Here is a 57,671-nt window from a genome sequence, read left to right on the forward strand (position 1 = left end):
AACAACAGTTTTGTTCACAATAAGAATTCAATACTCTCATTTTTTAGGGTTTGGTAAATTATTGTGTTACTTCTACTATCTTGTCTCTAGATTTTTCTCCTGCCACAATTCTCACATTAGATTTCGGTACGCCTAGATGTTTTGCAATTTTTTTCAGTATCTCAAGATTAGCCTCTCCTTTTACAGGTTTTACCATAATACCAATTTCAATGTAATCGCCAATGATTTCAATATGGTCCTTATGAAACGATACAGATACCTTGTAAAGCATAATCCATTTTCATGTAAGACAAATATTAAAGATAGAGTAATAGATATCATGGAAAATGATAACGATGATCTTGAAAGACTCCAACTTTTAGACATTGTATTTACAAAAGGAGTTAATGCACTATCAAGGGAAGAGCTTGAAAGACTACATGATTTGATAGAGAGAAAAGACTATAGTCATGATAAAAAAGCACGAAAGTCAAAAATTAAACTACTCAAGAAAATTGGAAACGCAATATATGATCATGATGTAAAATATGGCAATTCATTTAAAACAAGCTAGAAGAGATTTTAGACAATGCTTCATGAATTAATAAATTCCATACTACGTGATACCATATTTATAAAATATGGACTATGGGGTCTCTTTTTCAATGGAATGTTTTCAAGTTTTATTCCAATTCCTACAGAGTTAACTGTCTCCGCTTTACTGCTAGGAAGAATAAAACCGCTAGATGTATTTCTAGTATTAACATTTAGTTCCATAATTGGTGGATATATTGCATATTATCTTGGTTACAATGGAAGATTATTACGCAGACTCCGAAAGACTCCAGAAAAAAAATATGAACAAAAAAGCATCAACATAATGACAAAGTATGGTTGGTCTACAATAATTTTTCTCTCGCCTTGGATTCCCATAATTGGGGATGTTGTGTCAATCATAGCTGGAACAAAAAGATACAGTATTGTAAAATATACTATCGCAATGACAACAGGTAAAACAGTAAAATCAGTTGCAATAGTATTTTTTGGGGTTCACTTTATACATTGGTTAGTTAGATCCCTACATTAGAAAGTATATTACGTGTATATTAGAATCAAAATCTTGTGAAGGACGTCTTTCCCATACACTATGATATAGAATTTGAACCAGACTTTAAGAAATTTATTTTCAGGGGAAAAGAAAAAATTTCAATTCAGGCATCTAGATTAACAAGTAAAATAGTTTTACATGCTGCCGAACTAGAAATAAAAAAGTGTCAGATATCTTGGAATGGAATAGAGATAAACCCAAAGATACAACTTGATGCGAAAACAGAGGAATTAACCATCATACTACCCAAGAAAATATCAGGCACTGCGATTCTCTCAATCGATTTCGTTGGACAATTAAATGATAAGCTCGTTGGATTCTATAGAAGTAAGTACAAGTACAAAGGGGCAGAAAAACATCTTGCAACTACCCAATTTGAGGCAGCCGATGCACGAAGAGCGTTTCCTTGCTGGGATGAACCAGAAGCCAAGGCAACGTTTGATGTCTCCCTTCTAGCGGATAACAACCATACTGCAATTTCAAACATGCCAGTAATATCAAAGAAAAAGATAGGCCTAAAGACACTATACAGATTTGATACCACTCCAATAATGTCCACATATCTTCTCTATATGGCAGTAGGGGAATTTGAATACATTTCAGCCAAGTCCGGTAAGACATTGATACGAGTAATCACAACGTACGGAAAGAAACATCAAGGAAAATTATCATTAGAATTTACAAAACAATTCCTTTCATATTTTGAAAAATATTTCAAAATTAAATATCCATTACCCAAGCTCGACATGATTGCAATACCAGACTTTGCGTCAGGGGCAATGGAAAATTGGGGCGCAATTACATTTAGAGAGACAATACTATTGTATGATCCAAAGACATCATCGACAGAAACAAAACAGCATATTGCAGAAGTCATTGCCCATGAGATAGCACATCAGTGGTTTGGCAATTTGGTCACAATGAAATGGTGGAATGATCTATGGCTCAATGAAAGTTTTGCCACATTCATGGCTACAAAGGCAGTTGATGCATTATATCCAGAGTGGGACTTTTGGGATCAGTTTCTTATTTCAGAGATGACAGGTGGGCTAAGTCTTGATTCTTTAAAATCATCTCATCCAATTGATGTTCCAGTAAAAAGTCCCGCAGATGTTAGGCAGATATTTGATGAAATTAGTTACAACAAGGGCGGCTGTGTATTAATGATGCTTGAAAAATTTATCGGAGAAGATAATTTCCAAAAAGGATTGCATCGATATCTCAAAAAACACGAATATGCTAATGCTACAACAGAAGATCTTTGGAACTCATTGGGTTCAATATCAAGACAGCCAGTAAGACAGATGATGAATACATGGGTAAGACAGATAGGATATCCGGTTATTGATGCACATGTGAAAGATTCAAAATTAAAATTATCCCAAAGAAGATTTCTCTTGGAAAGTAATGGAAAAACAAAGCAAGGAAATTGGATAATTCCACTCTCTGTTAGAATTGGAGACAGAGTAGTTAACAAACTGATGAAAGGACCAGTGACAATTCCCTACAAGGCAGATTGGTTCAAGGTAAACGATGGTCAAAAGGGATTTTATCGAGTAAAATACGACGAAATTGTTCTAGAAGTACTTGGAAGGAGAATTGAAGAAAAATCAATATCAAATGTTGATCGATGGAGCATTCACCATGATCTATTTGCATTATGTATTTCAAATCAAATATCATTCAAAAATTATTTGGACTTTATAAGACATTACGAAGATGAAGATGATTATGTGGTGTTGTCAGACATCATAGGCAGTTTGAACTTTTTCTATACACTATTATCAAAAGAAGAATTTTGGCAAGAGATTAAAGAATTCAATCAGGATTTCTTTAACAAGGTGTTTTCAAAGTTAGGATGGGACACGGTCGAGGGAGAAAAACCAACAACCACACTTCTTCGTGGGCAGATAATCAGTTCACTTGGAAGACTAGAAGATAAAGAAATAATTTCAGAAGCAAAATCAAGATTTTCTAATCTATTAAAAACTGGTCAGTTAAACCCGGATCTACGCGGTCCAATCTATTCTACAATAGCATGGAGTGGGGACGCTTCCATATATCAAAAAATGCTTAGTTTGTATCGTAAAGCACCGACGCAAGAGGAGATGGTCAGATTATTAAGTTCACTTGCAAACTTTCAGGACAAAAAGTTACTATCAAAAACACTTTCATTTACACTCTCAAAAGAGGTTAGAACCCAGAATCTATTTCAGCCAATTGCAAGAATGGTAACAAATCCACAAGGAAAAGAACTTGTCTGGCCATGGATAAAGCAAAATTGGAAGGGGATTGTATCAAGATTCGGAGTTGGAAATCCACTTCTCAATAGAATAATCGGTAGTGTTTCAATTGAAGCAGACTTGAAAAAAGAAATAGAGATTAAGAAATTCTTTACAAAACATCACGTTCCTGGTACTGAGATGAAACTTGCACAAACATTGGAGAGAATAAGAATTCATGCCAGGTTTGTCCAAAGCATAAGAAAGGAATTTAGATAGATTACAAATTATTTCCCAGATTTTCAGAATCTAGTGTAATTCTCTCAATGTTGAATAATGTCATTAAATCAAAATCATTTGGAATTTTTTTGGGATTTCTAATTTTAAGAATGAAAGATAAACTAAAGAAAATAATCAAAAAATCATCATTATCTAAGAACGATTTTTATAATTTGCATACTAGAGTCTAAAGATGTCAGAATTAAGCCTAGGTCACCTTTTATCAAATGAATATATCATTCCAGTCTTTCTTGTAACAATCTTTCTTGCTACCCTGATTGCGACAAAAGTGAAGGTTCCCTATACAATGATTCTGGTAGTGATTGGAATTGCAATTTCAATTTTAGATTTTACAGGTCATGGCATTCCAAATATTTCAGGGTTCAAGGTGGATCCAAAATTGATACTATACTTTGTCATTCCACCTCTTATTTTTGAAGCAATGATGAGAATAGATCGTGAACATTTCATGACAGTCAGAATATCGTCTTTATTATTATCTACAGTGGGAGTTGGTGTAGCAACCATAGTTGGTGGACTGTTACTATCATATCTTGCAGGACTTCCAACAATTGTTGCATTTGCCTTTGCTGCATTAATTGCTCCTACTGATGCAGCAATTGTAATTGAAGTTTTTAAGAGAGTAAAAGTTCCAGGCCAACTTGCCACACTGATGCAATCAGAGGCTAGTTTTAATGATGCAGCTGGCGCAATCATATTCTCATCAATCATAGCATTGTCAGTAGCACAAGGAACATTTCTTTCACCAAGTACATCATCTGCAATTAATGTCAACATTTTAGAAACAATTGGACAATTCGCCATCGTATTCTTTGGAGGAATTGCAATAGGAATTGGACTTGCAGTGGGTTCACAATTTTTACATAGATTATTAGAAGAGCCATTTTCTGAAACTGCACTTTCAGTAGCAGTGCTTTTTGGCTCAGTTGTAATTGCAAATTCACTTGGTCTCTCAGGTCTTGTTGCAGCAGCTGCTGCAGGATTGTGGTTTGGTGTGATCATGAGAAAACCTCACATCATAAGTGAAAAGGTAAGGGCATACGCATCTAATTTTTGGGAGATGATTGCATTCTTTGCAAATTCTGTTGCATTTTTGTATCTAGGATTAAGTATGGATATTGTTCGAATAGGTCAAAATCTGCCTCTAATTGCACTTGCAGTCATAATTGTACTAGCAGCAAGAGCTGCATCTACATATCCAATACTTGCAGCAACCAATCGATTTACAAAAGAAAAAACAACAGGAGTGTGGCGGAACATAGTCATGGTAGGAGGTATGAGAGGAGCACTTTCCGTTGCACTTGTTGCAACTCTTCCCGAGAGTGAATTTAAAGAAATACTAAAGACCATCACATTTGGAGTAGTCTTATCTTCTTTGATAATCCAATATCCAATACTTTCAAGATATATCAAAAAGGCGTTTCCTGATGCAAGACCAGAGACAAGTAATTAGATAATAACTTCCAGATTAGTAAATCTCTTCATTTAATTTTCAAAAATAATAATTGTAAATAATTAAGTATACAGTAATCAGAATTATTTCTTGGTCAATAATTTTCGGAAAGAGTATAAGTCTTGGCGACGTTTTGTGTTCGTCTTTGGATAAGTCATATCAAGATCCTCAAGGGTATCTAGAATAATCTGTGAAATTATCAGCCTTGCATTATCTTTATCATCTGCAGGAATAACATACCAAGGCGCGTTAGNNCTTAGACAATCATCATAAACAATCACGTAATCTTGCCAAAATTTTCTCTCTTCAATATCTGCAAGACTAAATTTCCAGTTCTTGTCTGGCGCATCTATTCGTTGAAGAAAACGCTTTTGTTGCTCATCCTTTGAAATATGAAGGAAAAACTTTATGATTCTAGTTCCGTTTCTGTGTAGATGTTTTTCTAAATCCATAATAGAATCATACCTATCTTGCCAGATGGTTTTCTTGTCTAGTGATTCCTTTGGAAGTCCTTGACTAGATAGTATTTCAGGATGTACACGAACAATTAGCACATCTTCATAATAGGAACGATTGAAGACACCAATTCGTCCTCGTTCTGGAAGGCAACGAGTTGTGCGCCAGAGAAAATCATGTTCGAGATCCTCAACACTGGGATGTTTGAAACTAAACACTTGACACCCTTGTGGATTGACACCAGACATTACATGCTTGATGGCACCATCTTTTCCCGAGGCATCCATTCCCTGAAAGATTATCAATAAAGAATACTGATTTGATGCATACAGGAGATTTTGTAGAGAGTTCATCTCACGGATGTGTTCCGCAAGGATTTGGTGATACTGCTCTTTTGACGTGTAAACAGGCTCGACATTTGTTGGCCATTTTTTAAGTTTGACCTTTTTCCCTGGCCTGACAAGAAAATCTCGGGAGTTTATTTTCATTCTGCTTTATTGATAAAGATCTTAGATTTATCTAATTCCCTACTTTCATAGCAAAATAAAACATTAAACATCACATCAAGAATCTTTCAAACATAGTAAAATGAGTTCAGATAAAACATCAACCCAAAAAATGATCCTAGAAGGTATTAGTTATGCCAAGCTTAAAAAACATAAAGATGCAATATCATTTTTTGACAAGGCCTTAAAACAAGACCCAGAAAACATTGACGCACTTTACAACAAAGGAATGTCTTTGTTAGAGTTGAAGAAAAATAAGGACGCAGTATTATGCTTTGAGAAAATAATTGAATACAAGCATGATCATGTTGACGCACTAAATAATTTGGGAAATCAGTGTGCAGAATTACAACAATTTGAAAAAGCAGTTACATATTACAACAGAGCACTAGTAAGTGAGTCCAATTATATTCCTGCATTATACAATAAGGGAATTGCAACAATTCGACTTGAGAGATATGATGATGCACTTGATTGCATGAATAAGGTCCTAGATATGGAACCAGAAAACATACAAGCTATGCACTATAAGGGATTGGTTCTAGGTAAACAAAAAAAACATGAGGATGCAATATACTTTCTTGATAAAGTTCTAGAAAAAGAACCAGAAAATAATGAAGCGCTATTTTACAAGGCAACTGAATTATCTGAGATTGGAAGACATCAAGATGCAATATTGATCTTCGATAAAATACTAAAGGAATTTCCAAAAAATGGCACTATAATTTATGCAAAAGCAAGAAGTAAAGCTCAACTTGGTGAAGATAGTGATGCATTAATTCTTCTCGCACAGGCAATCTCCCACTATGGTAAAACCATAAAGAAATGGGCAGTTAAAGATTCTTCATTCGATAAACTAAAAGGGGATCCCAAATTCAAGACTATAGTGAAATAAAATGTCTGAAGATATACTAAAAACCGTCAAGAATTTGATCACATCCGGTAAAGGAGATTCAAAGAGATTACGAGAAATAATCGAGGTTATAAAAAAAGGAGAACCTGTAGTCATGTCAGATTATAGATATATTCAAACATTGACCGAATCTTTGAAAGTTGTTGATGGAGAACAATCTCCAAGTATAAAACCAAGTAAAAGACACGAATCATTAGAACTGCTTCGAGTCAGACTTGCAGAAGGTCAGATAACAGTTGAAGAGTTTAGAAAACTCAAGGACGCTCTTACAGAAGATGAATAAAAGAAGAAATTCTTCTTAAATCTTAAATTCAAAAAGGCTAGAGCTGAATATAAGATTGAAATTGGAACAAAATCAATATCATGTCTATAACTATCAAGTATGGACTTTACAATCTTGCACTATATGGTTAAAGAGACAAGTTTCAGTTCCAGATAGTGATTAGACTTGTCAAAGTTTGCACCATTACCACCCGCACCAGTCATTATGACATGTTTTGGTCATTGTGGAATTGGTCTAGGTGCAGAGACATATAGGAGATTATTAATTGATGTTGGCGCTGATCCCCTAAAACCAACCTTAAAGGGTGAAAAGGATGAATCCCGTATACTCAAGAGATATGGAAGTACTATTTTGCGATTTCCAAATGCATACGGTGGAAGTGAAATTCCATTAATTCCAAGAGCATTGTTAATCGATTTAGACCCAAGAGCCGCCAATTTGATACTACAGTCATATCCAGATCTTTTTGCGTTAAGAGACAAGCATGTAATATCAGGAGCTGGAGGCGCTGCAAGAAATTGGGCAGAGGGTCGTACAAGATTCATCAAAGAAGTAAGTACAAAATATGATATGCAAAAACAACTTGCTAGTCTTTCTCCTGAACCAGTGAGAGGATTTACTATTCCATTTGCAATGGGTGGTGGTACTGGTGCTTCATTTGCCAGTGCCTTTATGCAATATATTAAAAAAGATACAAAAGAACATGCAACAATTGCATCATTTGGATTATTACCAGAGTTTGGATGGGATCCAGTAATTTTAGAAGCATCTGCTATCAACATTGTAATGAATCTAGAACACCAGATAAAATACAGTGACTGTTCAATTCTATTTTCAAATAAAAGACTAAGAGAGTTAGCACAAAAGCATGAGAAAAGATTAGATAAAATGTCATCAATTATAGATGACCTTCCAAAGGAGCATGAAGTAGGTTGGAAGGATTACAGAGGGATGAACTTGATTGCAGCAAATGCAATGTCCATGTTTGTGGCATCATTTGCAAGAGAAACAGAGTGGGACATGTCAAACTATAGGACGTGGCTTGCAACAAAAAGACCAAGATTTGCAATCACTTGGGTAATTCCAGTAGTTCCAGAAGAAAGACAATGGGGTGCTGATTTGACCGGTACTAAACATAACACAATGGAGGGAATTGTAGAACACATCAATAAGAAAGAAGATGCAGTATTGTTTGATATTGATGAAAATGACATAAGAGATAAAGGCGGACCTAAAGACTCTTGTTGTATACTTGTCAAAATAAGCGGAGATTTTGAAGCAAAGGAAAGAGACATTCTAAAGAACATAATAAAAGACAGATTCCACATCGAAGAATCCAGAATGATATTCATCAAGATTCCAATCTTAGAAACAGAACAGGCAAATATCACAATACTTGTAAACACTAAAGCAATCGGAACCAAGATTTTAGAGATTGCAAGTGAAGCAGAGGCTTCATGGGATGCTTTCAAAGAGGAATATGGAAAGTGGGGATTGACCACTGAGGAATTCAAGGCAAGCCTCATGGACGTAGTCCATGAGTTTAGCTAGATATGTCAGATTTTACATTCTTAGAACAGGTCGCAACCCGTATTAGAGAAAATAGAACAAATCTAAAGGATATAGAAGATGAGCTTGCAACAGTAAATTTCAGAATCCATGAAATTCCACTCAAAAGCCCTACAGAATCAACATTTGCAAAGATGATAGGTCAAGATTATCATGATCCAACAACAGACTTGGAAAGTGCAAAAGAGAAACTCAGTGCACAAAAAGAAGATTTGAGTACAAAGATAAAAGAAGACATTTCGACGTTCATAACGGAATTCACTTCACAGGAACTAGTGATTCCTTTAGAGCCAAACCCAAAGATTGCAGATGGAAATACAATTTTTCATTACAAAAATAATGTCACTTTTAACAACATACTTGCAATACTAAGCGAGCTATTAGGCCTCTCCCCACCAATACTTGTAAAAGATGTAATGTTTTCAGCATCTGAAATTGTCATAAAAGTAACCGATGAGTATGAGGCCAAACAAAAATTCTTGAGCAGTTTAAATGAGGTCCAAAAGACATTAGCAATCAAGAGAAAATAATAAACCATTCATACTCATTCTCAGCATTCTACGTATAAGATATAACAAGGTAAAAACAGCCAAGATTTTGTGAACAAGAATACCAAAAAGCTTCTTGCAATAGTATTCATGGCAATCTTTATCGTTTCTACCGTAAGCGCAGCATTTCTCGGAGGGGGAAAAGTTGCAACACCTAGTAATCAGAATACAGGCATTACACTCACTGGAACACCTGCAGACAATTATCCAGACAACAAGAGAACAACTTTTTGTGAAACAGGTCCTGCTCAGTCCAGCAAATACATTACAGAATACAAAATACCAACATCTTGTACTCAACCACTAGCAATTATTGCAGATCCTGCTGGCAATGTATGGTTTACAGAGTCAAATACTGGTAACTTGGGTAAGTTTGATCCTTCTTCAAAGACATTCCAAGAATTCACCAATGAACAATGGCAGAAAGGAGAAAAATCCATGATGTGGGGTCTTGGCACTGCCCAAGATGAAAATATTTGGTTTACAGATTCTCAGCACAGTTTGATCTGGAAATTCAATCCAACAGACAAGAGTTATACAAGATTTGTATTCCCCAAGAGTAATGGAACAGATGGTTCTTTTCCACAAATGCTTTACATAGATGGTAAAAATGCCTATGTCAATGACTTTACTGGTAAAAAAATCGGCACTTTTACCACAGATCATATTGGTCCTGATCTTGGAGTAACAAACATTTCATCTCCTGGAAACTACAACTTTACAAGTACAATGACAACAGATCCTGGAGGTAATGTATGGTATACAGTTTGGAAATATCAACAAGGAGGAAATCTTGTAAAATACGACCCGAAAACTGGTAATTCTACGCAATATACTTTGCCTCAAGAAATTCAAGCACCCAATGGAATTGCAATTGATTCAATAGGCAAGTTATGGATAATGGATACTGCAAGTAGTATCTTTTTTGATTTTGATCCTAATAGTAACCAATTTACAAAACACCTAACCTCTCCTCCACCAATATCTTCGTATGGCAATGCATCAGGACTCATCAAGACACCAATATCGAGACCATACTGGAATCACTTTGATGATAAAGGAAGACTATGGTTTAATGAACAAGTTGCAAATAGTTTAGGAGTATATGATTCATCAACTCAGTCTCTTGTAGAATATCTAGTACCTTCCAAGAATCCCAACTGGTCTGATTGTGGAACATTGCAAGATTGTGGAGTAGCCCAAGTTCTTGACTTTACAGTAGATCACAATAAGGTTTGGTTTGCAGAATGGGTTGAAAACAACATAGGAGTTTTGGATTCTAGCATAGCGCTACCAATTGAAGTAAATGCGTCTGATACTTCAATTACTATACAGCGTGGACAAAATGTAACTGTTTCATTTAACATCAACCCACAAGAGCAGTTGACATCACCAGTATCAATCATCACATCAAACACAGCAGGAGCACAAAATATATCCGTCATACCACAAGATGCCTTAGTTACAGTTGACAAGTCAAAGACTGTAAAGGTGACAATATTAGCAGATAATTTTGCTAGTGCAGGAACTTACCAACTCTTACTAGGTGTAAGATACCATGACATTACAGTATCAAAATACATCACCGTAACACTAGAGTAAGAAGTGATTCCCAATCTAGACAAACTGATTGGGATTTTCACATATTGTACTAAAACAGAAGGTATTGGAGGCAGAATAAAATCAGCTCCAGAACAATTCTTTGTCTCAGAAATATTACGAGAAAAATCCCTTGATAAAATTTCAGCTTCAGGAAGCTATGCAGTATACAAGCTAAAGAAACATGGCATTGATACAAATCACGCATTATCAGATATTTTCACAAAATATGGATTAAGACTCAAGGCATTGGGCCTCAAGGATGCAAATGCTACAACAGAACAGTATGTTTGTGACATGACAACTGGTAGGTCTACTAATACCCTAGTCACAAACAGGTATACCCTTGAGAAAATCGGCCTACTACAAAAGCCTCTAACAAAAAAAGACATGATTGGAAATCATTTCAAGATAAAGATAGAGGATGCAGACTTTTCAAAGATCTCCCAGTTCAGTGAACAAGACAAGATTCTAAACTTTTTTGGCTATCAGAGATTTGGAAGTAGAAGACCAGTATCACATCTAATAGGAAAGGCCATCTTGCAGAAAAATTTTGAATACGCCGTAGAGATTTTACTGTCATACACCTCAGAATATGATTTACCGCATAATAACAAGATACGAGAAAGGCTCAAGGATAAATCAAATTATTCAAAAACATTCAACGAGGTTCCACCACAGATGGATATTGAAAGAATTGTCTTGGACGAAATGATAAACCATGGAGATGCACTTAGAGCATTACGTGCAATACCAATACAATTGCGGAGATTTTTTGTGGAAGCATTTCAATCATTTGTGTTTAATCAAACGGTGTCAATGTCATACGAGGTTGGTGAAAATCTATTACAAGCACAACTAGGTGATGTTTGTTTTGATAAAGACGACAATCTTGGAAGATATCAAAATGATCCTCAACAAAGATTAACAATACCACTTGTAGGATATTCATATTCAAAAAAGAATAGATTTGATAGTTTTATATCTCAAATACTTGTAGAGCAACAAATAACCCCAAAAGATTTTTTTGTAAAAGAGATGCAAGAAGCAAGTGAAGAGGGAGGATTTAGACAAGTTACAATGCGATGCGATGATTTTGTAATAAACGAACCATATGTTGATTTTACGCTTTCAAGAGGCTCATATGCAACCATTCTATTACGTGAAATAATGAAGCCGTCAGATCCAGTTTCTGCAGGATTCTAGGTTTCAACAATAATCGGAAGATATGGAATGGGTGGAATTTGTAAATTAGATGACCCAAATTGTGACGCCCTAGAACTTTACGAACCAAGTGATGTAGAGTATCATGAAGGCAAATTGTACATTGCTGATACCAATAATCACCTCATAAGAGTATATGATCTTAAGACAAATATTCTAAAAACATTGGACATGAGAATTTAGTATTTTATTCAAAAAAGTTTTCCGTTACAATATTATGTTTTAGTGCAAAATCTTTTAGCTGTGAAAACTGTATTTTTCCCTTATGATACTTGTCCCAGATGAAATCAAGTATCTCTATGCTGGACAGATGTTCTTTATCAATTGCTGGATTTTCCCCCAGGATATTAATACAAAAAGATTGAAGATCAGCAAATTGAAAGTTATCAAGCAATATTCTCATCTGTTCAACTGTGGCATCATTTTGTTTTGACCTTCCAAATAGACCCATAATGATATTTCCAAGAGCCGCCATTTAATTCCATGCTCATTATCTGAACTGCCTTATAAGAAAAATTGCAAAAAAAAAGAACCAGTGACATAATTTAACAAGAATTGTGACTAGATCCATGAAAAGGATTTAAGCTTGTTTTAATGTAATACAATATGGAAAAAGCATACGTTTTGATCGGTTGCGATCTTGGTGCCGAAAACGAAATTGTTGAAAAATTGAAGAAAATAGACAAAGTAAAGGATGCAAGAGTAGTATACGGAGATTACGACATTGTAGTGGAAGCTGAGACCGACACAGAAGCCCAGATGGACCACATGATTACAAAAAAAATTCGTCAGTTATCCAAGGTTAGATCAACTATGACCTTGGGCATCGTAAGCTGATTCCAAGACCAGCTGCTAGGATCAATACCCCGCTGACGGCAATCCATTGTCCGTTAACAATCCATTTCGGATTTGAATACATAAACGAGGAAGTAGGGCCAACTAAAGAATTTCCTTGTAAATAGAAAATAATACCGAAAATCAAAGTGATGATCCCAATACCCGTTATTACAAAACCCATTTTCATACGCGAATACACCCAAGCCTCAGATAAAAGGCAAAATGAGTTGATAAAATAGGCAAAATCCTTTGGATTTCTTTCTTTAATCCATTTTTTAAAAAGGAATATTGGCACTTGTAGTATATCTGACATTTGGACCAGATATCGATAAAATTACAAAACAGACTCCATTAATTATCGATTTAATGTTTGCCCCTTCTTTTGGAATAGGCCTTCTGTATGGTCTTAAAATGACTGACAGAGTAATGCAACCTTCCGAATCCCGAAGTCCTCTAAAACGTGCCTTCTTCAAAGGATTCTTATTTTTGTTCATGATGGGTGCAATCTTTACTTCGGTCTCTTTTGCACTTCACGGGGGTGCGCAACCATCACACAAATCAATTCTTAGTGACGGTTTGATTCCATGGGCAACAGAATTCATTCAAACAAATGGAGGATTGACATTTCTAATTGTATCAAGCATAACGATAATGGCGGCTGCAACAAAAAGAATTGTTGGAATGGAAGGAATATTTAGTAAATTATTCACATTTGTTGGAACATACATCTTCTTCTCCATGCTTGCATTAACTTTTAGTCATACAGATCCTTCACATTCACAAGTTTACCTATATGCATTCTATCAGGCAGGTATTGTAGGTGGAATATTTTATCAAATGAATAAACTTACCACAAGAGCAAACATGTGGGAAGACTATAACAATGGGTTTTAGAGTTTTCTCAGTCTTGTCGTAAATAGAACCATTACAATTGATAATACCATTACGAGAGGAGCAATACTTGAGAATTCTGGAAGATATGTGGTTCCTACAACACTTGTTTTAGTCAAACCAGTCTGATTAAATTTGAGCATCATAGTAGAGCTGTTCGTACCTGGAATTACTATCACGGAAATTGGTTTTTCATTTTGAGATACGGTCAGAGTTCCCCCAATCAAATTATGTGGTATTTCAATTTCAGCAATATTTCCATCGTGAGTACTATTACCAGTAAAAATTAATTCCTTGTTGATTTCGTTAAAAGTAACATTTTTCATATCATAGTTTGAGACTGTACTCACATCAAATGTATAATTTCCTGCATTAATTTGCCAGTCCCACTTTATCCCAGGATGATTAAGACCTTCAGGGGCAGGGATTAGTTGTGCATAAGCTGGTACTGGTAACAAACCCATTAACAATATACACGATAAGAAAATTTGAGTTCTCAATTTTTCAAAGTAGCTAGTTTACCACGTATCTCTTTGTCTTTTACAATTCTTGGGTGTGATACATCTGCAAGAATTATTTCGTACCAAAGATACAAACCGTCTTGATGAAGATAGTATGAACCAAGTAAATTCATGTTAGGAAATCTCTCCAGCACTCTACGTTCTGCAACTCGTTGCATACTAAGCGCTGGTTTTATTCTAAGTACACCAAGGTGTTTTGGTCTTCTTCCTGCAACTGGCCTTTTCTTGCGCATGTTACCTTTACCCACACGCATTCTGACTACAACAATACCTTGCTTTGCTTTGTATCCTAGTCTTCTAGCCCTTTGGATCCTACTTGGCCTATCAATACGTACTAGTGCATTTTGTTTTCTCCATTCTACAGCCTTGGCTCTAAGCTCTGGAGAATTTTCTTTCCACATTTTTATCCAGATCTGATCTTGGATACTAGGCATACTCGGCACTACAGATTTACCCTTTATATTCTGTTAGAAAATCAGGCGTGCCATAGTCAGTAAACTAGTTCTAGTTTCAAGGAAGACTATTTATGAAATTGATTTTTGTTATTTTCTATGAGTTGGTCTAGAAATATTCTCATACTAACTATGGTTGTAGTACTATCCATTGGTTTACAGCAGAGTTCTGCAGTTGCATCTCTTGAGATATCAACCAGCAAACAGGTTTATGAATACAGCGATTTTCTTTCTATAAATTTTCAAGTTTCAGAATTGACTGGAAATGATATCATAATACAAATAGTGGATAATTTGGGCAGATCAAGTTCACCAATCAACATACCAATAAGTACACTGAATTACACAAAGATTGCACCATTTCCTTTTTACAAGACAACTTTTAGTCCAGGAATGTATCAAATCAATGCAAGATACGGAGAGGACAATGCAACTGTTTCTTTTGACCTAATAGATTCTGGCAAAATTGCCATACCAAATGAATTCAAAACTTTGGTCAAGACATGGCAACAAGGATCTCCAACTGATAAAGACTACGCAGGACTAATTCATGAATTAATAAATGACAACATCATCAATGGTACAAACTATAATAATCAAACAAATCAGGTGCACATCCCACAGTGGTTCAAGAATAGTGCAAATTTATGGTCAGATGATTACACATCAGACAATGAATTTGGTTTGAGCATACAATACTTGATTCAGAAAGGAATTATTGTAATATAGGTTATTTTCAAATAGATGTTTTATTTCTAGGTCTACAATAGTGTTAGCAGTTACAGAAACAAAAGATATTATCAAAAACAGAAGCGATAGGAAGACAAGTTAAACGAGTCGAACTAGATAACTCCACGAAGAATCATTATTATTTTTTCTCCTATAACATTTGCCGCAAGGGTCTGAGCTTCTTTTGTCTGTGCCCCCATATGCGGTGTACATACTACGTTTGAAAGTGTTGTAAGTTTGTTGCCAACTGCAGGTTCCTTTTCAAATACATCCAATGCAGCACCTGCAAGATTTCCCTCTTTAAGTGCGTTATACAATGCGTCCTCATCAATGATTTCGCCCCGAGATGTGTTAATGATATATGCAGTCTTTTTCATCATAGAAAGTCTTTTGGCATTAACTAGATGATGAGTATCATCAGTTAGTGGAACATGAAATGAAATGAAATCTGCACTTGAGATTAGTGTATCAATATCTGCTTTGATCAATCCCACATCACGTGCAAAATCATCGGCAATTGGCATAACGTCAAAACCAATGATATTCATGTTCAATCCTCTTGCAAGTTTTGCAAGTCTTTTCCCTATGTTTCCTAGACCAACAATTCCAAGATATTTTCCAGATAATTCAATTCCCATGAGTTCTTTTTTGAGCCATTTGCCATTTCGTATCTCTCGGTCTGCTCTTGGAATTTCTCTTGCCATAGAAAGCATCAATCCTAAAACAAGCTCTGCTACAGCATTCATTGCTCCCTCTACTGCATTTATGACTCGAATATTTTTTGCCTTGGCCGCATCAACATCAATATTATCAAGACCTACTCCCACACGTGCAATTATTTTACATTGAGTAGCACAATCGATCATTTCTTTGGTAATCTTTGTTCTACTTCTAACTACAATAATATCAAAACTAGAGATTTTTTCTTTGATTTGATCTGGTGTTATTTCTGGCTCGTATGTAATTTTCAAACCATTTTTTTGTAAAATTTCATTTAGAATGGGAGCTACTTGATCACATATCAAAACAGATTGATTCATGGACATGAAATGAGACCATCAAGTACAGAATATAATCATTGTGTGAATTAGAAAAACAAAAAGAGAAAAGATGGGGATTTACCCGCTAATGGATGTCGCAATTTCTGCAGCTCTTGCATCAGTACATTCACAGTGAACTACTTGCTTTTGTGCAATAGAGTTCATACCCAATGGAGGTACTGCGTCAGATGGGTTTGGCATGTCACCTGGACCATATCCTAAATTGAACGGGTCGCCTGCGACAAATACTGTAGCCGCACCTGTAAAGATTGCTGCATAGTCATGATTGACTGCAACATATGCACCTGGACTGTTAAAGACAACATCAACAATTGCATCCTGTGAGCCACCAATCAACCAAGTTTGACTTCCTTGAGCTTCGACATGGTTTCCTTGTGTTACACGAGCTAGCATACTACCAACAATGTGGAAGAATACTGGCATGTTACCTTGATTTACTACAAAGAGTCTGTAGTGAGTACCAAGATCAACAAATAATGGATGTCCTTGATATTGTTTCAAACTATCGGCATTCCAAGGTTGCACTGGGAAGACATTCTTGGTTGGATCACCTTTTATCAGCTTGTTAATATCTGCGTTAGGTGTGTAACCAAATGCCATACCATTTACAACAGTTTGTGTTGTATTATGAAGGAACATTGCTTGCTGGTTGTAGCTGCCATCTGCGTTCAAGTACAATTGATTGTACTGTAACACAAATTCTTTTGCTGCAGCTTCATATCTTTGATGTACGATTACAACTTTGCCATTTTGGACATCAGTGTGATCTACTATCAATGGATTGTATCCATTCAATGGGTCAACGATTGTTACTCCGTACATGCCGGATAACACATGTTGATCCATTGCACCAAGATTGACTCCTTCACAGTGATACTTGAATGCACCAGGTACCTCAGCTATGTATGCATAGGTGGAATTGTGACCAACTTTAACAGCTCCAAAGTTTGTTGCACTAAGTTGACCTGCGTGCATATCTATAGAGTGTCCTGTTGATTCAGTTGATGGAACTGTAAGAGTTACTCTGACAATATCGCCTTGAGTTGCTCTTACAATTGGTCCTGGAACTTGACCGTTAAAGGTCAGTGCATAATAGGTTCCGCCTCCCATAATAGGCAAGCTAGTACTTTGAGCTACTAGCTGTACATCTACTAGGTGACGTCCTTGTGCGACCATAGTATCAACTTGGTCCAACGGTATCTGTGCAAATGCACTTGGCATTTGTAATTGGATACCGCCCATGTCATCGACTGCCTTTGTAGAGACCTGTGTTGATACACTAGGTACGCTCTGACTAGATGCAGTCATCTGAGTCTGTGAATATGTGCTTGCGAACAATAATCCTGCTACTGCCACTACTGCGGCAATAGACATCATACTGTATCGTCTGTTCATCGTTTCGAATGTTTAAATCTAAATATATTAACTTATTGGGGATTTTCGTAGGAAATTCACAGGTTTTCCCTATTTGATAACTTACAAATGCGAATGCATATTAGGAAAATTAATTTTAGTTTTGGCGTGAAGTTTAGAACAGATTCTGATTCTTTAGGCAAAGTAGAAATTCCAATTGATGCATATTATGGAGCTTTTACAGCTAGAGCCATCAAACAGTACCATGTCACTGGTCAGAGATCTCATCCATATCTCATCATGGCATTTGTTATGATCAAAAGATCAGCTGCTGTTGCAAATATGAAAGTAAAGGTACTAGATAAAAAAAGAGGCAATGCAATCATCAAGGCCTGTGATCAAGTTTTGACAGGAAAACATCTTGATCAATTTGTTGTAGAGGCAATCAACTCTGGTGCTGGAACTGCATTTAATATGAATACGAATGAAGTAATTGCAAACATTGCATTAGAGAGTATTGGAAAGAAGAAAGGAAATTATGAAGTTATTCATCCAAATGATCATGTAAACATGTCCCAGTCTAGTAATGATACTTTCCCAACTGCCATGCATGTTGCAATTTTGTTTGATGTAAATCAAGTCATCCCAGCTATCGATGATCTTGTAAAGATATTGATAAAAAAAGCAAAGGAGTTTTCAAGTTATCAAAAAATTGGAAGAACCCATTTGATGGACGCACTTCCTGTAACTCTCGGAAGTGAATTTGCCGCATATGCTACTGCAATTGCAAAAGCACGCGATGCAATCTTTGAAGCAAAAAAAGAATTGGGATACGTTGCATTAGGAGGAACAGCTGTAGGCTCTGGAGCAAACACTCCAAAGGGATACAGAGTCTTGGCAATATCAGAGCTTGGAAAAATATCAAAGCTTCCACTCAAACCAGAACCAGATATGCAATTTGGACTTGAAAGTAGATTTGCAGTTGTCAAGGTTTCATCTACTCTTAGAAATCTTGCACTAGAACTTGGACGAATCTCAAACGATATAAGATTAATGGCATCAGGACCAGTTGCAGGTCTATCCGAAATTGGAATTCCTGCAGTTCATGCTGGGTCTTCAATCATGCCAGGCAAAGTCAATCCATCACTTGCTGAATGTATGAACATGATATGCTTTGACATAATTGGAAAAGATTCTACAGTGGCACTTGCTGCACAAGCAGGCCAGTTTGAACTCAATGTAATGCTCCCGGTAATGTTAAAGTCAGTTCTAGATTCTATGGACATGCTAAGAAATTTTGTTCCAATATTCTCAAAGAATTTAGTAGATGGATTGACTGCAAACAAGAAAAAGCTTAGTCAATACATAGAAAATAGTCCAGTCATAGTAACGCTTCTAACTCCAAAGATTGGATATCAAGTATCTGCAGACCTCTTCAAAGAATCACTAAAGACAGGAAAAACAATCAGACAACTTGTTATCTCAAAGGGATTGTTGACCGAGAAAGAAGTAAAGGCGTTACTAGGATAAACAATGGCAAAGATCTGGGTAGAGGCGTATGGCTGCTCTGCAAGTTTTGCTGATTCGGAGATGATATCAGGTCTTATTGTAAATGGAGGACATACTCTTGCAGAAAATGAAAAAAATTCCGACCTGAGTGTTATTGTTACTTGCTCTGTCAAAGATGTAACTGCACATAAAATGGTTCACAGAATAAAGAGTTTAAAATCAAGACCGCTTGTTGTTGCAGGCTGCCTTCCTAAAGCAGAACAAGTCACTGTAGAGAAATTTAGCCCAAAAGCAAGTTTACTTGGACCAAATTCTTTGGGAAAGACCCTGGATGTGATCAATTCCACATTGAAGGGAACAAGAAGAATAGAGATCACCGACACAGATGTTACCAAGATTGGGCTTCCAAAGGTCAGACTAAACCCAGCTGTAGGAATTATAGAGATAGCAGGTGGTTGTATGAGCGAGTGTACATTTTGCCAAACAAAATTAGCCAAAGGAGAGTTACAAAGCTACCGACTAGGAGACATTGTAAGACAAGTAAAACATGAGATAGAAGATGGATGTGTAGAAGTATGGCTAACTTCAACAGACAATGGATGTTACGGTTTTGATATAGGATCAAGCCTGCCTGAACTAGTACAGAGAGTATCTGAAATAGAGCATAATTTTATGGTCAGAGTTGGAATGATGAATCCAATGTACCTTCCACGCATAAAGGACAAACTTTTGGAAAGTTTTGCAAGCGACAAAATCTTCAAGTTTTTGCACATGCCAGTTCAGAGTGGTAGCGACAAAGTTCTAAAAGAGATGAAAAGGCTACACACTTCCAAGATATTTCGAGAAGTAGATTATGCATTTAGGAACCTATACGACAAGTTTACCATAGCTACCGATATCATAGTGGGTTTTCCTACTGAGACAGAGGAAGACTTTATCAAAACTGTTGATTTGATAAATGAAACTAGGCCAGATATTGTAAACCTTTCAAGATATAGTGCAAGGTCTGGTACCAAGGCGTCTCAAATGGAACAGATCGAGGTATCAGAAGTCAAACGCAGAAGCAAGATAGTTTTTGACCTTGCAAAAAATATATCTCAAGAGAGAAATGAAGAATGGATTGGTTGGGAAGGACAAGTCTTGTTTGATGAGATATCAGATGGCATTACAAAGGGAAGAAATTTTGCATACAAGCAAGTGGTTACGGATAACAAAGTCAAACTTGGTGAGAAGATCAAGGTCAAGATAACAAAAGCTATGCCAAATGGCCTTCAAGGCGTTTTAGTGAGCTAAATATTTTAGATCCGATCTTGGATCAAAACTAAGCAACAAAGTTTTTTAATCAATTTTGTAAGCAAGAGGAGAGTTATGGAATTTCAAATGAAAGAACCAGTTTTAGTTGTAGGGTTAGGCGGCGCAGGATGTAAACTTGCTATCAATATCAAGGAAAAACTTGGCTATGACTGCCTTCTGGTAAGCCATGACGCAAGAGATCTAAATCATGATGCTTCAAAAATACTGATCAACACAAGTCCAGTCCTAAATCCATCGGCATATCTCATAAGAGGTGTCTCATTTGGTGCAAGAGGTTCCATGGAGGCCAAGATAAACGGATATTCCACTATAATGATTATTGCCAATTTAGCAGGAAAATCAGGCGCTGCTCTGGCTCCAGTAGTATCTCAAATTGGCAAAGAGTTAGGAAAAAGCATACTTTCATTTGGAATCATGCCATTCAAGTTTGAAAAAGATAGAATATTCTTCTCAGGAGTTTCCCTAAAGAGACTAAAGGCAAATTCTGATTGCACTGTAATAATAGACAATGATGCATTACTTGAGAGTAATCCAGACCTTACTCCAGATGCATGCAATGTCATAACAAATTCGGCTCTAGCGCACGTAATATCCACTCTAAAGAACTCATCATTGCCACTTCAAACAAGCATACTTTCAACCAGTAAAGACATCTCAGATATAGAGACATCCCTTAGAGATTCAATCAAGATGCTATACGAAGATGTATCAGCAAACAGCATCAAGAAAACTCTAATGTATGTAGTAGGCGGAAACAAGGTTCCAATAGGAATTCTAAATTCAATGGTAAATACAATAAGCGGAATTTTCGGAAATGACAGTACTAGAGTTAGCATGTCAGTCACCGCAGGTGAAAATTCCAAAGTTGTTCTACTTACTTCAATTGAAGGTGAAACACGCTTTGACAGATACGACCCACTTGGTTTCATACCAAAAGAAAATGTTCTTGATTGGGATGAGCCAGATGCAAGTGTAAAGATTGATCTTAACTTAGATCAAATAGAATAGATTTAAAATTATTTTTAATTTATTACAAATAGAATAAAGTTAGTTTTTTAGAAGTTTATTCTTTCTTTGATTTCTTTGCAGGTTTAGATTCAGTACTCTTTTTTTCTTCTACTTTCTTTGGAGTCTCATCTGTTTTCTTTTCTTCTACTTTCTTTGGAGTCTCCACTGTTTTGGTTTCTTCTTTTGCGGGTTTCTCTTCTGTCTTCTTTTCTTCTACTACTTTCTTTTCATCTTTCTTTGGTGTGCCTTTAGATTTCTCATCACTCTTCTTTGACTTACCTTTAGATTTCTTATCACCCTTCTTTGACTTGCCTTCAGATTTCTTATCACCCTTCTTTGATGTCTCGTCTACTGTCTTTTCTTCTTGATACTTTGAAACTATAACGTTACCATCATCTTTTGTAATCTTGACTCTAATCTTTCTTGGAGGATGTCTAATACCGCGGGCCCAAACCAAATGGCTTACTTCTTCTTCGATTTTGATATTTTCAGACTTCATGTGTTTTGTTGCAAATTCACGAATCATGTTGATTGCTCTCTTTGCCCTCTGGTTGTTTGGAGACAAGAGTACTTTTCCAAGATTAATAGTGTAAATTCTCTCTAATGATTCAGTAGACAACTATCCCACACTCACATCAGTTCTGCGCCATTGTCTCTTCTTAGGATTGGTTCGCACTCTACGCTTTGTCCTAACTATAATCCAAGCTGGTACAGATGAATTCTGTTTCACTTTTTTCATCAGTCTGTTCTTTCTTGGAGTTGACTTACGGGCAGCCATAAAAATTTGACATTTCAACCTCTTTTTAAATGAATCTCAGAAATATCAGGTAAACTACTACGATATCTTGGCAAGTATCTGTTTTAGCATTCTTGCCGATGCTCCCCAAATCAAATGATCTTTGAATTTGAAAGTATACATCTCTAGAATAGATTTGTGGGAAGGATCTTTGTCATCTTCAATTGTTTTAAGAAGTGTAAAAAGTGGCATTCTCAAGACTGATTCAATTTCAGAATTTGGCACAATTGTTGGCAATTCATCAAGTATTGCAATAAAAGGAGTTATTGTAAAACCAGAATTCAGAGTTGTGACAGGTTTTAGTTTTCCAATTACCATAGACCTAGAAATTTCCATACACAACTCTTCCCTTGCTTCCCTAATTGCAGTTCCCAGTAGATCTCCATCTTCCGCCTCCCACGTACCTCCAGGAAATGAAATTTCACCAGCATGATGATTCATTGTTTTAGATCTTTCAGTCATCAATAACATTGGTTCATTTCCAAAGATAATTATCATAACTGCTGCAAGTTTACTGTTAGAATCGCCTTGTACCTCAGGCATTATTGAATTTGTCAATATCTGTTTTAGATTTTCAACATCCAATGTTTTGTGATTATCAGAATTCATTATTGTTTGTTATGGTACATGCAATAAGAAAACTAGAGAGTAAAGTATTCTGCTTCCGGATGATGTACTACTATAGCAGCAGTTGATTGTTCAGGAATTATTTGCCCTGCTTCTGTTAGTGTCATTCCAGATTTTTGTGGTTCCAACAATTTCCACACAATATGATGCTGTGATACATCTGGGCAGCTAGGATACCCCCAACTGTATCTAAGACCTCTTTTATCCCCAATCTTGAGATCTTCTCGTATTTTATGATTAATCCATTCAGCCATTGCCTCTGCCGTTTCTACTGCCATACCATGCAAGTAATAGGCATCAGCGTACCTGTCTTCCTTATTCCATTTGTCTATCAAGTCGGAGGTTTTAGTACCTACAGTAACTGCTTGGAATATAACCACATCATCTTTACCAAAATAATCAGTAAGACAGAGATGCTTAGATTTTGAAGAGCGTGGAAAATCAAATACCAATTTTTCTCCGCTTGGACGTTCTACAGATAACTTGCCATCCTCATTATGACATCTAAAGTAACCATATACTGCTCTTGGCTCAAACAGTTTTTCTTGCAGTATTCTCTTTTTCCATTCTTCAAATAATACTTCATGTTCTTCTTCTGATTCTTTAGCAGATTGTCCTCTAACTCCCCAAGACAATACAAACAGCGATTTTTTGTTGAGATATTTCCAAACCTCGTTCAAGTCTATATCTTTTGGTTCCAGTCTAATTGGAGTGTTAAATGTGGGTGGAATAGGAGATGTTACAGGAACTATTCCACTATGTGCAAACTCTCGCGCTTCATGTTTTTCAAAGACCGGTTCTTTCCACTTTTCAATTTTCTCTTGCCACTCTTGTACAAATTTTTGTTTTTCAGGTGAGACAAGTTTGTCCATCATTTTTAATCCATCAAACATGGTCTTGCAATAAAAGACACCTGGCGTATAGATTCCACCTTCCTTTGCCACCCTATTGATGTAATTAGTGTTAATTGCAGCACCTCCACAAAGTACTGGAATATTCATGTTGTTTTTTCTTGCATGTTCTACAAAATATTGCATTTGTTTTGATGTCGATACCAAGAGTGCAGAAAGCCCAATGGCATCGGCATTTACCTCTTCTATTTTTTCCAAGAATTTTTGTAGAGGAACTTGTTTCCCAAGATCATATACAGTATATCCATTGTTTTCAAATATAGTTTTTACAAGATTCTTTCCAATATCATGTACATCGCCATAAACGGTTCCAAGAACTAGTTTTCCTTTACTTGAGCCCTCTTCTTTTAAGAGATATTTTTCAAGTTCTACAACAGATGCCTTCATGCATTCTGCAGATTTGAGTACAAATGGAAGGATTAATTCTCCAGAGCCAAACTTGTCACCAACCTCCTTCATTGCAGGCAGGAGATCCTCGTTTAGTGTCAAAATAGCGGCTTGATGAGTAACATCTTTCGGAGCATCAATTGCAATTCTGCCATCTTTTTCAACCAGATTAAATTTTGCAGAAATTTTTTCAGCTATAGCACTTACAACATCATTTTCTATTCCATCCTTTAGCCTGTTTACTATTCTAAAGTTTGATCTCTTTCCTGCTGGCCAGGTAGGATCTACATCTACTTTTTTGGCTGCTGCCCGAGTGGTATATTTTGAGATTTCAAAATATGCAATAAAGTCAGCAAGTGTATTTGGATGTTTGTTAAATATTAGATCCTCTGAAAGTTTTTTTTCTTTTTCATCGATTTCAGTATAAGGTATGACATCCTTTGGATTGATTATGACTGTATCTAATCCATTTTTTACTGCATGAAACAAAAATACAGCATTAAGGATTTTTCTTGCACGTGGTGCTAAACCAAAACTAACATTACTTAGTCCAAGAGTTGTAAAGGAGTTTGGAAATCTTTGTTTTACAAGACGAATTCCTTCTAGGGTATTTTTTCCTGCATCTAGGAATTCAGCCTCTCCGGTAGCCAGAGTAAATGTCAAGACATCAAAAATAAAATGCTCTTCAGTTAGTCCATATTTTTTCCCAGTCTCAACCAACAGTTCTGCAGTCTCTAGTTTTTCTTGAGGAGTTTTTGCCATTCCTTTTGGTCCAATACACATGGCAACAGCTGGAACACCATACTTTACCATCAAGGGAGCAAGCAAATGAAATTTACTTCCATCACCTTCCAGATTTATCGAATTTATGATGGGCTTTCCTGGAATTTGTTCAAGTGCAGTTGCAATTACTTTGGGTTCGGTGGAATCAATAACTAGAGGTGCATCAATTTCTAAGCTGAGTAGTTTTACAAGTTTTTTCATAAATTCAAGTTCGTCTGAGCGTTCAGTTGTTGCTACACAGACATCAAGACAATGCGCCCCATCATCTACCTGGTCTCTTGCAAGTTTTACCAGTTCCTCAAAATTGTCATTTAGTACACATTCCTTTGCCCTTTTGGAGCCTTGTGCGTTTAGTCTCTCTCCAATTATCATGGGAGCTGGATTTTGCCTAAGATCTATTGCCTTTAATGCAGAACTGACTCTTGGAGTTTTCAACAATGTTGTTCTCAATCACTTTTTCTAAATACCTAGCGGTTATTTTCTGTCGCCTTTTCGTCAATTACTTTACGTAACAGAGAGATATGGTCCACATTTGTTCCACAGCATCCTCCAATTATTCTCACATTGGGATATTGCGATAAAAAATCCATCATTACTTTGGCCATCTCAGGTGGTGTCATTTTGTATACCGCCCTTCCCCCCTGGTTTTCTGGCATTCCAGCATTTGGTACAACAAGTAGCGGCAATTCATTTTGCTCGTTGAGCCATTGTACACTAGGAATCATTTCATTGGGCCCAGTGGAACAGTTCAGCCCAAAAGCATCAATTCCCATCTCAGAGACTGTAGTATATGCAGCTTGTATGTTTGTGCCAAGAAGCATCTTGCCGTATTTATCCAATGTAACATTTGCAATAATTGGAACTTTCTTGCCAGTTTTTTTAAATGCGTTATGACAGGCTTCAATTGCAAGTTTTACTTCTAAAATATCCTGACTTGTTTCAATTAAAAGTGCGTCAACTCCTCCAAGTATTAGACCCTCAGCTTGGATCTCAAATGCTTCTCTGATATCATCAAGTTTTATCTGTCCAAGGGACGGATCGTTTGAGCTTGGAAGAAAACCAGTTGGACCCATTGAGCCAATGACATATCGTGGCTTGTCTGTAAATTCTTTAGTGACTTCAACTGCAATCTCGGTAATCTTTTTGTTATATTCCAGTGTTTGGTCACCATAACCATATTCTTCTAACTTTAGCTTGTTTGAACCAAATGTATTGGTCTCAATACAATCTGCACCTGCACGCAAATATGATCTGTGGATATTCTTAATCCAGTCAGGTCGTGTAAACGATAATCCATCATTGAATCCTTCTTTGCCATCAGGAAAGTCTTCTGGTTGTGGATTAAGTTTCTGAATCTCTGTTCCCATTGCACCATCAAAAAGTACAACTTTTTGTTTCATCAATTGATCTAAAGGAATTTTTCCAGTCAAGTACAACTCAGATGTGGTATCAACGATTTAATTCTGTTTTGTTTTGTGGCAATGTGATTATCTTCAAAGGTTATAATCAAGTAGTCAGGACAGTCAATTATGACCGTAATTTATGAGATCAACCCTCCAAAGGTTATTCAGGATACAATATTATCGCATGATCAGTTATCTGAATCAGTTGAAAAACTAAAGGAGCGAGCTGGAAAAATTGGTCAAGCATGTGATGGAATTCATCTGACTGACTCAGTACTTGGAATTCCGCGTGTCTCACCTATTACTGCGGGATTTTTCATAAGAAATTCTAACAACAAAATAAGAATAACTGCAAGTATTCGGGTAAGAGATAGAAATCTCACTTCGATAACACAAACCATATGTGATGCTATTTTACTAAATTTGAATGGAGTTCTAGTCCTCAAAGGCGATTCACCTCCGGCAGGTCCAACAGATTCCGGACTTGTTCCAAGTGACGTTGTAAAACAATTCAATGAACAAGGTTTTGGAAAGAGAATTGACATGTATCTATCCATTTCAAGTAATCCCAATTTTGAAAAGATGCATAAAAAAATAGAAGCCCAGCCAAAAGGGTTTGTGACTCAGGTCATAAATTCCATAGACCAAGTGACAAGAATGGTAGACAAGCTAAAACCACAAGGATTTAGGATAATTCCTTGTGTGCTGGTATCATCGGAGAAGAATCTCAAATCAGCTCAAATGCTAAAGCTAGACTGGTCAGAATATAGTAAAGACTTGGCAGGATTTGTAAAACAGGTAGACAAGATTGCAGGAAATGTATTGATAAGTTCTCCAAATGACTTTGCTGGCGCACTAGATCTTTTACACAGATTAAAATAATTTAGTAGATATAACAAAGATGGAAATCAATACCTAGATTAAAATTAAAGATTAGCATTCAAGAGAGCGTCATAACATGAGGTTACTTGTTGTAATATCCATATGCATAGCATTAATTGGCTTTGGAATAATTTCCCCTCATGCGGCTTCAGCAAATGTATGGATTCCAGATAATGAATTTCTAGGATATTATGATTCCAATGGCACGTATACAGTTGTAGGAGCAGTAAAAAATACAGAAAATATGCCAGTGATTCCTTCCATTACAATCAATGTTAAAGATGGAGACAAGGAAATCTCAGATAACTATACCTTTTCAATTATAAATTCACAAACAGATATTCCATTTAAGATCAAAATACCCGAAGTAGGTGACAAGAATGCAACTCTTGAGACCCCCCAAGTCAGTTTTGTCACATCAAGTCATAATGCTTTAGACATCGATGTAATCTATGGCAGGACTTTGATCAAACACCCAGATGGCCATACTTCTGGATTTATCTTAAATAATGACACTTCTCCTGCATATGGAGTACGAGTTTATGCCGTAATCTATGGCAAGGATGGAAAGATGCTAGATACTGGTAAAAGTATTGAGACAATTGAAAGAATGGATCCAGGACAAAAAATTGCATTTTCAATGTACCCTGATCCTCAATTTGCCTCAAACGTAAGCTACTATAGCTGTTTTGTGGTTGGTGGAGATGGCTCACAAACCGAATGGGTTGAAAGAAATGGTAATAAATTCTATTTTAGTTTTATAACTTCGGGAGCAGTGGCATATCCAAAATATGACGATCTTACTCAGACCCTAAGTTTAACAGTACGTCAGCCCTTCCCTGAAAAAGGATTTGTGAATTTTATGTTTACTCAAGAAACAGGTGATGAGAAATTTACAGTAAAAGTAAATGGCAATCCAATAGAATTCCTTCAGAGTAAAGATCCTCAAGGTAGTTGGCATGTATCTTTTAATGTTCCACAAAGATCAGTGTCTAATGTAGAAATTTCTGGCTTTGGAGCAATTAGTAGTATTCCAGAATTTCCAGCAAACAACAGTAAAAATTATCTTTTAATAGCAATACCAATCGCAGCAGCTGCAGTAAGTATCATAATCTGGAAAAAGAAGAAAAACTAGGGAATGGTTGTAAGATTCTGTTCTTGTAACACTTTATTGAGAATTGTCAAATCAAATATGTTAGACAGATCTGGTTTCTCATCACCTAGAAAACCCAGACTATATGCATCGTTAGCAGATTTGTCAATAGATGATTTTACAGGATTATAGGTAACCTCCATTCTAGACAAGGCCTCTGAAATTACATCGTTTGGAATTGTTTTTCCTGTTAGTTTCTGAATTTGATCATTGAAAATTTTGATAGATTCATCTTTGTTATTGTTAATCCAAATTGTTTCTTTTACATGCGCTTCTAAAAATTTCTGTATAACATCAGGATGACTGTTCAGATAATCAGTTCTTGCTACTATTAGTGCAGTTGTAAATTCCCCATTTGGCCACAAGTCTCTCTCATCAAGAAAGATCTTTCCATTTGCTTGCTTGGCAAGTATAGTTCCCCATGGTTCTGGAACCCAAGCACCGTCAATGTCTTTTTTTGACATCATAGTAACTATATCAGCAGTCTTTGCAGGAATTATTGTTACATTTCCTCCATTTTCAGTAGTCTTGTAACCATTTTTTAGGATATAGGATCGTAATGCCACATCCTGTGTATTTCCAAGTTGAGGTGAGGCAAATTTCTTGTCTGCAAAGTCATGGACATTCGTTATTCCAGAATCATTTCTAATTACGAAAACTACACCTCCACTTGAGGCACCAGATATTATTCTGAGTGCTTGTCCATCACTTTTTAGATATCCATTGATTGCAGGATTTGGTCCCACATATGCTACATCAATCCTATTTGCAATGAGTGCTTCAATAGCAGAAGGTCCTGCATCAAATACTTGCGATTGAACCTTAACATCACCTAGACCATTTTGAAAGTCGCCATTACCAATTCCTATTACGGCTTGAATGTGATTTATGTTGGCAAAGTATCCAATTCTTAGAACATCAGATGAAGTATTCTCAGAATTTACTGATCTAATATCATAATGTGTTGTTAATGAAATAATTATTACTGCAATAATTATTCCTCCTGCAATTGCAAACTTTAATCCTGGTTTCATCATTACATCACTATCTATGATGATCCAATCCCCACTTTCTTCTGATTCTATCTTCCATCTTGTATAAAAGGAATCTATCAACCAACAAACCAATAACAAAAATTGTAACCATACTTGCAATTACCTGACTCATATCCAAAAATTCTCTTCCGACAGAGAGAATGTGTCCAAGACCTACAATTGACATCAGTATCTCCGCACCAATTATGGCATGCCAAGCAAATGACCATGCTTGTCTTAGACCAATTATCAGAGATGGCGTAGCAGCAGGAATTGTAACGTGTCTAAATAATGAAAAACCTTTTGCTCCCATATTTCTTGCAGCATCAAGATAGATTGTAGGTATGTTTCTAATACTACTATACGTTGAAATCATTATAGAAAAAATTGAACTCATTATTACAACAAACATTATTCCAAATTCATTAAAGCCTATGAATAGAATCGAGAATGGTACCCAAGCAATACTAGGAAACGAAAGTAGGCCTGCTGAAAATGAGTTCAAAGTCTTTCCAAAGCCCTTGAATTTTATCATTGTAAATCCAATTAGGGTTCCAAGAGTAATGGAAATTGCAAAAGCCCCAAGCAATCGTCCAAGGGTTATACCTATACTTTGAGGCAGCGAACCATTCCATATTATCTTGGCAAAGGTCTCAGCCACCATGACTGGAGAAGGAAGAGAAATTATTGGCCATATTCCAAGCATAAATATAATTTGCCAAATGCCAGTGAATATAGCTATAAACAATGCGGCATTTGCAGCATCATCAAGATTACGGTGAGATTTTTTTAATTGAATATCTTTAATCATTGTAATTCATCCTTTGTTTGTGCAATGACCTCACTTTTTAGTTCGTCAAGAATTTGATGATAATATTTTTGAAGATTTTCATCTTCTGCCAGTCGTGGTCTTCGATAATCAATTATTATTTCTTTTTTAATTTTAGATGGACGGTTTTTGAAGATCTCAACTTTATTTCCAAGTATTACAGATTCTGAAATATTATGTGTGACAAATATGATAGTCTTCTTTGTTCTTTCCCAGATCAGTTGTAATTCAACTAATAACAAATCTCTTGTTTGAGAATCAAGTGCGGCAAAAGGCTCATCCATTAGAAGAATTTCAGGATCCATTGCAAGAGCTCTTGCTATTGCAACTCTTTGTTTCATTCCAGTTGAGAGTTGATACGTATACGAGTCTGCAAATTTTGTAAGCTGCATCATATCCAAATATCTCTGAGATATCTCTCTGCGTTCATCTTGTGGAATACCTGTTATCTTTAATCCAAATTCTATATTGTCAATTACTTTGAGCCATGGAAACAGTGCACCTTCTTGGAACACCATAGTTCTGTCAGGACCAGGAGTAGAGATTGGTTTTCCATTTAGAAGTATTTCTCCAGAGTCTGGTGTTTCAAGTCCAGCTACAATATTTAGAAAGGTAGATTTTCCACATCCAGACGGTCCAACTATACATACAAAGTCACCTTCCTCGACATTTAGATTAATTCCATCTAAAGCAGTAACAGAATTTCCATTATGATCAAAGTGTTTTACAATATTTTTGGCTTGAAGTTTGGTCATTTCTCAAAATCGCCTTTCATGTTGACGAATAGTCACAACTATGATTCCCGCATAGGATATGAATTTCATATAACAGCGTTATAATTTATTGGTTAAATAGTAATCGAATTTTAGCTTGGACTAATTTGCTTTACAAGATAAATTGAAAACTAGTTTCACATATTTTCTAAAAAATAAAATCGATCTATGGTCTGATCATAAAAGATAAATGCTAAAATCTGGTCACACAAAACCTCGATGAAAGGAAAAGCAGTTCTAGCTTTCTCTGGTGGACTTGATACTTCGGTTGTCATAAAATATCTCCAAGAAAAACACAATCTAGATGTTGTAACAGTTACTGTTGATGTTGGTCAGGAAGATAATCTTGTAAAGATTTCAGCCAAAGCAAAAAGTCTAGGGGTACTAAATCATTACAACATTGATGCACGTCAAGAATTTGTAGATAATTTCATTTTTCCATCAATTAAAGCAAATGCACTTTACCAAAAGAAATACTGTCTTGCAACTGCTCTTGCACGACCATTAATTGCACAAAAAGTAGTAGAAGTTGCAAAAAAAGAAAATGCAACAGCATTAGCTCATGGTTGCACAGGTAAAGGAAATGATCAAGTAAGATTTGATGTGACATATCGTTCTGGTTCCAATCTGCCCATAATTGCACCAATACGCGATCTGAATCTAACACGTGATGTAGAGCTAAAGTACGCACAAAAACACAAGATTCCAATTGATACAGCTGCCAAGAGATTCAGTATCGATCAAAACTTGTGGGGAAGAGCTATCGAAGGTGGAGAGATGGAAGATGCATTTTCTGAACCGCCAGATGATGCATTCATTTGGGTCAAGACAAAGAATCTACCAGATAAACCACAATACTTGGAAATAAAATTTGAAAATGGAATACCTGTTACAGCGGATGGAAAACGCATGAAATCCATTGAATTAATAAAATACATCAATAAAAAAGCAGGTGCAAACGGAGTAGGAATTGTAGACCACATTGAAGACAGAGTGGTAGGAATAAAATCAAGAGAAGTCTATGAGACACCAGGCGCCTCATGCATAATTGAGGCACATACTGATCTTGAAAAGATGGTTCTAACTAAACATGAATTAAAATTCAAAGCGATGGTTGATGTAGAATGGGCATGGTTAACATATTCTGGATTGTGGCAAGATCCATTGAAAACGGATTTAGATATGTTTATCAATGCTACTCAGAAGAGGGTTAGCGGAACTGTCAAGCTCAAAATGTTCAAAGGAAGTCTCAGAGTTGTTGGAAGAAAATCAGAATATTCATTGTATAGTCATGACTTGGCAACATATGGAGCAGGATCTACTTTTGACCAAACTCTTGGAAAAGGATTCGTTGAGCTATGGGGACTACAATCAACAGAAGCTAATAAATTACTAAAAAAGAGGTGAAATGATCAAATATGAATTGTCCAGAATGTGATGCAACAATAAAAATTCCAGACGACGCAAGTGTTGGAGAGATAGTCTCCTGTCCTGATTGTGGAGCAGATTTTGAGATTGCTTCCAAAAATGGCGCCGTATGTGAATTAAAGCATGCAGAAAAAGTAGGCGAAGACTGGGGAGAGTAAATGCCTAAAGTTCGAATCGTGTTCGATAGAGTAAGACTAGAGGAGAAAATGCTCGAGCAAAAAGCAATCGAGCTTGGACACGATACGAAGATGATTGATGCAAAAACTACCCAATTTACCACCGAAAGTAAAAAAAACGATTATGATTTTGGAGATGTCGTTTTAGAAAGATGTGTCAGTTACTTTCGTGGCCTTCATTTTACAGCAGCACTTGAATTTTTAGACATTCCAGTACTAAACAGAACCGAGGTTGCAAATAATTGTGGAAACAAAATGATAACCTCACTTCTCTTAAAGAAACACAATGTACCAACTCCCAAAACATACTTTTCATTCTCATCAGAGGCAGCAGTAGAGACATTAGAAAAGGAAGGATACCCATTGGTGATAAAACCAATCATAGGTAGCTGGGGAAGAGGCGTGATACCTCTAAGAGATAGAGAGACTGCAGATGCAATAATTGAAGTCCGAGAACTAAATGATGGGGCATTAGACAGAATTTACTATTTGCAAGAGATGATAAATCGTCCACCAAGAGATATCCGTGCCATAACAGTAGGAGACCAGTTGATTGCTGCAATGTATAGAACCTCGACTGGTGGCTTTAAGACAAACATTGCTCTAGGGGCAGAGCCAATTGCATGTGATATAACAAAGGATCTAGAGGATATTTGTATAAAGGCATCAAAGGCTGTGGGAGGAGGAATTTTAGGTATTGATGTCATGGAAGACGAAAAACGCGGATTTGTAGTTCACGAAGTAAATAACACTGTAGAATTCAAAGGAATGGCAAAAGTTGCCAAAAAAAACATCCCAAAAGAAATGATCGACTATGCAATAAGCTATGCAAAACGATAATCGTAACAGTTGAAAAAAATTTTAGAGTTTAAATTATACTATGTTATGGTAGGAAAGTATCTATGAAAGTAGGTGTAGTCGGAGCATCAGGATATGTTGGAGGAGAAATTCTCAGATTGCTTGTAAGCCACCCACATGTAGAAATTGCAATGGTGACTTCACGACAATATGCTGGAGAATACATATCAAGAATCCAACCAGCTTTGAAGGGATTTACTGATCTTACATTTTCAGAACTTGATTATGATAAATTAACAGACAAGTGTGATCTAGTATTTACCGCAGTGCCACATGGAACTGCAGTCGATATAGTAAAAGCACTATACGACAGAGGAATGAAAGTTATTGATTTGAGTGCAGATTACAGATTGCACAATCCTGCGGATTATGACAAGTGGTATGGTTGGCAACATCCACATCCAGAATTATTATCAAAGTCTGTCTTTGGAGTTCCAGAACTTCACAGAGAAGAGATCAAAAAATCTCAGCTTGTATCATGCCCTGGTTGTATGGCAGTAACATCAATACTAGGATTATATCCTTTAATCAAAAAGAATCTCATAGATACGGAACACATCATAGTGGATTCAAAGATTGGTTCTTCAGGCGCAGGTGCTGGAACTCTTTCAGGAACACATCATGCAATGAGGTCAGGTGTAATCAGACCATACAAACCAGCAAAGCACAGACATACTGGAGAGATTGAACAAGAATTATCTCTAGCAGCTGGAAGTAAAATTAAAGTATCAATGAGCCCTCATGCAGTAGATATTGTAAGAGGAATTTTATGTACAAATCATGTATTTCTCAAACAGCCATTAAGTGAGATGGACTTGTGGAAGATATATCGCGAACAATATCAAAACGAGAGATTCATAAGACTAATCCGCGATAAGAAAGGATTTTACAAATTCCCAGATCCAAAGTTTGTCGTAGGTTCTAACTTTTGCGATGTCGGATTTGATATTGACGAAGATAATAACAGAGTTGTAGTTCTTTCTGCATCAGACAACCTTATGAAAGGCGCCGCAGGTTCTGCCATTCAAAACATGAATGTCATGGCAGGATTCAACGAGTCGGAAGGAATCGCCCAGACTCCGCTAACTCCAGTGTAAAAAAATGATTACGATAAAGATAGGAGGAAGTGTAGTAGATGGTCTTCATCCTACCACTATAACAGACTTGAAAAAAGTTTCAGAAAAAGAGAAACTGATTTTGGTACACGGTGGAGGAAAAGAAGTAACAAAAATTTCTGAAGCATTAGGAAAAGAGCAAAGATTCATCGTATCCCCAGGCGGAATCAAAAGCAGGTTTACAGATAAAGAGACTGCGGAGATATTTACAATGGTCATGTCTGGAAAGATAAACAAAATGATAGTTATGATGCTGCAAAAACATGGAATTAATGCAGTTGGTCTTTCAGGAGTAGATGGAAAGATAATCCAAGCAGAACGAAAAAAGAAACTGATTGTAATGAATGAAAAGGGTCGTAAGATGGTAATAGACGGTGGGTATACAGGAAAGATACAGGATGTTAATGCAGGATTGATCCGCTCAATTTTAGACCAAGGATATGTTCCAGTCATATCACCAATAGCAATTAGCGAAGAGTGTGATTTTCTCAATGTTGACGGAGACAGGGCCGCTGCATACATAGCAGGCAAGATGCAATCAGATAAGATATTATTTCTTACAAATGTAGATGGATTACTAATGGATGAGAAGCTGGTCGAAAAATTAACTCTAGCTGAGGCAAAGGAGATCTTGCCAAAGATTGGATTTGGAATGGAAAAAAAGATACTTGCTGCAACAGAGGCATTAGAGATGGGAGTCAAAGAGGCATTAATTGCAAATGGTAAAAAAGAAAACCCAATATCAGCGGCAATTGCTCATGACAAATGTACGGTGATATCAAAATGACTGAAGATCAATTTATGGGAAATATCTACCAGAGATTCCCTGTAACAATAGAACGTGGATTAGGAGCTCATGTATGGGATGCAGATGGAAAAGAGTACATCGATTGCATGGGAGGATATGGTGTTGCACTAGTTGGTCACTGTAATCCTAGAGTAGTAAAAGCAATCAAGGCTCAACTTGACAAAATTATCACAGTACATAGCTCACTATACAACAAGACAAGAGAAGAATTTCTTGAAAAACTGATAAAAATTTCTCCAAAGAGTCTCAGTCAAGTCTATCTAAGCAACAGTGGAGCAGAAGCAGTAGAAGCTGCAATCAAGTTTGCACGCAAGTTCACAGGTAAGAAGAAAATGGTTGCAATGAACGGATCATATCATGGAAAATCTCTAGGTGCACTATCAGTTACATTTAATCAAAAATATCGTAAAGCCTTTGAACCACTTGTTGATACGGTCCAATTTTCATCATTTGGAGATATCGAAGCATTACGAAATACTGTAGATACAGATACTGCGATGGTAATCATGGAGCCAATTCAAGGTGAAAGTGGAATCATTGTAGCACCAGATGGATTTTTGCAAGAAGTCAGAAAATTATGTGACGAAAAGGGAATTGTTCTAGTATTTGATGAAATTCAGGCAGGCCTTGGAAGAACTGGGAAAATGTGGGCAAGTGAGCACTGGAATACAGTGCCAGACATCATGTGCCTTGCAAAAGGAATTGCGGGTGGTGTTCCCATGGGTGCAACTTTAGTAAGACCAGATATCTTGGCTACAATTAGCAAGGGAGAGCAATCATCAACATTTGGAGGTAACCCACTATCATGTGCAGCAGGAATTGGAGCAATTGATGCCCTAACAGAAGACAAGCTAGTTGAGAATGCAGAAAAGAATGGAAAGTTATTCAGAGATGGACTAGAAAGACTAAAAGAAAAACACAGGATAATTCGAGAAGTAAGAGGCAAGGGTTTGATGATTGGTGTTGAGATGAAGTTTGAAGTAAAAGACATACTATTTGATGGAATTGCAAATAATCTATTACTGCTTTATTCTGGTAAAAACATACTACGATTATTACCGCCTCTAGTGATATCAGAGTCTGACATAAACAAGGCTTTAGAAACTTTAGATATGATAATAACAAAGGAGGAGCAGAGAAGAAATGTCTAGAGACAAGACAGATGAAATAATAATTGAGATGCTAAAAAAAGATTCTAGACAATCGTTTGTAGAGATTGGCGAAAAACTAGGACTGTCAGAATCTGCAGTAAGAAGAAGAGTTAAAAATTTAACAGATGCTGGAACGATAAAAAAATTTACAATTGAGACAGGAGATGTAAATTCTACAAGTGCAATTATTTTGATCTCAGTTGATTCATCAACTGACACATCCAAAGTATCTGCAAAACTTTCCAAACTACGTGGAGTGCATACAGTGTTTGAGATAACAGGTCAGTACGATATTGCTACTATAATCAGAGCACCAACAATTGCTGACATCAACGTATGCATAGACGAATTACGAAAGGTTCCTGGCGTATTTGATACAAATACTGTAATTATACTACGTACAGTCACATAAAACGAATTTCGTCATAGAGTTTCGAAAACCGCCTAAAATCGTTCCAAAAACAACAAAACTAGACGAATTCTGTACGAATATGTTTATATTTGTAAAACTCAAAGAAAAATGAGAATGGACGCCGCAAACTATTACGCATACAAGTATAATGAGATGGGTGTCAAGCCAAAAAAAATTAGAATACTTGACAGCACTCTAAGAGAAGGAGAACAGCATCCAGGGGTTACTTTTTCAAACAAGCAAAGAATCCAAATTGCATGGATGCTGGATTATTTTGGAGTTGATCAAATTGAAATTTCACCTGTTGTATCACCTGATCACAAGGAAGCAACAAAGACAATCATCAAACAAGGGTTAAAGGCAGACATTGTTGCACATGTTCGTGCATTAAAAGAAGATGTAGATGTTGCAATTGATTGCGATGCAACATGGATGGCAACTTATCTGGGTATTTCTGAAATTCACATGAAAGACAAGCTAAGAATTACAAGAGAAGAAGCATTGAGAAGATCAGTTGAAACTGTAGAATATGCAAAAGCACATGGCCTGAAGATGAGGTTTACTGTTGAAGACGGTTCCAGAGCAGACCCAGAATTTCTAATGCAAGTGTGCAAAGCAATCTCTGAAGCAGGTGTTGACAGAATAAGTTTGCCAGATACCGTTGGAATAATGAGACCAAATGGAATGTATAATTTTGTAAAGTCAATTCGTGATGAAATAGATACTCCACTTGATGTACATTGCCACAATGATATTGGACTTGCTTTAGCAAATTCATTAGCAGGATGCGATGGTGGTGCAGATCAGATTCATACAACAATTGATGGAATTGGAGAAAGAACTGGAATACCAGCACTTGCAGAGACTGCAGTTGCGCTGACATATCTATACAATTCTCCAAATAATTTTAGGCTAGATATGCTCATGGACCTCTCAAGATTAATTGAACAGTATACTACAATAGTTCCATACGATTCAAAGCCGATTGTAGGTCCAACTGCGTATAAACACAAGGCAGGAACTCACTTGGCTGCAATTTTGAGAAACCCTGCAGCATACGAGCCAATTGAGCCCAAAGTAGTGGGAAACAGGAGAAGAATCGTATTTGGAGAACTTGCAGGAAAGAATGGTGCGGCATATCTCATGTCATTGCTAGGCCTTGAACAAAATGAAGAACATGCAAAATCAGTAGCAGCAGGTCTGAAGAACCTAAGAATGGGAGACCTTCTAGAGATACCCCTTGATGATAGACTCGAACAAAAGATAATTAATGTCAAAGAACTGAAGGAGAAAACAGGAAAATAATATGAAATGTCTAGAATGTGATGCAAACATCAACCCTCCAAAGGATTCCATAGAAGGAGAGATTGTAACTTGCCCAGACTGTGGCGCAAGTTTTGAACTTGTCAAAGGTTCTACCGGCCTAGATCTAAAACCAGCACAAACTGTTGGTGAGGACTGGGGCCAGTGAGCTCAGGTTTATCAATTCTCTACGATACCATCCGGTGGGAAGAAAAAGCACTCTTTGATGCCGCAAAAGAAAAAGGCATTGATGCAAAGATGGTAGACTGTAAGAATCTGTCCATTAATTTAGATAAAAGTCCAGAAGACTATGGAACTGTAATACAAAGATGTGTTAGTTACTATCGTAGTCTTCATTCTACTGCAGCTCTTGAAGGAAAAGGAGTCAATGTAATTAATTCTTTGAACACTAGCATATTTGCAGGAAATAAATTATTTACTCACATGCTGTTACTAAAAAAAGGAATACCTACACCATTTAGTGCAGTGGCGTTTTCACAAGAAGCCGCATTAGAACTTCTAGACAAGAAAGGATACCCAATGGTCATAAAACCAACTGTTGGTAGCTGGGGAAGAATGATTGCAATGCTAAAAGACAGAGAAGCTGCAGAGGCAATAATAGAAAGTAGAGAGACAATGTATCCAATTTATCAGGTATATTATTTGGAGGAATTTGTCAATAGGCCTCCTCGAGATATCAGAGCTATAGTTGTAGGAGACAAAGTTGTTGCTGCAATTTACAGATATTCTGGAGAAGCCCAATGGAAGACAAATATGGCACTTGGCGGCAGGGCAGAAGAGCTAAAAGTTACAAAAGAACTAGAGGATATTTGCATCAAGGCAAAAGAGGCAGTTTATGGACAGATTGTAGGAGTGGATCTTATGGAAAGTAAGGAAAATGGCCTTGTTGTTCACGAAGTTAACAATACAACGGAATACAAAAATACTGTCAGAGTTACTGGCGTAAATATACCAGCAATGATGATTGATTACGTAATACAGTTGAGAAAATAGAATTGGACTCTTCGATTATAAACACACCAAGATATGCAGTAAAGACGCTAGAGAAGGCTCTAAGGCTCTATACACCATCTCTTGCAGAAAAACCACTTGCAGAGTTTTTAGCAGACAAGTGTGATGATTTTGGGTTTGAAGATGTTCGCATAGACGATGTAGGAAATCTAATTGCCACCAAAGGTTCTGGCTATCCAAGGATAATGCTATGTGGGCATATGGATACTGTCCCAGGAAAAATAAAGGTAAGAAGTGAAAATGGATTTATCTATGGAAGAGGTGCATCGGATGCCAAGGCACCATTAATTGCAATGCTTCTTGCAACATCTTCCGTTCAACCTGAGAACAATGGAACAATAACATTTGCAGCAGTGGTAGACGAAGAAGGAAATGCAACAGGAATCAAGAGCCTAGTAAAACAAAAACCAGCCATAGATTACGCAGTATTTGGAGAACCAAGTGGAATTAAAAATATTACAATTGCATACAAGGGAAGAATTGCAATAAACTTGAGAGTAAATGTAGGAGATAGTGCGCATGCCAGTGCACCATGGCTTGCAAAAAATGCAATCGAAGAGTCATATATCTTTACAGCCGCACTAAAGAAATCATTAGAAGAAAATCAAGAAGGCCTGGCAAAGAGCATGATGCTTACTTCATCTCTGACTGAAATTAAAGGAGGTACTAGTCACAATGTAACACCATTAGAATGCGATGCAATAATGGATATCAGAATTCCTGTAAACATGAATTGCAAAATGGTGGGAGAAAGAATTGCAACTACAGTTCAAGATATAGCAAAAAAACAAGGAGTCAATGCATTTTATTCTGTAATAGATGAGACAGAGCCATTTGAGGCACCACACAACTCTCCACTTGTTAGAGCATTAACACTTGGAATTATGGATGTAGAAAAAGCAAGGCCACAATTAATTCGAAAGACAGGCACGGGAGACATGAATATCATAGGAAATTCACTAAACATTCCAGTTGTTACATATGGTCCAGGAGATCCTCATGCATCACATACAATTGATGAAAGAGTATCAACTGATGAATTTCTAAGAAGTGTTGAGGTCTTCAAGAGGATGCTATCCCATCTGAAAAGATTGCACGAGTTCAAAAGTTCTCCTGCTAAATCCTAAAACGAAGCTCAAAATATAGAGCGATTGGAGTTTTGTTTTATGTTATGGTTTGTAGGGCTAGGCATTTCAGGACTAGACGGTATTAGTGCAAATGCAATACAGGTTTTAAAAAAGGCAGACATGACATACTTTGAAATTTTTACAAGCCCAATCGGAAAATCCGAGTTGTTAAAAATAAAAAAACTAGTCAGAGGAAAATTGACTATAGCTCCAAGATGGATGGTCGAAGATGGCAAAGCTATTTTGTCACTTGCTAAAAAGAAAAATGTTGTACTGCTTGCATATGGGGATCCGTACGTGGCAACAACTCACCTAGAGTTAAGAACAAGAGCAGAGAATGAAAAGATCAAGACAAAGACAATTCATGGAGCATCTGCAATTACATCCCTAATAGGAGAATGCGGACTGCATCATTACAAGGTTGGAAGACCTGTGACCATAATGAGAGAATTACCATCATTAAGTACTGTATACTATACAATTTATGAAAACTTGGTAAGGGGAAGTCACAGTTTATTGATTTTAGAATATGACAATAGTTCTAATTTCTTTTTAGATCCAAAAGATGCATTGACTAGTTTGCTCAATACAGAAAACGGCGAGAGACGAAATGTAATTGACGAGTCTACATTTGCCATAGTTGCGTCAAGAATTGGCGCAAAGAATCAGGGCATAATATCTGGAAAATTATCTACGCTTTTGAAGACAGACTTTGGCAAACCACCACATACCATCATAATTCCTGGAAGACTACACTTTACAGAGCAAGATGCAATCAAGATATTTTCCAAGTGTTTGGACGAGCCATTTGATAATTCATCAAAGATTCAAAAGATATCAGACCAGATGCTATCAAAATATATCCCAAAAGCAAGAAAGGCACTTGAACAAGTTGTAAGTATATTCAAAGATGACCCAAGTCTCAAATCAGTAATAGAAAATTCCCAGCTATACATTGATGATGCTGAAAAATTCCAAAAGGAAGGAAAGGAGGAACTTGCAGTGCTAAGTATAGGATACGCCGAAGGCCTAATGGATGCACTACGCCTCTCAAAAGGAATAGATCCCTGGGCATAGAGTTTATAGATAAATCAAATTGTAATAGTTTCGCTTTAGTGATAGATTTGGACGCATTTGATAAAGAAATAATCGCAGCCTTTTTTGTGGCAGCACTTTCAGGTGAGATTGCTATTGATATTATACGAAAAAAACTTGCTCTCAATCCAGAATATATCGAAGAGCGAATCAGGGATCTTGTTGAGAAGGGGTTTATTGAAAATAACAAAAAAAACCTCACTGAACTTGGAAGAAATGCATTACGAGTTGTTCTAGCAGGAGGAGTTTTTGATATAATTCATCCAGGACATATCCACACCCTCAAGGCAGCAAAAGATCTTGGCAATGTACTAGTTGTTGTAATTGCAACAGACAAGACAGCACAAAAAATGAAGAATAGGATTCCGCTACACAACATGGAGCTTCGCAAAGATTTGGTCAGATCACTTGTAATGGTAGACTATGCGGTAGTTGGATACGAAGGCGACATTTTCAAGTCAGTTGAGATAATCAAGCCAAATACCATTGCGCTAGGATATGATCAAGTGCATCAAGAGAAATTTATCGTAGATGGTTGCAAAAAAATAGGAATCAATGTATCAATTGCAAGATTACAATCACCAATACCAGATATCAAGAGTTCTAAAATAGAAAATGATTATGGCAAGTCAATTTATGGAATTTAATCTCGATTAGATTTTATCCGTACTGGAACTTTAATTGATATTTTGGAACCAGTAGAAAGTTTTGTTACCTTTTTGATATTCTCTTTTGAGATCAACTCAATTATAGAATCATCGTGGTGAGTGCGCTCCAAGAGAATCAGTGCTGCATCAATATTGTTAACTTTGGCAGGATAGCATTTTACCCAGCCATATGTTCTCTTTCCATCTGAGAAACCATCAACCATTATGGCGTCATACGCATCAAGAGAACGCTTAGCCTCGATTGATTCCTTGTCTTTTAGTTTTACGTTTAATGTCCCAGGAAATGGAACATATCCAAGCTTTGTCTTGAATTGTTTTGTATATCCTTTCATTGACATGTAATATGCTCCCTCGCCCATGCCTGAGCTTATAGTTCCCTTAAATTCCAAATAGGCAGGAATTGATTCAAGGCTTGATTTTAGTATAGAAAATATTTTTAACATCTCGGCATGACCTTTGGTTGTTATTCTAACAGATACCTTTTGGCCACTACGCAATCTTTCCACATAGCCATTTGCCTCAAGATCCATGAGATGTTTTGATGCAGCTTGCTGTGATTTACGAATACTTTTTCCTAGAGAAGATGTAGTTATTGGGACAAAATTATATCGTGCGCCTTTGGTAAAAAGTTCTGCAAGAGTTAGAATGTGTTGAATCTTTAGTTCTGACATTAATTTTATGCAACACCAAGCTCTGTAAATGTTTTGAGTATCAATCCATCAGTGGATTTTAGATTAGCCATTCGGTGGCCAATTAGATACCCAATTCCAGCTTGTTTTGCAGAGTCTACTAGTCTTTGTGTAATAATTCCGTCAAGTATTAGATATTTTATTCCAGAACCTGCAGCAAGTTTTCCTACAACTTCACTTACTGGTACCTTGAAGACTTGGTTTGTACCATCATCAAGTGCAATTGCTTCCAGTGATTCATTGAGTTCTGAATAGATCTTTTTTACTAGATCAGCGATTGGTGCATCTTTTTCATCCTTGAGTGCAGGCTTTGCAGTCTCCTTTTTCATGTCTTCTGCAGTATCTTTTAGAATTTCTGCAATCTGTATTGGAGTCAGTTCTTCAACCTCTACACCTTCTGGTGCTCTAAGTACAACATCTACGGTAACAAGAGATTTTAGCTCTTTTAGTATGAAACCGCCTGCTCTATCTCCATCAAGAAATGCAACTACCTTGGATTTAGAATCACAAAGCGATTTTATTGATTCGTCAATTCTTGCACCCTCTATTGCAAGTGCATTATCAAAACCGGCTCTTAGTAGATTTATCACATCTGCTCTACCCTCTACAAGAATTATCCATGGTGAATCAAACACTCCAGAACCACATGCGAGTTTTTCTTTTCCAAATGCGGCAATCTTTCCTGCAGAGCCAATATCAGATACGTCCTTGAGCATCTCTTCACCTTCGCTTATTGTCTTTGTAGACCACTTTTGGACAATATCCTTTGCTCTATCTACAATCTCTTTTTTCTTGGCAGTTCTAACATCATCAATAGCATCCAATTTGAAATGAGCTTGGAAAGGACCTACTTTATCTATACTCTCAATAGCAGCTGCAATTAGTGCAGCAGTGTTGATATCAGTACTCATAGGAATCAAGGCATCTCCCTTTGTTTGAGTAGACGATGCCGTAGTATTGACCTCTATTCGTCCTACCTTCGACATCTTCTGGAGTTCGTTTAGGTTCATCTCCGGGCCAAGCAGACCTTCTGTCTGGCCAAAAATTGCGCCTATGATATCTGCTTTTTCAACTAATCCGTCGACTTCGAAGCTGAGCTTAACATGATACTTGACAATTCCTGTGTATACCAATTCATTATCCTCTTAATTTTTGATCAATTATTTTTCTTAATAGTTCGATATAAGTGCTTATTCGTTTTTACCGTGGATCACACCTCAATGGCATACATGAAGAGATCTTCTACATTCTTGATCCTCCCTTTGGTTACAATTGTCAGCTCTTTTCGGTATGAAAGATCTATTGTCATTCTGTGTTGGAGCTGAGAAATTATCCTCTTTGTAAGATACCTTCCTTTTCTATCAGAATCTAGCAATAATATCAAATTTTTGTACTTGGGCATACTATCTGCAAATTTTACTAGTCCCTTGAAGCTATGAAATTGGCAGATCTTTCCATCATATCCTAATTTTGTCAAGGCATCTTCATCTCGTTTTCCTTCAACAACTACAATGCTATTGTGAGCAGAATTGAGTGACTTGATGAATCCTTGAACCTTGGATACATCCTCAACTTCGATCTTCACAAACTTATTTACAAGGAATAGTATTAAGCAATTTTCAGATTACATGTTAAAATTTCTAGTGATTCAAAATACAAAGATCGAAGGTTTAGGAGTATTAGGAGAATTACTGAAAAAAGATGGCATTGATTTTAAGACAGTTCTTGCAAAGAGTGAAGAAATACCAGACATCAAGCCAGATGCAATTATAATTTTAGGAGCGCCAGAGAGTGCAAATGATGATCTGCCATATCTGAAAAAAGAATTGGAATTGATTCGTAAATCAGTTGAAAAAAACATTCCAGTGTTGGGCATATGTCTTGGGTCTCAGCTAATTGCAAAAGCATTTGGAGCCAAAGTATACAAGGGACCAAAAAAAGAGATTGGATTTTACAATGATATTGAATTTGATGCTGGTTCCAAGTTATTTAATGGAATAAAAAGTCCTGCAACAGTATTTCATTGGCATGGAGACACTTTTGATCTGCCTAAAAATGCCATCAGATTGGCTCATTCAAAGGACTATCAGAATCAGGCAATAAAGATTGGAAGTGCAATTGGAGTCCAGTTTCATCTCGAAGTAGACGAGCCCACAATAAAATTGTGGATAGAAAAATCAAGAAAAGAACTTGATAATACTCCATACATAGACCCGATTCTAATTGAAAAGCAGATACCCCAACATATCAAGACAGTTAGAAACAATCTTGAAATATTTTACAAAAACTTCAAGTCAGAGTTTAATCTTTGAGTGTCAAATTATTTTAATTTGTTAATCTTCTGCCAGTAAAATGCCAATGCACCAAAAATAACAACTAATCCTACACTCATTAACACATATCCTCTAGTATTGTCATAATTGCTAAGTTGTTTAAAGAATTGATATGTTTCCCCCTGTTTATCCAAGGCATCTAAACTCAATCCCGTGGAAAAATTTACAAGAGTTATTCCCATGCCAATTATAATAGAACCTGCAGTAACAAATACTGTAAAAAGCAACCCGTAATGTGTTAACTTTTTGTGAAAATTATGATCGTCGTCCAATTCAAACAAGATAATGATCAATGAATTTAAAGACTTTCCAACAGATCTTGCCAGTTTGAATGTAATTATCCAAAATTAAAATACTTTAATGCACTTACAAAGTCATCGTCAGATATTTTTCCATTAGACCATGCTGATGCACTTGTCTTGATTCATGAAAGCAACGACTGTGATGAAGTTGCAGGGGAGTTATAGTATGGAACCTTGAGTATTCCTTGTTGAATCAAGTATTGAACTGATTGTGAAAATTCAGAATCCGTAATCAGACCATCAGACCATTTTTTTGCAGTGCCTTTGAACCAAGTAGGAATATGATTAGTAGGTTGTGTTTGTCCAGGAGAATTTATCACAATACTGGACTCTGCTTTTGAGCCAAAAATTTCTAATACCACTTTATACTTGCCAGGCTTCCACAGTCCTCCCTGAGTATTTACATTAAAAGAAAAAGTATCTATTGTTCCAAAAGTTGAACTATCTTTTTTTATTGCTTGCCCTGCAGAATTTATGATAGTACTACTCAAAACTTGAGCAGGTGCGTACATCATATCAGGTAAGACATGTCCAGATATCTGGATTGGGTCACCATACCGGTATACAGATTTGTCTGTTGTAAAAAATATCAATCCATTGTTGGACAAGGGGAATTGTGCAACATTGCATTTTCCTGAGAGACTGATTTGTCCGTTTGCCAAATGGTTTACTCCTACATTTAACATCTGGTTGTTCTGAACTAGATTTGCCACAGTCCACAAAGGAATTCCGTTTCCATGACGTGGCGGATCGTATATCGTAATATCATACGTATCATTATTTGTACAGGTAAAGGAATATTGTGCTGCAGTAATACCGCTAATTGATGTCGAGTTTGACGACGTCTGAATGTCTGCCTTCCATGGGACGTTGGTATAAATCAACAAAGTTGCCTTGTCTGAATTTGTTATATCAGTAGAGATAGTTGGTCCCACAGAAAAATCTAGTTTTATTATGCTAGTACCATCACTTAGTTGAACTTGATATTTCCCATAGCTGTACTTTGTAATATCAAACGCATAAGTTGTTTTTCCATTTGGTCCTATTGTTATCGTATCAGAAATTTTCTGTAGTAGTGAACTATCCAGAACTTTGATACTTAGAACTTTGCCTTCTGGTCCAGATATGACAATCCTTGAGAAATCAGTATTTTGAGAATTTATCTTATCAAATGTTGCGCTAAAATCTGCTCCTGCACAAAGACTTGTACCTCCAGGACCTGTGCTGCATATTGCAGATACAGTTACAATACTTGGAGAAATGATTAGCGATAGTATCATTAAGAAAATCAGGAAAGTTTTCAATGCATCATATGGTCAATCACTTGTAAAAAGTTTTGTTACGATTAGATAATTATCCAAGACCCAAATTCAGACCAGAGCAACCAAATGTTGTCCTGTCTTTAATCTCAGGTTGCCATTTCAGGTGGAGTTTGTATGTCAATCCATTCTGGTCAAGATATGGTTCATAGTTTGTAATTTGACATTTGGCATATTTCCATGTCTGCAGTGTACCTCCATCTCCATGTAGTATCTCAACTTTGACATCAAATAGATTTGGCACTATTCCCGGATTGACGTACATGCTAACCAAGTGATAGACAGCTGCCTTATCCTTACTTGGTAATGATTCAAGGTAGAACATTGGAGTTGTCTTGCCACCTCCAGTAAGTGAGTAAGATGGATTTGTTGGTGAACCCTGTGATATTGGAGCAAAATTTGAAAACGTGGTAATTGTCTGTGTTGGTATATCAGTGCCCTGGAACGTTGTTCTAATTGACATGGCTCTTTCTCCATCAGTTGGAATAATTGGTCGTATCAGATTAGAAAGATTATGATTTGTTGTTTCGGCAAGCCAACCTCTTTGTATCAAATATTGTAGATGACTGGTTTTTACACATGCGGTGTTGTTTAACGGTGGTCTTACTATTAGTTGAAAGCCTTGGTTGCAGGCAATTTCATCATAAGGTATTCCTATTGCTTGTTGCACTATAGGACCAATAATATTGGTTGGCGTATCTTTTGGAAGTACAATTGTATTTACTCCAGAGCATTTGACAATTGACTTGTCTCTCATCTCAAACTTTATCGAAGGAGTGTATTTTATGTCAGCAATATTATTGTCTAAAAATATAGAATAATTTGTTCCACTGCATTTTGGATAAATTATAGAAACTAGTTTGGTTCCATCGCCTGTGATTAAATCAACATCTACATCAAATAATTCCACAGGAGCTGAAGGATTGATATATCTGCTAACTATCTCGTATCCGTCTTTACCATATTTGTTTGGTAATGTACCTATCTGGAATTGTTGGTTTCCAAGTGTGTCAAACTCTTGTACAAGTCCAGTGGTTCTTGTTGCAGTAAACAGATTACTTGTAAGATGAGCTACATATGTCACAACTCTAGAATTATCACTTGGAATCAATGGTTGGTTTGATAGGTCTTCATTACCTCCGCTAAAGTTTATTGAAAAACCTCCACATTGGAATGTGGTCTTGTCGTGAGGTTCAGATATTGCCTTTTTACCACTGAAAGTATAGTAAAGAAGAGTATTTTGAAGAAATATCTGATAATTGGAAGCGGTACATTTTTGATATTGCCAAGTTTGAACTACACTGCCATCTCCAGTAACCAATTCAATAGAGACATCAAAGAGATTTGGCTTGTAAGTTGGGTTTACAAATCTGCTAATTAGCTTGTAAAATTCTATCTTGTCCTTGCTTGGCAGCGAAAGTAATGTAAATGACGATGATTTTATCTGGGGATAAGTTGTTTTTACTTGGTCACTTGCACTCAAGTCAGGCTGAAAGTCTGCAAAAGAAAAGAATTTTTGAGTAGTTTGAAAATCGCCATTTGAGAATTTTACTACAAAAAATTGTGCCCTATCAGAATCACTTGTGATATAGTCTACAGGTGTAATCGTTTGAGTATTGTTCAGATATGTTGTTTTGCTTGGTCCATCTAATGAAAGTCCGGCACATTGAAAAATTGCCCTATCTCGCATCTCTGGTTGAAATTTTCCTGTAAACATGTTTACAGTTAAAAACGATTGTAGATATGGCTGGTATTTTGCCACATCACATTTAGCATACTTCCATGTCTGTATTGTACTACCATCTCCACTTGTAAGATCAATTGATACATCAAATGGTTGTGGAGCTGAACCCGGGGCAACATACTTGTTAACCAATTGATAGAATGTGCCCCTGTCCTTGCTTGGTAAGGACTCCAAATAGAATTTTGGTTTGTCACCAAATGTATAATCAGGTAATGCAAAACTCTGATAGTCTTTTGAAAATGGTGCAAATTTTAGAAAAGTATAATCAAATCCATTTTTCATGTCACCCCCAGAGAAATGAACATTAAAGACTTGAGCACGATCAGAGTCTAGCGGAATAACAGGTCCATTGAAAGTTTGAGATGAGTTTATGTAATTAGGTATAAAATTTACTTTTAATCCATTACATGCAAAAAATGTCCTGTCTCTTATTTCAGGCTCATTTGATTGTGTGAATTTCCAGATAGCGGAAATTTCTTGACGATAAGTGCTATAATTTGTAACATCGCATCTAGGATATTTCCAGGTTTGCAATATAGTACCATCTCCAGTAACCATGTCTACTGAGATATCCACAGGCTGGACTTGTCTTTTGTTGTTGAATTTGTCAATCACGTATTGATAGAATTGTTCCCTGTCTTTGCTTGGAAGTGATTCTAAAGAAAAGCCCTTTGATTGTCCAGATATGGGATTTGATGGAATAGGTAATGGAAGAGAAGTTTGTGTCCCCATCGGGGTAAACGCTGAAAAGGTTTGATATGTTTGCCCTGATTTGAATATGTCACTAGATATTGTTACAACATATTTTTGAATTAGATCTTTTTGATCTGGAACAGAGTTGATTGTATTTTTAATAGTAGCCCAATCAGCTGAAGGTTTACGTAAATCAAAGTTAACTAGAAAACCATTACATGTAAAATCAGTTTCATCCCTAACTCCAGATTGGAATTGTTTGAAGAATGGTATTCTTATCAAAGTACTGGATAAAAATGGGACATATCCATCTACTTTGCAATTTTTATAATAATACGTTTGAAGAGTATTTCCATCACCTGTGATTATATCTATATCAGCATTAAATGGATTAGGTACTTTCCCAGGATTGATGTAATCATTGACTATAGAATTGTAAAACCATTGATTGCTTTTGCTAGGGAGTGACCCTAGAGAAAATCCAGTACTATATTTCTGAGAACCAATAGGAGTAAGAGGATTTTTTGTTATAATAGGTTGGAAATCTGGAAATGTTGTAAATGTCATTGAACCATTTGAGGTACCCCAGAAATGAACTACATAGTATGTTGCACGACTCTGATCATTGACAATCGGATTTATCACCGTTTTTTCATTTGCCGAGTCATACGAATTTAAAATATCTGACAAGAGCGAGTCTTCAGTTGTTCCCGGTGTAAGATATGGTGTTAATGGAATACCATAATACTTGAGTATACCAATGCCAAAACCTCCCTCAGAAAAATAATACGGGTCTGCCTGGGTTGCGGCTACAATTGTTGGAACTTGGGTTTGAGCATAACTGGTTGGAAAATGCAAGTAAATACAGACTAGTGCAATAGTAAGCGCAATTCCTATGATTGTTCTAGACATTAATAATATAGGTCATCACAATGTAATTAAATCAACATGCCAGAAAATCTTGGAATAAATAAAAAAATACCAATCATTCTAGTACTTTTAATCTCTAGCGGATTATGGTTTTATTCCGCATTTGCTCAAGATGTCAATTCTAATTCGGGATTAGAGGAATCAAAATTTGCAGTAAAAATTAATGAGTTTGACAAGCTTTTGGACATAGGCATAGCTGCCCCACTGACTGCCCTATCTCTAACCGGTGCGACATTTTTAACTAGAATTAGTAAAAACAACAATGATGATCCCACATATGCACATCTAATGGAACATACAAAGAAAAATCTCATCAAAGCTTTTGTGATATTTTTAGCATGCACTATCGTTATTTTCATCTTTGATTTTATAGAATTACTCCTTCCTGCGCCTCTTCTAATAGTAGAAATTTTAGATCTTGCTATAACATATTCATTACTCTTTATGGGATTTGCATATCTTGCAGTTGCGGCCCATAAAATGTATCTCACTCAAGCAAGATAGGTTGTGAGTAAAATCACAGATTCTGCGATAGGTAGAAGATTGATTTTTCTAGACACAGTGCACAAAAACATGACAAATTGAATCATATTTTTTTCTACAAAATTTTTAAACTAAAAGAAAAACATACCATATGAATAAAATTACCGTATTATTTATTGCAAGTCTTTTTGTCATACCTGGATTTCTTGCAGTCCATGGTCAACAAAATACAGTTCAAGATAGTACGAATACTAACAATACCACATCTCAAAATATCTTTGATCAGTTCACTGCTGATTATCAACACGGAGTAAAATTAAGAAATGTATTACCTGTAGCAATAGGAATTCTGGCATTTAGTTTCTTCATAGTGAAAACTAGCACACTGCTCAGCAAACGTGAAATCTTTACTTCGAAACGCAGATACACTGCCGAAGGAGTTGAGATCTCTGCTAGAAGGAAGAAAATCATCCACAGTGTAGAAATTCTGATCATTTTTCCAATTATTGTATATGGATGGATAGTTGTCTGCTTTTTCTTCATGTATGCCTTGAATACTTCTCTAAGCTTTGGAGCTTTGATGATTATCACGGTGGGAATTATTTTTGCAGCAAGAATTGCGTCATATTGGAATGAGAAGCTTGCTGAAGAAATTATGAAATTTTTGCCATTTAGTTTACTTTTTACACTTTTAATAAATCCCGTCTTGGATACTAATAAAATTCTTAGTTCCATAGAACACTTTCCAATAATATTATTTGAATTGACAATCTTTATCATATTTACTGGCATTCTAGAAGGAGTTCTCAAGTTAATTCATTTTCAAGCATCAAAAGGCCGTCACCCTTCAACAGATCGTAGTTCTCCAATTAAAGAAACATAGAATCATTTGATGGACTAATACTAATTTGGAGTAAGTTCAGATTAGATAGATTTGAAAAATTGTGACTAAAAATATCTAATACGAGGAGAGCTTGTTGCAATTGGTAGCATGATTGCAGTCACAAAACCGATCTTTTTATCAGTCGATTCATTTTTGTCACTCATGTTAATCTTTTCTCATTGAAGACGACGTCTTGCTTAATGAATCATCAGTTTTATCAGATTCAATAGATTCCTTGGTCATCTCTATTCCAAAACGCGCTTTGACAGCATCAACGGTATCATTGTAACCATCCTGTAAGAGATGTTTTATTGTGTTTGATGAAAAATCAAAAATTTTATTTGAGACAGAATAATCATCATGTTTTCTTTGTACTCTAATTATTTCACCAATATTGAAAGCTCCTTCAACACCATCACGATACATAGTTGCTCTTACTCCTTCTAATCGTTCTTGAACAGGTATTGGTCTATCAAGTAATTCATCAATCATTTTCTGGGTTGTGCCATGATCCTTTGCCAACTGGATCAACTCTTTTACTAGTTGCGAATACATCTGGAAAGCTAACAATACGGTCTCATCATTTTTGGATCTATCACCAAAAGATATGTCAGAATTTCTATTCACTGCTCCATCATGATCCCAAGGAACCTTGTCAACTCTTGCGGGGTGTAAGTTTACCTGAAATACATTAAGCTTTGGCACTGCATCCTTTACTTTCTTTCCAAAGTACCAATATTGCCGATGAGCCATAACCACTTGCAATAATGGAGTATTAGCTAGAATACCACCATCCCAGAAATAACGTGTCTCTTTTTTATAGCTCTTTGTTTGAGGATCATAGCGCTCCGCTTCAATTTGAGTATAATCAAAATTTATGGGAACTGCAGCACTTGCAATGACATGATCAGAAGTTATTCCTTGAGGATATTTTATTTCATGTTCGTAACCAATTATTTTTTGGTTCTCATTTGAACCATTATTATTCTCTACAATTAATCTCCCATATCCTGATTTTCTAGTACCATCTTCTTTTGCATAACTATCAAACACTACAGGCAAGCTTTCCATTACATCTACCGTAACCAGTAGCAACCTGGGTTGATTATCCTCACGACTGGTAGCAATGGGAAACTTTGCAAATTTTTCAAGACTCGCTTTTAGCGGATGATTGTCATATCGGTACCATGAATTAAGAGGATCAAAGAATTTTTTATCGGGTTCTGCATGAGGCGGAGAAAAGACATTGGGTGCTCCGGTTATAGCAAATTCCTTTGATGAGTAATATCTCCTTGCCGTTTCTCCTTTAGCAACATCGAAAAATTTGTTCCAATATCCCCACCACGACATCATGTAATCAGCAAATTTATCCGGAATGGATTCTGTTGAAATATAATTCCAAAAGTCAATTAGTTTTTCAGCTGATCCTTCCCATGTCTTGTTTTCTATCACATAACTTGTAAGAATTGCAGAATTTATTGCACCAATAGAAGTTCCTGCAATAATATCAAATATCTGTCTACCAGCATCTCCTATTTTTTTGTCTCGGTATTTTATGAATTGGTATCCTGCCTTGTAAGCCCCAACCTCATATGCACCAAGTGAGCCTCCGCCTTGGAGAATCACTGCTCTTTCTTCCTTTGGAATTGATGCCATGTAAAAGTAAAGTAGGTTTATGATAATAAAAGATCAGGCATAATTATCAATTGTGAAAACTAGTATACTAGTCATATGCATTGACACTATAGAAATCATATGACAATGGATGTTCAAAAAGCTAAACGGGTAAGAATTATTAAATTCATCATAGGAGGAATTCTTGTTGGTTTTGCGACATATCGTTTTGTTAACATCACTAATGTGTCACCAATTTGGTCCACATATCCAGGACTAGCTGTATTGATAATTGGAATTGTCAACATATTACAAGGAATTTTAAGCAAAAATGATTCTAAAATGACAAGAACAATTGAAACTGGCATAGGAATAATTGGAATAGTTGTAGGAATATTTGTTAAAGCGTTCATATCGGATACTTCATCGAGTTTTAGTTGGCTCATTTCATTATTTCTTATCATTCAAAGTGTAGGATTTATTGCTACGGGAATTACTCAAAGTAACAAGTCAAAAGCAGTTAGAATTCCAAAAATCATAATCGGAGCTGGCATCATGACATCTCTAATTGGAACATTTTTTGAATTACATAATTTGCCAATAACAGAGATAACCATTTTGTTGTCAATCAACATACTCATCATAGGAATTGGAATTATTACAAGTGCAATCAAACATAAAATAGTTCAAAATTCTTCATCATAATAACTGATTTTATCAAACTGTCAAAGTCTTGAAAATAATGAAAATTTCTTGTGTGCTACCTTTTTGTTTCCCGTATAGAACCTAATATCTACAATGGATAAAGAATTAGAAATACGCCAACAAGTACAATGGGTGCAATTATGCGCATTTTAAAATCTACTTTACGCGAATAGTTCAAATCATACTTGTCACCGTAACGAAGACTCAAACGGTTATGAACTAAAACAGAGATTATACAAAAAGTATACAGTGCATATGATGCCATCATTATCTTGTCAGCAACTGTAAGATATCCCAACGGCGGAAGTTCTCCCAAAAGAAATTGGGCATGGAAATATGTAGCTGCAAGTATTGCTCCTACGGCAATAGCTGTTCGTTCTGACAGAGAATCGGGTTTAAACCAAAATGCTCCAATAACTAATCCGTCAAGGATAAGGACTGTGAATAATTTCTTCAAGAGTGTCATAAAAGCTGGAGATGAAACATCATAATGTACAACTAGACGCGAAAAATGGCCCCATGGATAATCATGAATAGTACTTTCAACAGTACCGGGTGATAGATTCCAACCAGGTATATCGCTATCAGCAGATGAATCCTGACCAGAGTATGCTTTGTTTGCTGTAAGTATCACTTTATCTGCAGTTAGAGGAAAAAATGGTTCTACAATTATTGGCATATCCAGTATTTCAAAAGGATACATACGGAAATCAAACCCATTTTGGAAAACACCAGATACCTTAAACTTTTTTAGGTGTGGCTCTAGATCCAAACCAGAAGTTTGAATTTGATCACCATTTACAAAATCTAGTTCAGGAGGAGGATTCACAGTAAAATCGGTTTTGTCAGAAACAATTGTAACCCAAAATGTCATATCATAAGTTCCACTGAGTCGATTAACATCTTTAACATCCATCAACTGAATTCCCACTTTGTATTCTTGAATTCCTGAAAGATTGGTCTGGTTATCAATGGGTTCACTTTGCAAACTTGGGAGGGCATTGTTCTGAGCCATTACAGGATTGGTAGTAAATAGTGTGTAGAACAACAATATCAATAGTGAAAAAAACAAACATTTTCCAAGGTCAATGTTTTTCGCGAGTTTTGCCAAAGATGAATTCAAAGTATTTTGCTCAGAAATAAAACAAAAGGGTAATTATCATTGATGATTTCATAATAATAATCACATCTTAAAGGTCAAACTCTAGAGTTTTTGGCGAACCAACTTTTGTTTTGAGGCGGCCAGAATTAATAGCTGCTTTGAACACTTTAAAATCACGTTCTACCTGGTCAGCATATGCAATTGAATACTGAACCATGGCATCATCAAAATTTTCTTTTGTTCCTAAATATCCTGCAATCATCTCCACTTCCCCAGCTTTTGCATGGGCCCGTGCCAATGCCCAACCACATACGGTTGCATATGCGGTGAGAGTTCTAGGGTTAAAGGTTTCAACTTCAGGGGAGACTTTCATATCACGAAGTTGTCTAACGTAGAAATCTCGTCCATTGAAATTGCGATACCAGCCTAAAAATATGTCACTAGATGCCTGCATAAGATGTTGTCCGTGCACAACTCTGTGACCTTGATGTTCAAAGAGACTTTTTCCAAATGTGGGCTCCAATACGGATCTTCTTGCTTCCTTGACTTGAAGAAATAGTGGATCATCTTCGTCGGCAAGAAACAGAGATACATAACAACGCAGTCCTACACTACCAACTCCAACAACTTTTACGGCAGCATCTTGAAAATGAAAACGCTCCAACAAATGTTGTCTGTCAGTCTGTAATGATTTTCTATAATCCTCAAGACTTGTCTGTGCTAGCTTGTTTATGTCCAGATTTTGGACGTGATAGATAAGTGGAGGATCCTCCTTTATTCTTGTATTTCCTTTTACAGCCTCTGTAAGCTTTGGAAATATAGCTTCAGATGTTTTGGAGAGTGCCTTGGGTTGTGCACTCTTCAAACGATCAATCATTTGTTTATCTTTTTTAAAAAATTCTAAAAGATTTTCGACTGTGATTTGCGTATACCATCTCTGAAGTACAGTCTGATCAGCAAATTCTGACATGTGTTCCCTATAAGATGCAACAGCTGCTCTGACTGCATTTTCTGCAACATTCTTTGAAAAATCAAGATCCCTTGCGGCAAGTTCCATACTTACTACAAGTCGTTTAATGTCCCACTCCCATGGACCAGGAAATGTCTCATCAAAATCATTGATATCAAAAACCATATTGCGTTCTGCTGATGCAAAACCTCCAAAGTTCATCAAATGACAATCACCACACAACTGGACATGTATTCCAGATACTGGAGAATGCTCTAGATCCCGAGCTTGAATGATTGATGTACCACGAAAGAATTTGAAAGTAGATTCTGACATTCTCTGATATCTAATGGCGATAAGACCAGGAATTCTGTCAACATTAGTATCTTCTAATAGTTTTATTGGATCAATCGAAGACGAACGAGGTTCAAACTTGGCATGCGTGCTACGTGAACATTTTTCGCGAAGTACCTTTCCTTGTTGGATCCTTTCTGCTTTAGTGATGATGTTTGGTTTCATTTCCACCCCAAGTTTGAAAATAGAATATTTCGCATCAATTCGATATTATCTCTAACTTGTAAAATAAAAGGTTAGATCCATGTATCACGTCTGATAACCACTAAAAGTTCCATTCACAAGAAATTTGGCATGTGCCAAAAACAGCTCAATTTCTGTCAAAAGTTTAATATAAAACACATATGCTTTCCGATCCAGTTATGATACAAAAAATAACCCAGATCATATCGTTGCGATCTGAAAATAAAGAGGAGAGATCCTTTTGAATCCAGTAGTCAAAATTTTTGAAGAAACATTTGCAACAGATCATAAGGTAATTACCGAAGATCTATCAAAATCCGTACTAAAGAAATATGGTATCAAAGTTCCAGGCTATGCACTTGTAAAAAGTGCAAATGATGCTGCAAAGGCTGCCAAAAGATTAGGTTTCCCACTTGTAATGAAAATAGTCTCGCCACAAATACTTCACAAAAGTGATGTCGGTGGAGTAAAGGTAGGATTACAAAACGAAAAAGATGTCAAAAAGGCATTTCTTGAAATGTACCCAAGACTCTCAAAGAAAAAAGGAGTACAAGTAAAAGGAATCTTACTTGAGAAGATGGTACCACAAGGAGTTGAGCTTATCATAGGACTCCAAAATGATCCACAGTTTGGTCCAGTAATAATGGTAGGACTAGGTGGTGTCTTGACTGAGATATTCAAAGATGTCGCATTTAGAATGCTACCAATCACATTAGATGATGCAAAATCAATGCTTGCAGAGCTAAAGGGCTCCAAGATTCTGTCAGGGTATAGAGGTACAAAACCAATTGATTTGACAATGC

General features: G+C 36.4%; 61 protein-coding genes (1 of these 61 running past the window's edge). 37 read left to right on the top strand and 24 right to left on the bottom strand.

Annotated elements, in window-relative coordinates:
- Positions 1 to 58: 58 nt before the first annotated feature.
- Positions 59 to 271 carry a DUF167 domain-containing protein gene (locus C0Q33_RS00005; protein ID WP_101476557.1) on the bottom strand — a complete coding sequence of 71 codons (213 nt, stop codon included), beginning with the start codon at positions 269 to 271 and terminating at the stop codon, positions 59 to 61.
- A gap of 48 nt (positions 272 to 319) precedes the next feature.
- On the opposite strand from C0Q33_RS00005, the gene C0Q33_RS00010 reads away from it, so the two are divergent.
- From C0Q33_RS00010 to C0Q33_RS00025, 4 genes are all read left to right on the top strand, one after another.
- The gene (locus C0Q33_RS00010; RefSeq protein ID WP_101476711.1) at positions 320 to 553 is read left to right on the top strand and encodes a hypothetical protein; all 234 of its coding nucleotides are present in this window, start codon (positions 320 to 322) and stop codon (positions 551 to 553) included.
- A gap of 15 nt (positions 554 to 568) precedes the next feature.
- A complete protein-coding gene (locus C0Q33_RS00015; protein WP_101476558.1) occupies positions 569 to 1,066 on the top strand; it encodes a YqaA family protein in 498 nt (165 codons plus the stop codon).
- Between the two features lie 35 nt (positions 1,067 to 1,101).
- Entirely contained in the window at positions 1,102 to 3,588 is a 2,487-nt protein-coding gene (locus tag C0Q33_RS00020; protein ID WP_101476559.1) for a M1 family metallopeptidase, read from the top strand.
- Positions 3,589 to 3,781: 193 nt separating this feature from the next.
- The gene (locus tag C0Q33_RS00025) at positions 3,782 to 5,062 is read left to right on the top strand and encodes a cation:proton antiporter (RefSeq protein WP_101476560.1); all 1,281 of its coding nucleotides are present in this window, start codon (positions 3,782 to 3,784) and stop codon (positions 5,060 to 5,062) included.
- Between the two features lie 83 nt (positions 5,063 to 5,145).
- Here C0Q33_RS00025 and C0Q33_RS00030 read toward each other — a convergent pair whose 3' ends face one another.
- Complete coding sequence (locus tag C0Q33_RS00030) at positions 5,146 to 6,006, bottom strand: ADP-polyphosphate phosphotransferase (protein ID WP_101476561.1); 861 nt, start codon at positions 6,004 to 6,006, stop codon at positions 5,146 to 5,148.
- 100 nt (positions 6,007 to 6,106) lie between these two features.
- On the opposite strand from C0Q33_RS00030, the gene C0Q33_RS00035 reads away from it, so the two are divergent.
- The 7 genes from C0Q33_RS00035 (at position 6,107) to C0Q33_RS09055 (ending at position 12,343) form a co-directional block, all read left to right on the top strand.
- On the top strand, positions 6,107 to 6,919 hold the full coding sequence (locus C0Q33_RS00035; protein WP_101476562.1) for a tetratricopeptide repeat protein: 813 nt from the start codon (positions 6,107 to 6,109) through the stop codon (positions 6,917 to 6,919).
- 1 nt (position 6,920) lies between these two features.
- Positions 6,921 to 7,220: a hypothetical protein gene (locus tag C0Q33_RS00040; protein ID WP_101476563.1), complete on the top strand. Its 300-nt coding sequence runs from the start codon at positions 6,921 to 6,923 to the stop codon at positions 7,218 to 7,220.
- A gap of 165 nt (positions 7,221 to 7,385) precedes the next feature.
- Positions 7,386 to 8,771 carry an FtsZ/tubulin family protein gene (locus C0Q33_RS00045; RefSeq protein ID WP_101476564.1) on the top strand — a complete coding sequence of 462 codons (1,386 nt, stop codon included), beginning with the start codon at positions 7,386 to 7,388 and terminating at the stop codon, positions 8,769 to 8,771.
- Positions 8,772 to 8,773: 2 nt separating this feature from the next.
- Entirely contained in the window at positions 8,774 to 9,319 is a 546-nt protein-coding gene (locus tag C0Q33_RS00050) for a hypothetical protein (RefSeq protein WP_101476565.1), read from the top strand.
- A gap of 69 nt (positions 9,320 to 9,388) precedes the next feature.
- The gene (locus tag C0Q33_RS00055; RefSeq protein WP_101476566.1) at positions 9,389 to 10,939 is read left to right on the top strand and encodes a virginiamycin B lyase family protein; all 1,551 of its coding nucleotides are present in this window, start codon (positions 9,389 to 9,391) and stop codon (positions 10,937 to 10,939) included.
- A 3-nt stretch (positions 10,940 to 10,942) separates the two neighbouring features.
- The gene (gene truD, locus C0Q33_RS00060) at positions 10,943 to 12,142 is read left to right on the top strand and encodes a tRNA pseudouridine(13) synthase TruD (RefSeq protein ID WP_101476567.1); all 1,200 of its coding nucleotides are present in this window, start codon (positions 10,943 to 10,945) and stop codon (positions 12,140 to 12,142) included.
- A gap of 27 nt (positions 12,143 to 12,169) precedes the next feature.
- Positions 12,170 to 12,343, top strand: coding sequence for a hypothetical protein (locus C0Q33_RS09055; protein ID WP_133120952.1), 174 nt, complete (start codon positions 12,170 to 12,172; stop codon positions 12,341 to 12,343).
- Between the two features lie 4 nt (positions 12,344 to 12,347).
- Here the strand turns inward: C0Q33_RS09055 and C0Q33_RS00065 are convergent, their stop codons facing one another.
- Complete coding sequence (locus C0Q33_RS00065; RefSeq protein ID WP_165776392.1) at positions 12,348 to 12,611, bottom strand: hypothetical protein; 264 nt, start codon at positions 12,609 to 12,611, stop codon at positions 12,348 to 12,350.
- A gap of 155 nt (positions 12,612 to 12,766) precedes the next feature.
- On the opposite strand from C0Q33_RS00065, the gene C0Q33_RS00070 reads away from it, so the two are divergent.
- Together C0Q33_RS00070 and C0Q33_RS00080 are read left to right on the top strand one after the other, a co-directional pair.
- Complete coding sequence (locus tag C0Q33_RS00070) at positions 12,767 to 12,997, top strand: Lrp/AsnC ligand binding domain-containing protein (protein WP_101476569.1); 231 nt, start codon at positions 12,767 to 12,769, stop codon at positions 12,995 to 12,997.
- Positions 12,998 to 13,285: 288 nt separating this feature from the next.
- Positions 13,286 to 13,891: a hypothetical protein gene (locus C0Q33_RS00080; RefSeq protein WP_245867255.1), complete on the top strand. Its 606-nt coding sequence runs from the start codon at positions 13,286 to 13,288 to the stop codon at positions 13,889 to 13,891.
- Here the strand turns inward: C0Q33_RS00080 and C0Q33_RS00085 are convergent.
- Together C0Q33_RS00085 and C0Q33_RS00090 are read right to left on the bottom strand one after the other, a co-directional pair.
- Positions 13,888 to 14,352, bottom strand: coding sequence for a hypothetical protein (locus C0Q33_RS00085; protein WP_101476571.1), 465 nt, complete (start codon positions 14,350 to 14,352; stop codon positions 13,888 to 13,890). The two genes, C0Q33_RS00080 and C0Q33_RS00085, sit on opposite strands and share 4 nt — an antisense overlap.
- A 32-nt stretch (positions 14,353 to 14,384) precedes the next feature.
- Complete coding sequence (locus C0Q33_RS00090) at positions 14,385 to 14,843, bottom strand: 50S ribosomal protein L15e (RefSeq protein ID WP_101476572.1); 459 nt, start codon at positions 14,841 to 14,843, stop codon at positions 14,385 to 14,387.
- A 117-nt stretch (positions 14,844 to 14,960) separates the two neighbouring features.
- Between C0Q33_RS00090 and C0Q33_RS00095 the strand changes: the two genes are divergently transcribed.
- Positions 14,961 to 15,590: a hypothetical protein gene (locus C0Q33_RS00095; protein ID WP_133120953.1), complete on the top strand. Its 630-nt coding sequence runs from the start codon at positions 14,961 to 14,963 to the stop codon at positions 15,588 to 15,590.
- Between the two features lie 113 nt (positions 15,591 to 15,703).
- Here the strand turns inward: C0Q33_RS00095 and C0Q33_RS00100 are convergent, their stop codons facing one another.
- Together C0Q33_RS00100 and C0Q33_RS00105 are read right to left on the bottom strand one after the other, a co-directional pair.
- Positions 15,704 to 16,636, bottom strand: a complete 933-nt coding sequence (locus C0Q33_RS00100; RefSeq protein WP_101476574.1) for a D-2-hydroxyacid dehydrogenase — start codon at positions 16,634 to 16,636, stop codon at positions 15,704 to 15,706.
- A gap of 72 nt (positions 16,637 to 16,708) precedes the next feature.
- On the bottom strand, positions 16,709 to 18,046 hold the full coding sequence (locus C0Q33_RS00105) for a multicopper oxidase domain-containing protein (protein WP_101476575.1): 1,338 nt from the start codon (positions 18,044 to 18,046) through the stop codon (positions 16,709 to 16,711).
- A 126-nt stretch (positions 18,047 to 18,172) separates the two neighbouring features.
- On the opposite strand from C0Q33_RS00105, the gene C0Q33_RS00110 reads away from it, so the two are divergent.
- The 3 genes from C0Q33_RS00110 (at position 18,173) to C0Q33_RS00120 (ending at position 21,835) form a co-directional block, all read left to right on the top strand.
- Positions 18,173 to 19,534 (top strand): aspartate ammonia-lyase, encoded by a 1,362-nt coding sequence (locus tag C0Q33_RS00110; protein WP_101476576.1) that lies wholly within the window; start codon positions 18,173 to 18,175, stop codon positions 19,532 to 19,534.
- Positions 19,535 to 19,537: 3 nt separating this feature from the next.
- Positions 19,538 to 20,806 carry a tRNA (N(6)-L-threonylcarbamoyladenosine(37)-C(2))-methylthiotransferase gene (locus C0Q33_RS00115; RefSeq protein WP_101476577.1) on the top strand — a complete coding sequence of 423 codons (1,269 nt, stop codon included), beginning with the start codon at positions 19,538 to 19,540 and terminating at the stop codon, positions 20,804 to 20,806.
- A gap of 87 nt (positions 20,807 to 20,893) precedes the next feature.
- Positions 20,894 to 21,835, top strand: a complete 942-nt coding sequence (locus C0Q33_RS00120; RefSeq protein WP_320416810.1) for an FtsZ/tubulin family protein — start codon at positions 20,894 to 20,896, stop codon at positions 21,833 to 21,835.
- A 55-nt stretch (positions 21,836 to 21,890) separates the two neighbouring features.
- Here C0Q33_RS00120 and C0Q33_RS00125 read toward each other — a convergent pair whose 3' ends face one another.
- The 5 genes from C0Q33_RS00125 to C0Q33_RS00145 are packed head-to-tail and all read right to left on the bottom strand — an operon-like array spanning position 21,891 to position 26,739.
- Complete coding sequence (locus C0Q33_RS00125) at positions 21,891 to 22,454, bottom strand: 50S ribosomal protein L31e (protein WP_101476579.1); 564 nt, start codon at positions 22,452 to 22,454, stop codon at positions 21,891 to 21,893.
- On the bottom strand, positions 22,455 to 22,613 hold the full coding sequence (locus C0Q33_RS00130) for a 50S ribosomal protein L39e (RefSeq protein WP_101476580.1): 159 nt from the start codon (positions 22,611 to 22,613) through the stop codon (positions 22,455 to 22,457).
- Between the two features lie 57 nt (positions 22,614 to 22,670).
- Positions 22,671 to 23,240, bottom strand: coding sequence for an NUDIX hydrolase (locus C0Q33_RS00135; protein WP_245867256.1), 570 nt, complete (start codon positions 23,238 to 23,240; stop codon positions 22,671 to 22,673).
- Positions 23,241 to 23,272: 32 nt separating this feature from the next.
- Entirely contained in the window at positions 23,273 to 25,774 is a 2,502-nt protein-coding gene (locus C0Q33_RS00140; protein ID WP_101476714.1) for a methionine synthase, read from the bottom strand.
- A gap of 32 nt (positions 25,775 to 25,806) precedes the next feature.
- Positions 25,807 to 26,739, bottom strand: a complete 933-nt coding sequence (locus C0Q33_RS00145; RefSeq protein WP_245867268.1) for a homocysteine S-methyltransferase family protein — start codon at positions 26,737 to 26,739, stop codon at positions 25,807 to 25,809.
- Positions 26,740 to 26,868: 129 nt separating this feature from the next.
- Between C0Q33_RS00145 and C0Q33_RS00150 the strand changes: the two genes are divergently transcribed.
- Both C0Q33_RS00150 and C0Q33_RS00155 read left to right on the top strand, forming a co-directional pair.
- Positions 26,869 to 27,624, top strand: coding sequence for a 5,10-methenyltetrahydrofolate synthetase (locus C0Q33_RS00150; protein ID WP_101476581.1), 756 nt, complete (start codon positions 26,869 to 26,871; stop codon positions 27,622 to 27,624).
- Between the two features lie 76 nt (positions 27,625 to 27,700).
- Complete coding sequence (locus C0Q33_RS00155) at positions 27,701 to 28,759, top strand: hypothetical protein (protein WP_101476582.1); 1,059 nt, start codon at positions 27,701 to 27,703, stop codon at positions 28,757 to 28,759.
- Here C0Q33_RS00155 and C0Q33_RS00160 read toward each other — a convergent pair.
- The 3 genes from C0Q33_RS00160 to C0Q33_RS00170 are packed head-to-tail and all read right to left on the bottom strand — an operon-like array spanning position 28,756 to position 31,395.
- Positions 28,756 to 29,892, bottom strand: a complete 1,137-nt coding sequence (locus C0Q33_RS00160) for an ABC transporter substrate-binding protein (RefSeq protein WP_245867257.1) — start codon at positions 29,890 to 29,892, stop codon at positions 28,756 to 28,758. The two genes, C0Q33_RS00155 and C0Q33_RS00160, sit on opposite strands and share 4 nt — an antisense overlap.
- A complete protein-coding gene (locus C0Q33_RS00165; RefSeq protein WP_101476583.1) occupies positions 29,822 to 30,622 on the bottom strand; it encodes an ABC transporter permease in 801 nt (266 codons plus the stop codon). Before C0Q33_RS00165 ends, C0Q33_RS00160 begins: the two co-directional genes overlap by 71 nt.
- Positions 30,619 to 31,395: an ABC transporter ATP-binding protein gene (locus tag C0Q33_RS00170; protein WP_101476584.1), complete on the bottom strand. Its 777-nt coding sequence runs from the start codon at positions 31,393 to 31,395 to the stop codon at positions 30,619 to 30,621. The genes C0Q33_RS00165 and C0Q33_RS00170 overlap by 4 nt, the downstream gene beginning before the upstream one ends.
- A gap of 237 nt (positions 31,396 to 31,632) precedes the next feature.
- Between C0Q33_RS00170 and C0Q33_RS00175 the strand changes: the two genes are divergently transcribed.
- From C0Q33_RS00175 to C0Q33_RS00235, 13 genes are all read left to right on the top strand, one after another.
- Positions 31,633 to 32,820, top strand: coding sequence for an argininosuccinate synthase (locus tag C0Q33_RS00175; protein WP_101476585.1), 1,188 nt, complete (start codon positions 31,633 to 31,635; stop codon positions 32,818 to 32,820).
- Between the two features lie 11 nt (positions 32,821 to 32,831).
- Positions 32,832 to 32,999, top strand: a complete 168-nt coding sequence (gene lysW/argW / locus C0Q33_RS00180) for an alpha-aminoadipate/glutamate carrier protein LysW (RefSeq protein ID WP_101476586.1) — start codon at positions 32,832 to 32,834, stop codon at positions 32,997 to 32,999.
- Entirely contained in the window at positions 33,000 to 33,857 is an 858-nt protein-coding gene (gene lysX / locus C0Q33_RS00185) for a lysine biosynthesis protein LysX (RefSeq protein WP_101476587.1), read from the top strand.
- 62 nt (positions 33,858 to 33,919) lie between these two features.
- Positions 33,920 to 34,972 (top strand): N-acetyl-gamma-glutamyl-phosphate reductase, encoded by a 1,053-nt coding sequence (gene argC, locus C0Q33_RS00190; protein ID WP_101476588.1) that lies wholly within the window; start codon positions 33,920 to 33,922, stop codon positions 34,970 to 34,972.
- A 4-nt stretch (positions 34,973 to 34,976) separates the two neighbouring features.
- The gene (locus tag C0Q33_RS00195; protein ID WP_101476589.1) at positions 34,977 to 35,777 is read left to right on the top strand and encodes a [LysW]-aminoadipate/[LysW]-glutamate kinase; all 801 of its coding nucleotides are present in this window, start codon (positions 34,977 to 34,979) and stop codon (positions 35,775 to 35,777) included.
- The gene (locus tag C0Q33_RS00200) at positions 35,774 to 36,949 is read left to right on the top strand and encodes an aspartate aminotransferase family protein (RefSeq protein WP_101476717.1); all 1,176 of its coding nucleotides are present in this window, start codon (positions 35,774 to 35,776) and stop codon (positions 36,947 to 36,949) included. The genes C0Q33_RS00195 and C0Q33_RS00200 overlap by 4 nt, the downstream gene beginning before the upstream one ends.
- Positions 36,942 to 37,361 carry an HTH-type transcriptional regulator LysM gene (lysM, locus tag C0Q33_RS00205; protein ID WP_101476590.1) on the top strand — a complete coding sequence of 140 codons (420 nt, stop codon included), beginning with the start codon at positions 36,942 to 36,944 and terminating at the stop codon, positions 37,359 to 37,361. Before C0Q33_RS00200 ends, lysM begins: the two co-directional genes overlap by 8 nt.
- 114 nt (positions 37,362 to 37,475) lie before the next feature.
- On the top strand, positions 37,476 to 38,666 hold the full coding sequence (locus C0Q33_RS00210) for a LeuA family protein (protein ID WP_101476718.1): 1,191 nt from the start codon (positions 37,476 to 37,478) through the stop codon (positions 38,664 to 38,666).
- Between the two features lies 1 nt (position 38,667).
- Positions 38,668 to 38,832, top strand: a complete 165-nt coding sequence (gene lysW/argW / locus C0Q33_RS00215; RefSeq protein WP_101476591.1) for an alpha-aminoadipate/glutamate carrier protein LysW — start codon at positions 38,668 to 38,670, stop codon at positions 38,830 to 38,832.
- Complete coding sequence (gene lysX, locus C0Q33_RS00220) at positions 38,820 to 39,677, top strand: lysine biosynthesis protein LysX (protein WP_394336907.1); 858 nt, start codon at positions 38,820 to 38,822, stop codon at positions 39,675 to 39,677. Before lysW/argW (C0Q33_RS00215) ends, lysX (C0Q33_RS00220) begins: the two co-directional genes overlap by 13 nt.
- Before the next feature lie 2 nt (positions 39,678 to 39,679).
- Positions 39,680 to 40,822 carry a M20/M25/M40 family metallo-hydrolase gene (locus C0Q33_RS00225; RefSeq protein WP_101476593.1) on the top strand — a complete coding sequence of 381 codons (1,143 nt, stop codon included), beginning with the start codon at positions 39,680 to 39,682 and terminating at the stop codon, positions 40,820 to 40,822.
- A gap of 39 nt (positions 40,823 to 40,861) precedes the next feature.
- Positions 40,862 to 41,899 (top strand): diphthine synthase, encoded by a 1,038-nt coding sequence (gene dph5 / locus C0Q33_RS00230; protein ID WP_101476594.1) that lies wholly within the window; start codon positions 40,862 to 40,864, stop codon positions 41,897 to 41,899.
- 47 nt (positions 41,900 to 41,946) lie between these two features.
- Positions 41,947 to 42,564 (top strand): adenylyltransferase/cytidyltransferase family protein, encoded by a 618-nt coding sequence (locus C0Q33_RS00235; RefSeq protein WP_101476719.1) that lies wholly within the window; start codon positions 41,947 to 41,949, stop codon positions 42,562 to 42,564.
- Here the strand turns inward: C0Q33_RS00235 and C0Q33_RS00240 are convergent.
- The 3 genes from C0Q33_RS00240 to C0Q33_RS00250 all read right to left on the bottom strand — a co-directional run bounded on the left by C0Q33_RS00240 (position 42,561) and on the right by C0Q33_RS00250 (position 44,859).
- Positions 42,561 to 43,256: a DUF120 domain-containing protein gene (locus C0Q33_RS00240; protein WP_101476595.1), complete on the bottom strand. Its 696-nt coding sequence runs from the start codon at positions 43,254 to 43,256 to the stop codon at positions 42,561 to 42,563. The two genes, C0Q33_RS00235 and C0Q33_RS00240, sit on opposite strands and share 4 nt — an antisense overlap.
- A 5-nt stretch (positions 43,257 to 43,261) precedes the next feature.
- Positions 43,262 to 44,407 (bottom strand): DNA primase DnaG, encoded by a 1,146-nt coding sequence (dnaG, locus tag C0Q33_RS00245; RefSeq protein WP_101476596.1) that lies wholly within the window; start codon positions 44,405 to 44,407, stop codon positions 43,262 to 43,264.
- A 77-nt stretch (positions 44,408 to 44,484) separates the two neighbouring features.
- Positions 44,485 to 44,859, bottom strand: coding sequence for a toprim domain-containing protein (locus C0Q33_RS00250; protein WP_101476597.1), 375 nt, complete (start codon positions 44,857 to 44,859; stop codon positions 44,485 to 44,487).
- Positions 44,860 to 44,902: 43 nt separating this feature from the next.
- On the opposite strand from C0Q33_RS00250, the gene C0Q33_RS00255 reads away from it, so the two are divergent.
- The gene (locus C0Q33_RS00255; protein ID WP_101476598.1) at positions 44,903 to 45,586 is read left to right on the top strand and encodes a type 1 glutamine amidotransferase; all 684 of its coding nucleotides are present in this window, start codon (positions 44,903 to 44,905) and stop codon (positions 45,584 to 45,586) included.
- An 8-nt stretch (positions 45,587 to 45,594) separates the two neighbouring features.
- Here C0Q33_RS00255 and C0Q33_RS00260 read toward each other — a convergent pair whose 3' ends face one another.
- The 3 genes from C0Q33_RS00260 to C0Q33_RS00270 all read right to left on the bottom strand — a co-directional run bounded on the left by C0Q33_RS00260 (position 45,595) and on the right by C0Q33_RS00270 (position 50,577).
- Positions 45,595 to 45,879, bottom strand: a complete 285-nt coding sequence (locus C0Q33_RS00260; protein WP_133120954.1) for a hypothetical protein — start codon at positions 45,877 to 45,879, stop codon at positions 45,595 to 45,597.
- A 152-nt stretch (positions 45,880 to 46,031) separates the two neighbouring features.
- Positions 46,032 to 47,189: a hypothetical protein gene (locus C0Q33_RS00265; RefSeq protein ID WP_101476600.1), complete on the bottom strand. Its 1,158-nt coding sequence runs from the start codon at positions 47,187 to 47,189 to the stop codon at positions 46,032 to 46,034.
- 73 nt (positions 47,190 to 47,262) lie between these two features.
- Positions 47,263 to 50,577 (bottom strand): hypothetical protein, encoded by a 3,315-nt coding sequence (locus tag C0Q33_RS00270; RefSeq protein WP_101476601.1) that lies wholly within the window; start codon positions 50,575 to 50,577, stop codon positions 47,263 to 47,265.
- Positions 50,578 to 50,613: 36 nt separating this feature from the next.
- Here C0Q33_RS00270 and C0Q33_RS00275 point away from each other — a divergent pair, with 36 nt between their 5' ends.
- Together C0Q33_RS00275 and C0Q33_RS00280 are read left to right on the top strand one after the other, a co-directional pair.
- Positions 50,614 to 51,099, top strand: coding sequence for a hypothetical protein (locus C0Q33_RS00275; RefSeq protein WP_101476602.1), 486 nt, complete (start codon positions 50,614 to 50,616; stop codon positions 51,097 to 51,099).
- A 130-nt stretch (positions 51,100 to 51,229) separates the two neighbouring features.
- Positions 51,230 to 51,961 (top strand): hypothetical protein, encoded by a 732-nt coding sequence (locus C0Q33_RS00280; RefSeq protein WP_101476603.1) that lies wholly within the window; start codon positions 51,230 to 51,232, stop codon positions 51,959 to 51,961.
- Between the two features lie 165 nt (positions 51,962 to 52,126).
- Here the strand turns inward: C0Q33_RS00280 and C0Q33_RS00285 are convergent, their stop codons facing one another.
- Positions 52,127 to 53,617 (bottom strand): patatin-like phospholipase family protein, encoded by a 1,491-nt coding sequence (locus C0Q33_RS00285; protein ID WP_101476604.1) that lies wholly within the window; start codon positions 53,615 to 53,617, stop codon positions 52,127 to 52,129.
- Between the two features lie 105 nt (positions 53,618 to 53,722).
- Between C0Q33_RS00285 and C0Q33_RS00290 the strand changes: the two genes are divergently transcribed.
- Positions 53,723 to 54,280, top strand: coding sequence for a hypothetical protein (locus C0Q33_RS00290; RefSeq protein ID WP_133120955.1), 558 nt, complete (start codon positions 53,723 to 53,725; stop codon positions 54,278 to 54,280).
- A gap of 88 nt (positions 54,281 to 54,368) precedes the next feature.
- On the opposite strand, the gene C0Q33_RS00295 is transcribed toward C0Q33_RS00290, so the two are convergent.
- Together C0Q33_RS00295 and C0Q33_RS00300 are read right to left on the bottom strand one after the other, a co-directional pair.
- Positions 54,369 to 55,352 carry a ligand-gated ion channel gene (locus tag C0Q33_RS00295; RefSeq protein WP_133120956.1) on the bottom strand — a complete coding sequence of 328 codons (984 nt, stop codon included), beginning with the start codon at positions 55,350 to 55,352 and terminating at the stop codon, positions 54,369 to 54,371.
- A 118-nt stretch (positions 55,353 to 55,470) separates the two neighbouring features.
- Positions 55,471 to 56,850, bottom strand: coding sequence for a DUF2252 domain-containing protein (locus C0Q33_RS00300; protein WP_101476607.1), 1,380 nt, complete (start codon positions 56,848 to 56,850; stop codon positions 55,471 to 55,473).
- 259 nt (positions 56,851 to 57,109) lie between these two features.
- Here C0Q33_RS00300 and C0Q33_RS00305 point away from each other — a divergent pair, with 259 nt between their 5' ends.
- Positions 57,110 to 57,671: the 5' portion of a 3-hydroxypropionate--CoA ligase gene (locus C0Q33_RS00305; RefSeq protein WP_101476608.1), read on the top strand. The gene runs 1,562 nt beyond the window's last position; the window shows 562 of its 2,124 coding nt (coding positions 1-562); it begins with the start codon at positions 57,110 to 57,112; the stop codon falls past the right edge of the window.

This window comes from Candidatus Nitrosotalea bavarica (genome assembly GCF_900167955.1).
Taxonomy (GTDB): domain Archaea; phylum Thermoproteota; class Nitrososphaeria; order Nitrososphaerales; family Nitrosopumilaceae; genus Nitrosotalea; species Nitrosotalea bavarica.

What these genes read in the sequence shown, in the direction of transcription:
- C0Q33_RS00195 (WP_101476589.1), top strand. Translation starts at nt 34,977, where the DNA reads ATGATTACGATAAAGATAGGAGGAAGTGTAGTAGATGGTCTTCATCCT.
- dph5 (WP_101476594.1), top strand. Translation starts at nt 40,862, where the DNA reads ATGTTATGGTTTGTAGGGCTAGGCATTTCAGGACTAGACGGTATTAGT.
- C0Q33_RS00090 (WP_101476572.1), bottom strand. Translation starts at nt 14,843, where the DNA reads ATGCCTAGTATCCAAGATCAGATCTGGATAAAAATGTGGAAAGAAAAT.
- C0Q33_RS00035 (WP_101476562.1), top strand. Translation starts at nt 6,107, where the DNA reads ATGAGTTCAGATAAAACATCAACCCAAAAAATGATCCTAGAAGGTATT.
- C0Q33_RS00105 (WP_101476575.1), bottom strand. Translation starts at nt 18,046, where the DNA reads ATGAACAGACGATACAGTATGATGTCTATTGCCGCAGTAGTGGCAGTA.
- C0Q33_RS00240 (WP_101476595.1), bottom strand. Translation starts at nt 43,256, where the DNA reads ATGTCAGAACTAAAGATTCAACACATTCTAACTCTTGCAGAACTTTTT.
- C0Q33_RS00270 (WP_101476601.1), bottom strand. Translation starts at nt 50,577, where the DNA reads ATGTCTAGAACAATCATAGGAATTGCGCTTACTATTGCACTAGTCTGT.
- C0Q33_RS00050 (WP_101476565.1), top strand. Translation starts at nt 8,774, where the DNA reads ATGTCAGATTTTACATTCTTAGAACAGGTCGCAACCCGTATTAGAGAA.
- C0Q33_RS00085 (WP_101476571.1), bottom strand. Translation starts at nt 14,352, where the DNA reads ATGGGTTTGTTACCAGTACCAGCTTATGCACAACTAATCCCTGCCCCT.
- C0Q33_RS00265 (WP_101476600.1), bottom strand. Translation starts at nt 47,189, where the DNA reads ATGATACTATCGCTAATCATTTCTCCAAGTATTGTAACTGTATCTGCA.
- C0Q33_RS00145 (WP_245867268.1), bottom strand. Translation starts at nt 26,739, where the DNA reads ATGAAACAAAAAGTTGTACTTTTTGATGGTGCAATGGGAACAGAGATT.
- lysW/argW (WP_101476586.1), top strand. Translation starts at nt 32,832, where the DNA reads ATGAATTGTCCAGAATGTGATGCAACAATAAAAATTCCAGACGACGCA.
- C0Q33_RS00010 (WP_101476711.1), top strand. Translation starts at nt 320, where the DNA reads ATGGAAAATGATAACGATGATCTTGAAAGACTCCAACTTTTAGACATT.
- C0Q33_RS00070 (WP_101476569.1), top strand. Translation starts at nt 12,767, where the DNA reads ATGGAAAAAGCATACGTTTTGATCGGTTGCGATCTTGGTGCCGAAAAC.
- C0Q33_RS00285 (WP_101476604.1), bottom strand. Translation starts at nt 53,617, where the DNA reads ATGGCATCAATTCCAAAGGAAGAAAGAGCAGTGATTCTCCAAGGCGGA.
- C0Q33_RS00130 (WP_101476580.1), bottom strand. Translation starts at nt 22,613, where the DNA reads ATGGCTGCCCGTAAGTCAACTCCAAGAAAGAACAGACTGATGAAAAAA.
- C0Q33_RS00280 (WP_101476603.1), top strand. Translation starts at nt 51,230, where the DNA reads ATGAATAAAATTACCGTATTATTTATTGCAAGTCTTTTTGTCATACCT.
- C0Q33_RS00275 (WP_101476602.1), top strand. Translation starts at nt 50,614, where the DNA reads ATGCCAGAAAATCTTGGAATAAATAAAAAAATACCAATCATTCTAGTA.
- C0Q33_RS00100 (WP_101476574.1), bottom strand. Translation starts at nt 16,636, where the DNA reads ATGTCCATGAATCAATCTGTTTTGATATGTGATCAAGTAGCTCCCATT.
- C0Q33_RS00255 (WP_101476598.1), top strand. Translation starts at nt 44,903, where the DNA reads ATGTTAAAATTTCTAGTGATTCAAAATACAAAGATCGAAGGTTTAGGA.
- C0Q33_RS00300 (WP_101476607.1), bottom strand. Translation starts at nt 56,850, where the DNA reads ATGAAACCAAACATCATCACTAAAGCAGAAAGGATCCAACAAGGAAAG.
- C0Q33_RS00200 (WP_101476717.1), top strand. Translation starts at nt 35,774, where the DNA reads ATGACTGAAGATCAATTTATGGGAAATATCTACCAGAGATTCCCTGTA.
- C0Q33_RS00025 (WP_101476560.1), top strand. Translation starts at nt 3,782, where the DNA reads ATGTCAGAATTAAGCCTAGGTCACCTTTTATCAAATGAATATATCATT.
- C0Q33_RS00005 (WP_101476557.1), bottom strand. Translation starts at nt 271, where the DNA reads ATGCTTTACAAGGTATCTGTATCGTTTCATAAGGACCATATTGAAATC.
- C0Q33_RS00095 (WP_133120953.1), top strand. Translation starts at nt 14,961, where the DNA reads ATGAGTTGGTCTAGAAATATTCTCATACTAACTATGGTTGTAGTACTA.
- C0Q33_RS09055 (WP_133120952.1), top strand. Translation starts at nt 12,170, where the DNA reads ATGGGTGGAATTTGTAAATTAGATGACCCAAATTGTGACGCCCTAGAA.
- lysW/argW (WP_101476591.1), top strand. Translation starts at nt 38,668, where the DNA reads ATGAAATGTCTAGAATGTGATGCAAACATCAACCCTCCAAAGGATTCC.
- C0Q33_RS00165 (WP_101476583.1), bottom strand. Translation starts at nt 30,622, where the DNA reads ATGATTAAAGATATTCAATTAAAAAAATCTCACCGTAATCTTGATGAT.
- C0Q33_RS00210 (WP_101476718.1), top strand. Translation starts at nt 37,476, where the DNA reads ATGGACGCCGCAAACTATTACGCATACAAGTATAATGAGATGGGTGTC.
- argC (WP_101476588.1), top strand. Translation starts at nt 33,920, where the DNA reads ATGAAAGTAGGTGTAGTCGGAGCATCAGGATATGTTGGAGGAGAAATT.
- C0Q33_RS00155 (WP_101476582.1), top strand. Translation starts at nt 27,701, where the DNA reads ATGAGGTTACTTGTTGTAATATCCATATGCATAGCATTAATTGGCTTT.
- C0Q33_RS00065 (WP_165776392.1), bottom strand. Translation starts at nt 12,611, where the DNA reads ATGGGTCTATTTGGAAGGTCAAAACAAAATGATGCCACAGTTGAACAG.
- C0Q33_RS00150 (WP_101476581.1), top strand. Translation starts at nt 26,869, where the DNA reads ATGACCGTAATTTATGAGATCAACCCTCCAAAGGTTATTCAGGATACA.
- C0Q33_RS00120 (WP_320416810.1), top strand. Translation starts at nt 20,894, where the DNA reads ATGAAAGAACCAGTTTTAGTTGTAGGGTTAGGCGGCGCAGGATGTAAA.
- C0Q33_RS00290 (WP_133120955.1), top strand. Translation starts at nt 53,723, where the DNA reads ATGGATGTTCAAAAAGCTAAACGGGTAAGAATTATTAAATTCATCATA.
- C0Q33_RS00135 (WP_245867256.1), bottom strand. Translation starts at nt 23,240, where the DNA reads ATGAATTCTGATAATCACAAAACATTGGATGTTGAAAATCTAAAACAG.
- C0Q33_RS00115 (WP_101476577.1), top strand. Translation starts at nt 19,538, where the DNA reads ATGGCAAAGATCTGGGTAGAGGCGTATGGCTGCTCTGCAAGTTTTGCT.
- lysX (WP_101476587.1), top strand. Translation starts at nt 33,000, where the DNA reads ATGCCTAAAGTTCGAATCGTGTTCGATAGAGTAAGACTAGAGGAGAAA.
- C0Q33_RS00170 (WP_101476584.1), bottom strand. Translation starts at nt 31,395, where the DNA reads ATGACCAAACTTCAAGCCAAAAATATTGTAAAACACTTTGATCATAAT.
- C0Q33_RS00015 (WP_101476558.1), top strand. Translation starts at nt 569, where the DNA reads ATGCTTCATGAATTAATAAATTCCATACTACGTGATACCATATTTATA.
- C0Q33_RS00040 (WP_101476563.1), top strand. Translation starts at nt 6,921, where the DNA reads ATGTCTGAAGATATACTAAAAACCGTCAAGAATTTGATCACATCCGGT.
- C0Q33_RS00175 (WP_101476585.1), top strand. Translation starts at nt 31,633, where the DNA reads ATGAAAGGAAAAGCAGTTCTAGCTTTCTCTGGTGGACTTGATACTTCG.
- lysM (WP_101476590.1), top strand. Translation starts at nt 36,942, where the DNA reads ATGTCTAGAGACAAGACAGATGAAATAATAATTGAGATGCTAAAAAAA.